This window comes from Candidatus Desulfosporosinus nitrosoreducens (genome assembly GCF_030954495.1).
GTDB lineage: Bacteria > Bacillota > Desulfitobacteriia > Desulfitobacteriales > Desulfitobacteriaceae > Desulfosporosinus > Desulfosporosinus nitrosoreducens.
This window is the reverse complement of record NZ_JAVHUW010000043.1, coordinates 57,672-113,850: the sequence shown is the minus strand read 5'-3', so window position 1 is coordinate 113,850 and position 56,179 is coordinate 57,672. Positions and strand designations below refer to the sequence as shown.

Below are 56,179 nucleotides of genomic sequence, written 5' to 3'. Positions count from 1 at the left end.
CTTCATTTTTTTAGGCCTTTGATAATTTCGTGGATGGTTACAATCTGATTTTCCGTTAAGGTTTTTAGGTCATTGACCAAGGCCTGTATTAGTGCTGGGTTGCTTGTGCCATCATCAAAAAAGTCTTTGGGGGAGATTTGGAAGTATTCGCAGATGTATAGAAATTCCGCCATGGAGGGTAGCGCTTTTCCGGATACTATACTGTGAATATAGCTGGGGCTGTGCCCTAAATCAATCCGAGAATTTTTTGAATGGTCGTATCGGACCTCAAGTACAAATAATTCCAATAACATATATTGAAGTATAAGTATATGCAAAGTAAGTTGTAAAATAGCTCTAATAATTCTCTGCACTAAGGTACAGAGAATTATTTAGTACGTGGTAAGATTTTTTGCTTTAAATTATAATCTATTCATAGTCACTACAGACTCTTTAAGAATTTGGGTTACCTCTCCGAGATCCGCGATTTCGTTCTTAAGTCGTCTCAATTCTTCATCCTAAGTTTTAAGTGACTATTTCGAGGAAAGGCATGGCTGCCAATATAGTCATAATGGTATGAAAAATTAATGGACTTAACGGTAATACCATCATACCACTCAAGATATAATTAGAGAGAATATAGGTCTTGTCTCTGAATTAATCAATTTTGTACTTGGATGGCTTTAGCCATTTAAATAATCTCACCCTCAGATTAACAATTACCTGCAAGTAGTAATTGATCGGGAGGCGTCCGTACTATGTAAATCGTAGGTAATTTAATATTACACCTACTGGGGATATCTGTTAAGGGAGTTAAGAAGAAAGGGAGGTGATTTTATTAATTGAGTTTTTATCCCTGTAGCATCGACCTACTTTTATCTCCATATCTCATTGAATGTTTGTAATTAAGTTTGGGGAAAGGTGGTATTTATTAAAACTTCACGGAGGTGGTTTTCAACGATTTGAATTTAGAAAGGAGCATTACTAAGTGAAAGGCGGAATAAAGTATTTAGTTGTAATATTGATTTTTTGTCCCCTCATAGTCATTAATGGTTGTTCTCAGGCCCAGAGTAAGGATGTTACAACAGCAGTAGTGCCAACACAACAAGATTTGATTGCAATGATGAATATGGCAAATGATTTAGGCAAAAAGTTTGGCTGGGAAATTGATAGTAAACCTCCCACGATCCAAACTGCTAATTTGAATCTGAGCATATGGAAAGATCCGCTTGGCGTGGGGCCTATTTGGCAATTCAATGAAGTATTAAGTTCTAGTATTGGGCTACCTTTTAAAGATTTAGTTGGGAAAAGTGTTGAGATATGGGCTTACCCTGTGTCTAAACCTGGAAATGAATTAAAGATTGTCCGTTACCTATGTCTTGTTGTTTATAATTCAAAGGTACACGGTGCTTGGATTGCCGATGGCGGTCCAAATAATGTGCCAGGCTTTCCACTAGATGAAAAAATACCTGCAGACTTTAAAAATTTTGCTTTATGGCTACATCAGGCAAAATGGATTGTAGATGACGAGGAACCTCTAAAAAGCCTTGTCGGTAAAGATGCTCCGGCTGTAATTAAAGAATTTTATAATAAGGGTATAACCGGAAATATTGAATCAGCTGAGTTAATGATAACTCCAATGGGCCGGACAATTGGAAATAATATTGATCCTAAGTCGTATTGGAAAGCTTATTTCCAAGAATTGACGAACATAACGGTCAAATCAATAGATCCGGTTAATTCAGTGGCAAAGACAGGATCAGATCTCGCCGTATTATCGGCAGATAATATTGCTTTTGTTCACCCTACTTTCGATTCTAAAACTTATAGTGTAAGGTTTAGTAATAGCAAACAAATATTTGTTACAGTAGTTAAAGAATCTAGTCAAGATCCTTGGATGATTCAGTCAATATCTAAAACTCCATAAGCAATTAAAAAGAGAGGTTTAAAATTATAAAACGGAGCGTGCAATTGCTTTTCAAGGGTATGCAGATGATTTGGGGCGTTCATTAAATCATCTGTAAAAATTAACTCAATTTCTTCTTCGGATCAAAACTAACAAGGTAACCCTTTCAGCGATCTTCTCTCCTTTCTGGTGTAGAAATCTTAAGGATATCATAAGATCGCCTGATTGGGTTGTTTTTCGACAAGAACTTTTCACTGTGCAGTTCTAATATGAAATAAAAAAATACAACAGGAACAGATTCTAGGTGATAGGTACATATATGAACACATTAGGCGAGGGATGAATAAGGAACAAATAGAACAATTAAAAAGCTTCGGTAAAATTTGCACAGGAAAAGTATTCGAATGGAGAAACTACCTTGCAAATGTTGGATGATTATATTGAATCTGATGCACTTTATTTGTTGGATGAACCGGAGATATCCTTGTCGCCAGCAAATCAAACTTTGTTAGCTGAGAAGATAAATGAAATGTCAAGGCTTTTAGGATGTCAGTTTATTATTTCTACGCATTCACCATTTGTGCTGGAAACATTAGATGTAAAGATCTATAATCTTGATAAGCTAAAAGGCAAAGTGTCTTTCTCTTACCATTAGCTCAGCTAGGAGAGCGCTCGAATGGGATTCAAGCGGTCAGTGGATTCGATCCAGCTTATCTCCGAGAGAAAAATGGAGGTGCAAATTATTACAACAAAACAAGAAACCTCCTGTCGTAATTACTATTCTTCCAGGAGGTCTTTCTCGTCATTGTTCGTTTTTCTTGGGCCTGTTCACTATTCCGTAATCAGGCTTTCTACATCGTAAAGACGTGGTGCCTTTATGCCGTGCTTTCTGGCTTCTGATATAATTTCCTGTACGGCATAACCAACTTTAGTGTGGTTATGGGCCACAAGTGCATAGGTCATGCTTTTAGGTGAAAAAATAACATTACTCATAAGAAATCCAACAACTCTCGGTGGTAGGTCGCTTATCACTTTTGTCATAACATCAAGTTTTGAGCCTTTTGCTTGCAAAACAGGGATAATTTCTTTCATATTACGACCTATTCCAGCGAGCGCTTCGGGTGAAGAAATTACTTTTTCAAAACTGCCACTTTTTAATACTTCGACTTCCATTGCAGCGTTTAATGCGAAGTGATTCCAGAGCCAACTTTGAGGATTCTTTTGAACCATTATTTTGAAGCCTGCCTCAATAAAAAGCTTGCGAACCTCTAAATCTCTTTTAGTAGGCTCGGATTCAAATGTTCCAAACTGAACCGTCTTGTAAAGCCCACCGTAAAGAGTGTTTTCTTCAAATCTACCGCCAGCACCGGGGAAGCCATAAACAATTTGACTGAGCGGAATCGGCTGAATAGCCGATTGAGGGTCTTGCCAAAAATTATTGAAAAAAAGAACTGTTGCATTTCCAACTCGTGGTGCAAGGTACTTTACCACACTTGATACTTGCTCGGGGTTGACACTCATAAAAATGAGGTCATAGTCGTGATTTTCCTTTATTTCTTCATGTGTTACAATAAGCCATTTTTGTTTGACTAAACGGTCTTTTTTGCTTCGCCTTGCATCCCATATTTCTAAGTTTACATGTGAGCCATATTGCGCCTTCCTACCTTCACGAACATAAAACTCAACAGTATGGCCTGCATTTTCAAAGGCCCAAGCGTACTGCGTTCCTATAACACCGCGACCAAAAAATAGTATTTTCATAAAGTATCCTCCCGGAATGAACAAATGTTGATTTTTCAACACGTGTTTGATATTCTTAGCATACTGATTTGTGGAGAGAATTTCAATGGTTACAGTTGTTCCAACTGTTGAGAACTCAACACATTGCGCTAATTTGTTGAATAGTTGGAGGGGAACTTTGTGGATAGAAGAATACAAAAAACAAGACAGTTGATTATGAATACTTTCATCGACCTTTTGACTGAAAAAGGATTTGAGAAAATAACCATCAATGACATTGCCGAACGCGCAAACATAAACCGAGGGACTGTTTATCTACATTACGTGGATAAATTCGACTTGCTTGACAAGTGCATTGAAACATATGTTGAGCTGCTACTACATCACTGTGCCAATAGTGATGATACCATGCTAAACGCAAGCGCATTTCAAAACATATTTGAATATTTGGAGAAAAATTTTACAATATACAAGTTGCTTCTTGGCAAGGAGGGATTTGGATTTTTCCGTAGCCGCTTATATGCCATTATTGCGCAAACAGTAACCGAGGTTATCGGTGTAAAGTCAGAAAACAACGCATTTTCAAATGGTGTAACCACTCATTTTTTGACTTCTGGGTTTATAGGAGTACTGGAATGGTGGATCAATAATTCTATGCCCTGCAATGTGCAGGAAATTACTGAGCAACTGATGTTTTTGCTAGAACCATACACCAAGCACCTTGTATCACTCTAACCTGATTTGCGTAATGGGATAAAGCTGAACTGGATATGGAGGAAATCGATGCCGTTTTAAAGTATATAATGGAAGATGAACAGCGGTAGATAAAACAAATAAAAATAAGCAACTGAAAATCAGTTGCTTATTTTTATTTGCGACTGTAAAATTATGTAGTAGAGGTGTGCTATGGCCAAAAGAGATAAATTAATAGACAGATTATTACAAAGACCTACTAATTTTGAATATGACGAAACCAGAAGTTTACTAATAAAACTTGGTTATAGGGAAAATAACAGGGGACGCACCTCCGGCTTGCGTGTTGCTTTTATCAAAGACGAAACCGGATTCGTCATTCGGATTCACAAACCCCACCAGGGAGAATATTTAAGAGATATCAAGTTGATAAGCTGATTGCGGATTAAAAAAGTCAAGGAGAGATTTAATTATGAAAGACGTTATGTTTTACAAGGATTATATCGGCTCGGTACATTACAGCACCGAGGATGAAGTATTTTACGGCGAGCTTGAAGGTATAAACGATTCAATCAGTTACGAAGGCACCAGTGTCACCGAACTGAAAGCGGCTTTTGAGGAAGCCGTGGAAGATTATCTTGAACTGTGCCAGTTGAATGGAAAAGAGCCGGAAAAAGCCTATAAAGGAAGCTTCAACGTGAGGATAAAACCTGAGCTTCATAAAAAAGCCGCGCAGATGGCGATAATCGAAGGGAAGTCTTTGAACCAGTATGTTGAAGAAGCGATAGCAGAGTATTCAGTGAACAAATTGAAAAAGTGATTGCACATCGGAGGTGTTACTTTAGGCAGGAAAGAGACACTTGAAAAATTTATGGGAGAAGGTGTAACCCATAATATATTTAAGCAGCTTTTCATTGTCTAAGGAGACAGTAAGTAATCCGAATATTTATCCATATAATGTATCTGTTGATAAAATGGAGAAATCATTGCTTTTCAGATCAATTATAGTTTTATATGCAATAATGCATCTGGAAAATCTACGATGCTGAATATTCGATGGAACCCATATCAAAGCCAATGCCAACCGACACAAAGCGACCCAAGTGGTGGTCTGTCTATAAGGGCATCCTCTTAATTATCGTCTTAGAAAAGAGGAATCACTATGATAATTGAAAACTTTAGCATATTTAAAAAGTTATATTTGTATTATTTACTATTTGCTTTTGTATTATCAATTTTTGATATATTTCTTGGTTGTAAATCCAATTGGGTATCATTCTTATATGGAAGAATACCTAATAAGTTTGAAGGGCTTATGATATCAGGATTTTTTCTTTTCAGTTGGTTGTTATATGGAATAATCACAGGCTATACCGAAAGAAAGGGCTTTATTAAATTTCTATTGTTTTTTTGGGTTACTGGAGGCAGTATAAGTTTGATCGCTAATTTAATGGCTCCTATCGGGAAATTTACCCTTCTTTTAATTCCGGTAGATATACTTATTTTAGTTCCTAATTATGGTTTAAAGCCTTACCTCTTGTTTAGTTCTGTAAAAAATACCAATAACTTGCTTTTTATTTTCTTGAGTGTTCTTTTTTCCTGGTTAATGGGATTTACTGGATACATTCTAGGCAATAAATTTAAAAATCTCTTAGATGAACGCTAGTATTTGTAATTTGGTCAAAAAACTATTTTTTATTTTTGTAGTTTCTTAGAAAAGTGGAGCATTAAAGGATAGCTAATAGACGGTCATTCTCCAGCACTTTAGCCTTTACTACAGAATATCTCGCTTACGATACGACCAGTATTTCTTCTTATCCAAATACATTAAAAAAAGTGAAGTGTGGAAAAAACAAGGAATACGATCACTGCCACAGATCAATTTGACATTGCTATTAAGGTTGGGATGTTGATGCCGATAGAGGGGGCTACGTCCTGTCGCCCTCTGAGTATGGGGCGACCAACTTCATTTAACTGAGACAATCGGTTTGGCTCTATATGAACAAGTGCAAGAAAAGCTTAGGTCTCTAAATTTAAAAAAATATCTTGTAAAGGAAACCAGTATTCAAAATCGATACGGAAAAGCACAGATTGTCAAACCAAGAATAGGCCAAGGAGCATTTAAAGTGCTGATCACAGATGCCTATCAGCGGCGATGTGCAATCACTGGAGAAAAAACTTTGCCGGTTTTGGAAGCAGCCCATATTAAGCCCTACAATATGGATGGGTCCCATGAGATAAATAATGGCTTGCTTCTTAGAAGAGATTTTCACACTTTGTTTGATAGGGGGTATACTACAGTTGATAAAAATTTAACTGTTGAAGTTAGCCATCGGATAAAAGAAGACTTTGGTAATGGGAAGGAATACTATGCCCATCATGGTAGCAAATTAATTATTCTACCGGAAAGAAGGGAGCAACTTCCTGATCCTAAATATCTTGAATGGCATAACGAAAATATTTATCTTGGTTAAGTTTTAAGTTTATAGGAGGATTTGAATAATGGCCGACATCAAATTTGAAATCAAAGAAACAATCGCTGTCCTATCAGAATCACCGAAAGGCTGGAAAAAGGAGCTCAACCTTGTAAGCTGGAATGATAAAGAACCGAAGTACGATATCCGTGAATGGTCACCAGATCACACTAAAATGGGCAAGGGCGTAACGCTTACCAAAGAGGAACTTGGGAAGCTGAGAGATGTGTTGAGTGAACTGAATTTGTGAGTAAGTGGAGGAAGATCAATGGTCTATGAGATACATCTTAAAACCAAAAAGCACGACGAAATGACTGATATAACGCCACAAATTGAGGAACTTCTAGCCCAAGAAACTATCCGGGACGGTCTGGTCGTAGTTTATTGCCCTCATACAACGGCTGGAATAACAGTTAACGAAAATGCCGATCCGGATGTCCAGAAAGACTTTCTAGGGAGGCTTGATGAGATTTATCCCTGGGATGCTCCCAAAGACCGTCACATCGAAGGTAATTCCGCTGCCCATTTAAAAGCGAGTACAGTAGGGGCATCACAAACCGTTATAATTGATAAGGGGAAATTGCTCCTGGGCCGCTGGCAAGGTGTTTACTTTTGTGAATTTGACGGTCCCCGTTCGCGTACCTGTTATGTGAAGCTCTTAAACCAAACTCGGTAGAAGCCTGATAAGCGTGGCACTTAGATTAAAAATTACCAAAAGACAGGAAGTTCTGTATGAGTAGATTTTTGAAGTTAGAAGATTTCATTGAGCTTTCAGACGTGGGTTATGAAAAAGCTATTGTTGAATTTTTACAAAATAACGGGATAACGATGGATGATTTTGAGTATGTTGGGAGATGTGATTCTGAGTGTCCGCAATGTGATGCGGAAAGCTTTAGCGTCTGGCGAAGGAATCTAGGATTCATTAAAGATAAAGAAATCTTCACTTACGATCCCAATGCAGCCGATGATGTATTCGACTTCGCTATATACTGGTGTAATAAATGCGGTAAGTGGACTACTTATATTGAGTAACGTATAAGTAATACTGTGCTCAGTCACTAATCCAATCCGGTATTTTTAGCATTAAAAAAATTAGGCTCTGTTAAAGAATAGCGTTGATAATATTAGTAAAGTTAATGGAATTTGCTACAATTTCCATTAAACTTTTAATTTTTGATAGTCTTTATCTGAATTTTCTAATCTATAATGCCCTTTATTATTCAATTCTTTAATGCCGTTGCTTTGCTCTATATTTAATATAAACTCTAGTTTAGAAGATTTTTATATGAAAGATTGATTTTATCAAAGCTATTTTGTTTGGAATATTAACTTTTATACTTGGATTTATAATAACTTCACTTTTAAGTCACACAGGGGATGGCGGTTCAAATACGACTATTGCTATTTCTTTGTTATTTTTAGCAAGTATTTTAGTTACTTGCACTATTATAATAAAAAGACCTTAATATCTATAGTAAAAACACTAGCGTTGCATAAACAAAAAATGCAGTTGTCAAGTTTTATTTTTTGGGCATTTATGGATGCAAGAGATAACTCATAATTTTATTTATGGTGTATACTTACATCAAATAGTTTTCCAACGAAGTTAGAAACGTAGGACCAATTGGGTTGTACTTGTTTCTGTATTTAGCCATATATACTAGAGAATTACTGGATCATAATCTGTGCTGTAAGGAGTGTAGCAACTAAGGGATCGCTTACTTTGCGTGTATTAGGTTGTGAGGTTCAAATCCCATCATCTTTATCATAATTTTTTGTCGAAAGAAGTCCATTTCTGTTGCAGTTGGCTTTTTTTGTATTTGCATCTTTTCATAGCCTAAAATATGAAAAACATAGAAGCATATTAACAAAGTGTTGGGATTTGAACCCTAACACAGCACAAAAGTCATAATGTGCTTTTTATGTCTGCTATTTATCTTGTATCATCATCCTGGATGGTGGTCATGATATAAGATGGAGGATAAAAAATGATTGAAAATACATATATGCCGCCATATACTATGACGGAAACCATAACAAACCTAATTGTAGAAATTGGCGAAAAGGTAGGTGCCATTACGGCATGGCAGCACATGAATACCAATCCGAGATTGCGCAGGGACAGCCGCATCCGTACAATTCATGCATCATTAGCCATAGAAAACAATTCTTTATCCTTGGATCAAGTGACGGACATTATTGATGGCAAGCGTATCCTCGGTGCTCCCGGCGAAATCCGCGAGGTCAAAAATGCTTACGAGGCATACGAGAGGCTGTTGTCATTCAATCCTTATTCAGTTAACGATTTACTTAAAGCACACGGTATCCTGATGAATGATCTGGTAAAAGAAGCAGGGCGCTTTCGTTCTGGCGATGTAGGCGTGTTTAAGGGAGAAAAGGTTGTACACATGGCGCCGCCAGCTGATCTAGTGCCTCAGCATATCGCCAACCTCCTGTATTGGACAGAAACCACAAAGACGCACCCTCTGATTAAAAGCTGTGTATTTCATTATGAATTTGAGTTTATCCATCCTTTTGCAGATGGGAATGGCCGCATGGGAAGAATGTGGAACACTCTGTTACTGTACCAATGGAAGCCAATATTTGCGTGGATACCTGTAGAAACAGTCATACAAGAAAGACAGGACACCTATTATGACGCTCTTAGTGAAGCGGACAAGATTGCAAATGCCACGCCGTTTATAGAGTTTTTGCTGCAAGCAATTCTCGACACTCTTATAGAGATTGAAGGCGATCAAATAACCACCGAAAGAATTAACCCGCGTATTCAGCTATTCTTGGCTAAACTGGGCAATGATGAATTATCGGCTGGCGAAATCATGAAGCGGATGGGGCTAAAAAACCGGCCAGCCTTCCGAAAAACATATTTGCAGTCCGCTTTGAACTCCCAACTGATTGAGATGACGCTTCCTGATAAGCCGAATAGTAAAAATCAAAAATACAGGAAGCGTAAACCGGAACAATAATAAGAACCATAAAAAGCAGCATCTTTTCAGGCCTAACTTTCACAATTTTTATATTTTTTGTCATTAGAGTTGCATAAAAAGATTTCATAATTGTCAAGCGATAAATCTCTATGAAAAGCGAAGTAATTCATCATAAGACACAGAAAAACCTATTAATTCAATAATAAAATCCTTATAATTAGATTTAGGGTAGTCCTTGCCTATAATCTTTAAGGATAAGGAGATCAAAAATGGAGGCCAAGGATACCACAACATCCACATTATTTCAACTGTTTCAACCCATTTTAATATCGTTTGAAATGGAAACCCGCCGTCCAGTTTTGGACGGCGGGTTTCGAGTAATAGTCGAGTTTTCCTTATAAGAGTTCTTGCAGAGTTTCGTCTTTCGCTAACTCCGTATATGTGACGCTCATATGCCACAATTCCAGCGCATTTTCCTTGCTATAAGAAAGCGGAGACGATTCAGTTCGCTTTGTGCTGCGGTCAAAATATTTGCCCGTTACCTGTGCGAGGTCCGGAGAAGTTATCATTTGCGCTAAAGCGTCTCCTGACTGAGGAAGCGAACCGATTCTGTCAGAGACCTGTCGCAAAAATTCATCTGTATAACGAGACTTATCCGGAGCAAATCCGGTGTCGGTCATCAGCCCCGGATTCAGCGCGTTTACCGTAATGTCGGAACCAATACTCACAAGCCTTGCGGAGAGTTCATATGTAAAATATAGATTACACAGCTTGGAATAGGAATAGCGAACAAAACCTTTTTGGAACGATTCGCCCGGATGAGCCAATGTTTCGATGTTTAGCCATGTTAAATCTGCACCCGGTGGATTGTGCATATCGCTTGATACCACTGCAATCCGTGCAGATGGAAGCATAGCTGGCAGAAGGAGATTCGTCAAAAGAAAATGCCCCAGATGATTTGTTGCAAAAACAATGTCAAAGCCGTCAGGCGACTGTCCTGCAAATGATCCGTTGATTCCCGCATTGCAAATAAGTCCGCTTAAGGGCAGATTCCGTTCTTTATATCGCTTTGTAAAAGCCCGTACCGAAGCAAGAGAAGATATATCAAGTTCCATTGCTTCTATGGAGGTGTTTCCGCTTTCGCTGATAAGCGAATCCTTTGCCTGCTCCGCTTTTTTCATGTCTCGGCAGGCAAGTATTACGCGGTATTCAGCGTTTTTAGCGATATTCCGGGCGCATTCAAAGCCGAGTCCGGAGTTTCCGCCTGTGATGATAACCGTCTTATTTCCGTCCATGTAATAACCCCCTTTTTAGAAACGAATGATTTCTGGCTCAGCACCGAATGCGGTAATAGTTGCAGTGGTGTCCTTTAAATATAGAACCTGCGTGTTGTCGTCATCGGCTTTGTATAACCTTTGCTGACTGGGATAGGCGTCCAGCATGTGCTGCTTGGCGGAAATGCGCTCGTCCGATACGACAGCCGCTTCAATTCTAAGCCACTTACCTCCGTCCGTTGCGCAGATTTCAACCTTGGGATTTTGCGCCATCTGCTTAGAAACATTTTTGACCCTGCCTGTGAGAATATAGAGTTTTCCCTCGAAAATATCCACCGCGCCGAAGGGGCGCACACTGGGCTGGTCTTCGTCTATGGAGGCGAGATAGAAAGTGCCGCTCTTCTTAAAAAATCGTATACTTTTTGCATAGTCATATCCTCTTGGTTTGTTATTTCAAAGTAGTTATAATGCTTCTTATCCTTTTATTACCCTGGCAGCTAATAGTCGCTTTGCGCCTATTAGTTTCCGTATAGCCATGCGCCGATTTCATGATACAGTGCTTCCACCAAATCCGGTCGGTCAATGCCAGGAAAATCGTTGCCGATAGGGCGGCCGTTTCTGCTGATCATGTATGACATACAGGCGTAACTTTGCCGGAAGGCCTTAAGCTCGCCTAATGGTAGATTTAATTGACTATTCGGATAAACAGGTATTATGCGATCTTGTTCATAGATGGAGTCGAACGCTGCGATAACCCACAGACCGTCGGTCTTTTTTATACGAAAAATCAACTTTGCGTCGCAAGAAAGATCTACCGGAACAGAGTCAAGCTCCATACGCATTAAAATAGTGGCATCATTATGGCAACAGCCTTGTCGCCGTTTAACCAAATTGCGGTGTTATAGAGCTTGTGCGGCGCTTTTGATTCCATCTTGCTGGAGGCGTCCGCGAAACCATGCCCCGACCCCTGAAACCATGAGATGTTGACTGTTGAATCCTCTGCGTAGCACTTTTTCATCTCGTCCCAAAGGGCATTGTCGCGGCAAAAGCGTTCAAATTCCAAAAGCTCCTTAATAGCGGCTTTATCCAGCATTTCCTGCGGGGAAGAAATCCCTGGTCTTGTTAAAATCATATGTGATACCTCCTAATATTGATAATAAATGTTGTTTTTCAGCACCGTGAACGGATAGAGATTTTTGCCTTGCTCAAGAATTTTCTTTTCCAAATAGTCACGGAGCTTCCATACGTTTGTAGGACTGTAGCGCGGCAAAACCTCCAGTGCACTCTTGAAGTCTTGTGCACTGAAACCTAAGTCGGCTTGTATCGTTTCCGGTAAAAGTCCTGATATTTCAAAGTTTGCTGCCATTTTGATTCTGGTTTGTTCAAACTGTTTTGCGTTTAAGCTCATGGTATCCATCCATTATATTTTTATGTTCTGGTATCCTCATTGATTTAGGTTGGCAAATATCTTTTCCAAGACAGACAATGTGCTTTCGATTTCCTCTTTGCTAAGCCCCTGTGTCAGTTTCTTTTCAATTGACACGGCAATGGCGGTAAGCTCACTCTCCAGTTGCAGAACGTTTTGGCACAATCTAATTTTTTTACTTCGCACATCCTGCTCATTGACTTCCCGTTTGACAAAACCGGATTTTTCAAGGTTGTTCAGGATGCCTGTCACCGTGGGATTTGTCAGGCCAAAATGCTTCTCAAGATCAATCTGCTTTGTGATTTCCGATTTCCTTTTTAATAGGTACAAAAGCACCTTAAACTGTGTGCTTGTAAGATCATAGGGCTTGAGCATTTGGTTAGATAGCCTGTCAAATCCTATATCAATCATTTTAATTTTTACCCCAATGCTGGCTCGGTTCAAACTGCATCACCCCCTAAAATAGCCATAAGTAACTGTGGATACACTATACATAGGAAGCTATGGGAAGTCAAGATAGAAATAAGTATCGGATGTATGTACCAAATAAGGGTGATAATTACTGACTAAAGATTATCACTTTACCCTCTTGACATAGACGAATTATTTTAATGCAACGCTAGTGATATTTTCTAATAATAAGTTATGTGAGTGTCTCCATATTGGAAATAGGCTAGTAAAGAGAGGTTGATGATTACGTTAAAGTCTAAAACTTTGCTAAAAGAAGCATTATTAGTACTTTTTGAACTGCTGATTATTTTCTCTTTAGGTTATTATGCTTCCCGACCTATAAATAATAATATTTATGAAAAGGGCTTAGGAATTACTTTACTGCTACTTTTTGTAATTAGCCCATTAATGTCATTTTTCTTTGGATTTCTAACGGAAAAGCTGAGAGTTTTGACGTGGATAAACGTTGTGGTGTTAACCTTACTCTACTTAGGACTGTTTTCATATTTTTATAATTATACCGCATATTTTTATATTCCGTTCTATTTAATAATTTATTTTATTGGGTTAATCTTAAGAAGGATAGCTTCAAAAGCAAATAGCATAAAAGATTAGAAGGTTAAAGTTGACAACAATTGATATTATGAAATACCCAATCATCCTGCCAGTTGAACCTTGCTAAGCTCAAGCAGAAATAGCTGCTTGGATAAAGTCTAGCCAGGAGTTGAGTGGCATGTCTTGCGTGGGGTCACAGGAGTGGTCCCTTCTAACCTTGACATCAAAAACATTGCCCAAAGTTACGGGAGATAAATGACTACCTCTTGCTTAGCTACGGCTTAAATACATCCCAGGTGGTTCTTTTGTGGCATATTTTCCACTCAATAGAAGATCATATTGAAATAAACAGAAAGTATCTTGAGGAAACTATAGGTTTAAGCGGGCCTTCAGTAACAAACCTGCTGAGGGGTTTAGAAAAAGGCGGTTTTATTATTCCCCCTGATTGGCACCAGTAAGCGGCCTCATTTCCAATAAGCGATTCAATCTCTAGAGATTAGTCTTAGTGAACGTGATATAAAGAGAATAGAAGAGACTATACCAGAAAATGAGATAGCCGGTGGCAGTTTCCCTAACGTGAGGTTCAAGAATGGAGTAGTGGTCCAAGAGTCAAGAGATTGAGGGACGGGAATGTTTTAGGGGTGTGCGGGAGGTGTATTCTGGGAGCGACAGCCTGTTTAGGCTATTAATCCCAGAATACACCTTATTTCACATTGATGTTAGATTTCACATGGAACTTAGGATACACCTGGAGATACCGTTATTGTTTCTGCTTTTTCACAATTCACACAAGCCTTATACCTATTTCTAAAGCTTTTTTACAGTCCTTCGGGAACTCGTTTTCTCGTCTTTTGGCTCTTTCCTCGGGATTAAACCTATCCGTCACCTAGTTGGGATAATCATCGAACCGGTATGTTTCCGTTACTAGCTGCGTCAGTGCTGTTTCCCCCAAGACGTATTTTAGGAACTGTTTATCTACCTCGGCAGGTCTATCATATCCTGAAAGCTTCATCATCTCATTATTTGCGCCCATTGGTATAAATAAAGCCCAGCAGGTGAAAGTGGTACGGGAAGATATACGGGGTGAGGGATTTAATCACTCTTATGTCTAGTCTTCTGCTGGCTATAGAACAACGCGAAAGTTCTCCGGATATCAGCAGATTTAATCGATTGCTATCCGTTATTAGCGATGGACTTCGTTATAAGGATACCTCTAATAGGTTAGAGTAACTAGGAACAGTATTCTAACTTCCCTGCAGCTTCTTAATTTCGGGTCAACGAAGGGGTGATTTTACTATTATATTAAGTGGAAATGAATTTGCGAGAAGCTATTGACTTACCTATAAGTGAAAGACGTATTTATTTGTGGGCAAAAAAAGAAACCTTTGCTGTAAAAATCATCAGCAAAGGTTTCTTTAAGCTCTGAATCAAGGCACATAAAAACACCATTTTGGTTTTGAAGGAGCGGGAAGTTCCTTTGAAATTGTAGTTTAAAATGAGATAGTCTGCCTTCTCCAAATCGGATGTCAGTTTTTAGTCTGAGGGCGCTGCATATTGCTGCTACCTTACTTCCTGCTCTAAATCAGAAAATAGATCACAATCAAAAAAGTCACGTACACTGATGCCAAATCCGTCACACAGTTTCTTAATAGTTACAATTCCTGCATTGTATGTCGTGCCGTTCACAATATCATTTACAGTTGATTGCGTTACGCCTGAAGCATTGCAAAGTGCATTGACTGTCAGCTTTTGCTCTTTGCACAGTATTTTAATGCGTTTGACTACTGCCTGAGAAATATTCATTTTATCACCTCTAACCGTTATTCCGTTGACTTAAAGATAGCAATTCACTTCACAGATGATTAACGGAATACCGTTGAAATGAAGATAGAGGTGAATTATACTAACGGTATACACTTAAATTACTGGTCAAATGTTAAGCAAGCAAAAATAAAAGAGGAGATTTCAGCATGAAGAAAATACTTCTCAATGAAAAACTAAAAAAAGAGACGAAAAAGTTGTACATACTTGTAGAAGAGGCTTTAAAAAAGGGCACACCTATCATACAGGATGAGGCTGTTATGGTGCAGAACCGCAAGGTTGATGCCTTAGTAGTCAAGCTGCAAAAAGAGCTGGGGAAGCCTAAGAAATAACAGCAAAGAAAATAAGGTAAATGCGGCTGATTGTTTTTGCTTGGCTCATCTTTCAGAAATCCTTCCGCCTAAACTTGCGGCGGAGCGTAGAAGCCGTTGGGATAAGGTAATTAAAAATCAAACTAACCAAGCGGCGGCCGATGGCCGCCGCTTCTTTACCGGTCTGTCTAATCCTGTGGAGGATCAAACAAATCGTTTACCGATGTGTCAATAATTCTAATATCCTTCTTGCCGTTTAACGCTCCGCTCGGTGTAATAAATAAATTTTTCTGGATAATCTCATCCATAAGGGCTTCGGCCTCAGCCTTATCCAGGTCTTCCTTCGGCTGGGGGATTGTCAGCACAAAAGTTTTACCGCCGCTAGTCGTAAACGTCAGTTTCAGGACTCTGCTGCTTGTGACAGCCATAGAATCGCCTCCTTTGCCGTGAAGTTTTCTTATCATAGATCAAGTCTTGTTATCCAAGTCAATTACTCGCTGGTGAGTTCATAATTTTTTCTCAAATACACTTTGTCCATCGGATTCTGCACCAGGTTGAATATAGCCGCCGCCACATCATAGGCATCCTGCTCGGTGGCGTCAGCGGATACGTTATTCAGGCTTTTCTGCTTGAATACAGGGGTACCTTCGGGCGTAAGCCCGGTCTGATATTTTACGGTCAGCACTGAACTCAAAGGTATTACGGTTACCGCCATTTTTATCACCCCTTTCTTCCGTCTTGACCGGCTTCGTTAACTCAGCCGGTTCGTTTCATTTTATGCTATAGCCTGTCCTGAGGTTACAAGCCTCAACATTCCTTCCCCTGGAGGAGCCGGTTAAGTTGTCCCAGAATCGACAACGTTGTCGATTCTGGGACAACCTTTATGAGGGTTGTCACACTTCCAAGTTAATTACATATTATGGAGATAAAGCGATGAAAAAGGCAGGCAACAGCATGAACGATTTGCCCTCAGATCGGACGCCGCCTGTTATTGCGGCTGAAATAAACGCGATTAAACATCAGACCGGGAAAATCATCCTTGCCGGTGCCATTGAAATCGGCCGGCGTCTGAAGGAGGTCAAGGAACTGCTCCCCTATGGGGAATGGGGCAAGTGGCTGGAAGATTCGATTAGCTATTCTCAGAAAACGGCTGAGAGATTGATGAAGATCTTTGAGGCCTACGGGGCTAAAGCGGATGCCTCCCTCGATGTAGGAACGCAGGAGCAAGGGCAAACACTGACAAATTTGAATTATAGCCAGGCTTTAATCCTTCTGGGAGTCCCGGAAAAGGAGCGGGTGCAGCTTATTGCTGAGCTTGATGTCGAGAGCATGTCTGCCCGCGAACTGACAAAGGCGGTGAATGAGCGGAGTCAGGCCCTTAAAGAACGGGATCGGGCCCTGCAGGAAAAGGCGGATCTTCGGAAAGATCTGGAAGAGCAAGCAGGCCAAATAACTCAGCTGAGTACGGAGCGCGACAATCTGAAGACGAATGCGGAAGAATTAAGGAATTCCAAGGCGGAGGTCGAGGCCAGGGCTTTAGCCTTGGAGAGGGAACTGCTCTCAGTCGAGAAAAGCCTAGAGTCAGAGTCCGTTAAACAACTGAAAAAGGACCTGAATGCCGCGAATCTCCGAGCTCGCGTCAATAAAATCACGCTCTTATACGAGAGCTTGGACAGAGCCTTCAAAGACCTGACATGGGAAATAAAAAACCTCGCAGCTGACGATCCGGAGGCGTATAAAGTGTATCGAAAACGGGTGAAGGATTTTCTCTCGCGCTGCTCGAACCAGACTATCTGAGCAGGTAATAAGGGCTGACAACTAAAGGCAGCGGGAGAAAAAGTCCCGCTGCCTTTGGTATTTTCAACAACTAAACGCTCACCAGTTCAACCAAATTAATGTGTGTGAATAAACTCTTTCCAGAATGCAAAACTAAATGCAAATAAAAAACAAACGGGCAGGTGTTATCATGACGCTGGATTCCAATTTAATATTTTGGCCGGGTTTAGTGATTGTATTTGGTATTCCGACCTTGATCTTTATTCCTAAAGAACAATATAAGAAGTTCTTAATATTTGGCTTTGTTCTGGGCGGGGTTGTGGATGTCCTGACCATTGTTGTGATCGGAAACATGATGGGAGAATTCCATTACATAGCCGGTTCCCTTGAAGCATTTGGCATCCCGGTGTTTATACCCATTGCCTTCACATTTGTTTGGATGCTTTTTTTATACTTTTTGCCCTTCAGAGTTGAATTTCTAATTCCTTACGTTATAGGATTTGTTTGTTTTGCAATAATGTTGGGCTTTGTTCAGCAAAATCTGGGTTTTTTCCAATTTGAGCATGGCCCTACTCACGCTGTAATATCGCAAGTTATTACATTTGGCATATGGTTTTCAGCTTCCGCATTAATCTATCGAGCTTACAATAAGGAACTTTCCCTGTAAAGATATCCGATTTCTGGAGTATTCAATAGTTCATTACCGGCATTATGTTTTAGCCCGGAAAAACTGGAAGAGCGAGCGTTTTTAAGCGCTGTCTGAGGATCATGAGACTTTAGACTGATCTGCTGCGAATAGTATATTGCCGTAGGCATCGTATCCTTTGAGGTCTTTAAAATAGTCCGACGGGGGATCGTCAGGAGCTAATTTCCAGGTAAACAAGAACAAATCCTCATAAAAGCCGGTTTGGGTCATTAACTGCCCATTATTAAAAGTTAATGTAATTCGTTTAATCCGTTGGTCATTAATGATTCCGTAGAGGTTGCAGTTACCACCCTCCGATGTCATCCAGCTAAAAGCAAAAGGTTTCGTTGTATCATTCTCAAAGTTGGAACGATCGCCGATGGTCCAAAAGAAAAAGAACTTTCGCTGTATTGACTCGCAGGAAACCCAGCGATCATATTTTCCTAAAATATACTTTCCCTCAGCGCAATCCTCGCTATGAACCACTTGCGACGGACCATAGTGCAGGCTTTGTTCAGAACGTTGATGGGCGGATAAGGGAGTTGGATAAAAGCCGGAACGAAGAACAAATATCAGGAATAAAAGAACCAGAATCAGGATATTGCGAATTGTCTTCTTCAATCTAATACTCATTCTCTTTAACCTTCTTCAGGGGAATTTCAACCCGATATTGGCGATTAAAGTAATCATAACTAATAATTAAGGTATCCGCGTTGGGGGCAAAATGATTGATTGTTCTCCGGCAAGTGGAGACAAGGCCTCCGCCTCCGGAACCTGAGCCATTGTAATAGCGATTGCCTAAATTATCAGTAATAATCCCAATATTCCCCAAGCTCCAACCTCCTCCCCACAGACTTGTATCGTAGTACCTATAAAAGATATTCAGATCTCCGTTTTTTTCGAGGACAAGGTTGGTAAAATTAATCACTGTGTTATCAAGTTTAACCTTCTGATGGACGGGGAGGTTATAGACAATATTGGACTTGGGAATACCGGCCGCGGGATTAATCTTCATTAAAGTATCTCCAACTGCATTGGCGATTGGAAGCCCGACAAAATACAAGTTTGTTATGATCAATAAAACGACTAAGAAATGTGAAGTCCTCCATAACCAACCGATGATCGGATTATGTTCCCGGTTAAGCTCCCGCCCAATTTCCTGAGCGTCTCCCATGGCCCTGACTGCCATCTGTTCCGCCTCTTCTTCGGCATAGCCTTGTTCTTCATAATCCTGCATTCTATCAATAAGGTGATTTTCAAGTTCATCCTTGATAGCCCTGTGATCAAAGGAGAATTTCACATAGGACAAAACTTTTTGGAGAAATTCTTCGCTTTTAGCTGAAAGCATGAATGTCACCGCCTAAGACCTTGTTGACCGATAAGGAAAAGAGTTGCCATTCTTTCTTCTTTGCTAAAAGCTGCTTTTTCCCTTTGGCAGTGATTTGATAATATTTTCGTGCTTTTCCGGTCTCACCTTTAGCCGTATAGGATTGAACAAATCCCTGGTTTTCCATTTTGTGCAAAACGGGATAAAGGGTGCCTTCTTTGAAGCAAAACGTCTGATCCGAACGTTCTTCCAGTTCTTTTATAAGCTCGTAGCCATAGCGGTCGGTTTTTTCAAGCAAGGACAATAAGAGCAATATGGCGCTCCCGCCGATTAAGCCTTTATCAATTTCCACAGTAAAACCTCCAATCCTAGCAAGGATTTCATATAAATAATACCTAGATTATCTAGGTATTGCAATAGGCTGCCGCAAATTAAAAGCTCAATGTTTGTGAACGAATTGCAAAGAACGCTGCACTTTCCGGGTGAAAAGACAATGGCTTATTCAGCCGCAAAAGCCATAATAAAAACCTTACAATGACCAAAGCCGGAGGAAAAACATTTTCGGCAAGGATACCGGGGATTAACTTCTGGCCCAAATTATAGGATATCGGCAGGCAGTGGACGAGCAAAAGACTTGATTCAGAAGTTGGATAGGAGAAGGCTTAGTATAGAGTATGAGAGGTTGGCTTGATCAAAATGGTAAACGCCAGATTAAAGCGAATGGATGTTGACATATACTTGGGATAATACTATTATGTTATTTGAGTTTGTATTGATAAGGAGTTTTATCATATGCGGCAAGGTATTCTTAAATAATTATTCAATTGAATAAGGAAAGGCACTTGTGTCCTGTGGCTGATATATTCAGTCCGGGATCTGTTTGCTGTGCTTTTCTATTTAAGGATACTCTCATAAGAAAAACTCATCTGTTAGTTTACTCTTGCCCAAAAAGTGCTTGACAGCATTTTTTGGCGTACCTTTATTGGCAGAAAATAAAACAGCAGGAAAGCTGTCCCCTTGTGATGAGAGTATCGACGTCACAGGGGATTTTTATTTGCCAAGGGAGGATAAACAAAATGAAAATTATCAATCTCGGAATATTGGCGCATGTCGATGCGGGAAAAACTACAGTAACCGAAAGTTTATTATATAAAAGCGGTGCAATTCGTTCAGCGGGAAGGGTTGATAAAGGAACCACTATTACGGACTCTATGTCTCTTGAAAAGCAAAGAGGCATTACGATACGCTCTGCAACGATTTCTTTCGAATGGGCTGACACAAAAATTAATCTCATTGATACTCCGGGACATATGGATTTTATAGCCGAGGTGGAGCGTTCCCTTTGCGTATTGGATGGTGCCGTTTTAGTCATTTCCGCCAAAGAAGGCGTTCAGGTGCAAACCCGGATTATTTTTCAAACCTTGCAGAAGTTGAAAATTCCAACCCTGATTTTTGTCAATAAGCTGGATAGAATAGGGGTAAACTTGGAGGAACTTTATCTGCAAATCAGAGAACAATTGACGCCCGCTCTACTTGTAATGCAAAGTGTATCAGGAGCCGGCTCCAATGATATTTCGATTACAGAGCATCCTGGTGCTTCTGAGGAAATGGTAAGAGTACTTCTTGATTTGGATGAATTGCTGGCAGAAAAATACATCATGGAGCAATCTATTTCAGAAATGGACTATCGTGATTCTTTCCTGTTAAACATTGCGGCATGTAAGCTCTTTCCAGTCTTTCATGGTGTAGCCTTACAAAATATCGGAGTGGAGCAATTAATGGATGCCATGGCACAGTATCTTCCAGCTGGCATGGCAACGGACCAGGGAGACTCTTGCGCTTTTGTTTATAAAATAGACAGGGATGAGCAATCGCACAAAAGGGCTTTTGCCCGCATATTCGGGGGAAGCATAAAAATTCGTGATACGGTCACTATTGATGGTAAAGAAGAGGGTATAAAGATAAAAAGCCTTGAAACTATTCGGAAGGGGAAAATAATGCCGGCAGAATATGTTTTGAATGGAGATATCGCTGTGCTTTCTAACGTGCAAAACCTTCAGATAGGTGATGTCATTGGCGTCCGCAGCAGGAATTTGCCGCAAGTCTCCCTGGTCCGTCCCTCTCTGCAGGCTTCCGTGCAACCTTTAAATCCTGGAGACAGAAGTCAGTTAATCCAAGCCTTATGGGAATTAACTGAGGAAGATCCTCTTCTGCACTGTGAAATTGACAAATATACAGAGGAAATTAAAGTGCGTCTGTTTGGCGAGATCCAGAGGGAAGTAATCAAAGACTTATTGCTGGAACGATATCGGCTGAATGTTCAATTCAGTGAGCTCATAACTATCTATAAAGAACGTCCCAAGCAGGCTGCCGAGGCAACCATTCATGCGCAAGATTCTTCTAATCCCTATTGTGCATCCGTGGGGCTGGCCATCGAACCACTCCCGTTGGGAAGCGGACTCGTCTTTGAAAGCAAGGTTTCCTATGGCTATCTCAATAAGTCTTTTCAAGGTGCTGTAAGCGACAGCGTGCAAAAGGCTTGTGAGGAAGGTTTACTAGGTTGGGAAGTCACCGACCTAAAGGTGTGCTTTACTTATGGATTCTATTTTAGTCCTGTCAGCACGCCGGCGGATTTTCGGCATCTTACCCCGCTTGTTGTTGAGAAGGCGCTTAGAAAAGCGGAAACAGAATTATTGGAGCCATTTATGGAATTTGAGCTTTGTGTTCCCAAAGAATATAGCAGCAAAGCAATGTATGATTTACAGCAAATGAGAGCGTCCGTTGAACGGATCGAGACAAAGAATAGTGAAACTATCTTGCAGGGTAAAATTCCTGGTGAAACATCGAAGTCCTATCAAATACAGCTTATCTCATACACTAATGGCAAAGGGATTTTTTTGACCAAGCTTTGCGGTTATGATGTTTACCTTGGGAAACCGTCAGAGAGAATCAAAAAGTAAAGTTTTTTTATTGCAAATTAAGAAAATACTTAACAGGAACGGTGCCGGCAAGTCAGAAACAAAGCATACAAAATTAAATTCGTGCTGAAAGTTTAATAAAAAACGGAGGTATTAGGTATTATGGTATTTCAAAATGGTTTGATATCCAGATTCGGACTGGGCTGTGGGCGCATGTCAAATGCCGATGAAGCGGTCAGAAATGATAGTATGGCCACAATCCAGGCCGCTTTAGATGCCGGAGTCACATTTCTGAACACGGCAGATTTTTATGGCTCCGGCCGAAGTGAACTGGTAATTGGCGAAGCCCTTAAGGGCTATGCTAGAGACAAGGTTTTTTTATCAGTGAAATTTGGTGCCTTAGTGGCTCCCAACGGCTCAATATATGGTTTGGATGTAAGGCCTCTGACGGTTAAGAACTATCTCACATATTCCCTTAAACGCTTAAATGTGGACTATATCGACCTTTATCAGCCGGCAAGAATCGACCTTGCTATCCCGGTCGAAGAGACGATAGGGGCCATTTCCGATCTGGTTAAAGCGGGATATGTGAAGCATATTGGCATGACCCAAGTTGAGGCGGAGACTTTAAGAAAGGCTCACTCAATTCATCCGATCAGTTTGGTGGAAGCTGAATATTCTCTCTTTAACCGCAACATCGAAAAGGATAGTTTGCCAACCGCCCGGGAACTGGGGATCGGTGTTGTCGCTTTTGGCGCCTTAGCTCATGGAATGCTTGGGGGTACCTGGACAAAAGAACGAATTGAGAAAAGCAAAGGTGGATATGTACCCTTATTTTTTGCCGAGAACATTGAAAAAAATGTTCGTCTTGCCGCTAAATTGGCCGAGATAGCCGCAGAAAAGCAGATTACACTGTCACAGCTGGCTTACGCCTGGATATTATCCAAAGGACAGGATATTATTCCCCTGATTGGCGCCAGTAAGCGGCCTCATTTCCAAGAAGCGATTCAATCTCTGGAGATTAGTCTTAGTGAACGTGATATAAAGAGAATAGAAGAGGCTATACCGGAAAATGAGATAGCCGGTGGCAGTTTTCCTAACATGAAATTCAAGAATGGAGTGGTGGTTCAAGAGTCAAGAGATTGAGAACGGGCATCCATCTGATACCATATTTAAACCGGAGCGCATTGAGCGTTTCCGGTTTATTTACTTTTATTGGCTGCTTTACGCTTTGTCTGCGCTGTTTGTTCATTACTTCCTCTATTTGTCATAGCTTAGTTGATAATTCGTAATAATTAATTTAAAGAAAACTCTCTGGCGATGTAGAGTTTTTAAAAAAGTGGGCAGACTAATTAGTGCTGTCCATTTTTATGGTTAGCGACCCAATGTAAGAGTCTCCTTCCAAAATACTATATTAATAAAGCAATTCGCTATCAGAGGTAAATGGATGAAAAATAACGGCAACAAAAGCAAGTATGCAATGCGCTTAATTTATTCTGCAGTTGTTATAGTATTTTTAGGTTTGTACATGTCACATATAAGCCTGGTTAAAAGCAAATCTCCATTATTAAACGGATATAAATCATTTCAATCAGCCAAGAGTGATGAGGAAACCAATAGCACGACGGCTGATCAGAATCAAAATAGCCTCCAGGATTCAGCGAAACAAGAAACTCCCCAGCAGTTAACAATATTACTTTTAGGGGTCGACCGCAGACCGGGCGAGAAATCGCTTGGCAATACGGATACAATTATTGTTGTACAACTCAATAAAGACAAGAAAAGAATATCGGTATTATCTATTCCCAGAGATACGCAAGTTGAGGTTTCCGGATTTGGCACTCAGAAAATTAATGCCGTGGCACGGCTTGAGGCGGGGCCTAAAGCAACTGTTACCAAACTGGAAACCTTGTTAGGGTGCAAGATTGATGGGTACGTTGTGACAAATTTTAACGAATTTAAAACAATCGTTGATGATTTGGGAGGGGTTACGATTGATGTAGATAAAAACATGCATTATGTTACGGGTGATGAACATGATGGAGTTATCAATCTGCAAAAAGGCATTCAACATCTGAATGGCGATCAGGCTCTTCAATATGTTCGTTTCAGGCGTGACCAATTAGGAGATATTCAACGTACCATGCGGCAGCAGGAACTTTTAAAGTCTTTAGCCAATCAATGTTGCCAAATTCAAGCTTTGCCCAAACTTCCCTTACTGATCGCTGAACTTTATAAATGTATTGATACTGATTTATCACTAGGGCAAACCTTTGAATTGGCAGACGTCCTTGTCCAAATAAAAAACGCTAAGATAGTGTCAGAAACCTTGCCAGGGAACTTTTCGATTGAAAATGGCATTAGTTACTGGAAAGTGAAACCTGCAGTCTGCAGTGACGCAGCGTACAAGTTATTCAGTAATGGAGTAACTGAACCGGTACTTGTCGAAGTTGATAATAAGGGGATACAAAGCCAAAACCGGGGAACCTATAAAAAGCAAAACAAGACTAACACTGTAAGCACAAACCAATCTGCTGATCTTAATGCTCAAAAAACAAATGTGGATTTCGAAATTATCGTCAATAATTAGGGGCTAATCAATTAAGCGGTTATTCACCTCATCTTTTTCTGTCCACCATCTGGCTTTGCGTATACAAATGATCTAAAGGGATAGATACATGAAAAAGGACCTCCTGTGTAGTTGCCAAAACTATCCGGGAGGTCGGTTTATGAATTGGAGCAATATATAGGCGAGTATTTTTGGTGTAGTATTTTGGTTGTCTAAGAGGTTTACTGTTAAGGGAAAAGCCATTGAAAAGATGCCATAGGCATGCTGCCATAGATACGCTCGCGGTTCAATGTCAATAAGTTGTCACCTAAATATACTTTACCGGGTTTCGTGGTAAACCCTAGTTTATAGCCAGCCTTCGGCATTAATGCCAGGGTGGTTTTGTTATATTTACCGGAAGGAAAGCATAAAGACTGCACACCGACTCCAAGATGACTTTCAATCTCCAGCTTTGAAACGGTCATTTCACGTTCCTGTTGGCTTTCACTAAGCTTGGAAAGGTCAAGATGGTGTACAGTGTGGCTTGCAACAGTATTCCCCTGTTTGCTGAGGTCGCTAAGTTGGTCCCAATTCATCATTCCGCGCCCTGTAGAATTTGTAATGATAAAGAAAGTAGCCCTAAAACCGTATTGCCGTAGTATTGGCCAAGCTGAACTATAGTTATCGCTGTAGCCATCATCAAACGTCAGTAAAATCGGTTTTTCGGGAACGAGTCCTTGGTTTATTAAGGATTCGTATAAATCGTCCGGAGATATTGAATGATAGCCTTGCCGGCAGAGCCAAGCCATTTCCTCGGTAAATTGTTTTACCGGTACACCGAGAGAGTTGCCTGGAAGCGTCTTGATGGAATGATACATAAGGACAGGGATACCTTCTTGGGGGAAAACGACCATTTTCGCTTTGTTTTCAGGCGGCACGGTTGCAGAAGGGGCTGGAGGAGTCAATGCTGGTTTATTAGATTTAGTTAACTGAGCATCGTTGTCGGATTTAATTGGGTTAGTGTAAATAGCGGATTCAAAATCATAGGGCACAAGCAATCTCACAGTTAAAGCAATTAAAAGTAAAACTAGGATGCTTGCTGCTCCGAAAATTAGTTTACGGTTTGGGTTCATTAATATAGTACCTTTCATCTGAATAGTGTTTAGCCGCTGACTAACCCGCTCTAAGACTCCCGCTTCTGCAAGCGGTGAGTTAAGAGGGCTAAGTCCCTGGATAAGTGCGACTAAGATTCAGATGGAGTTAAAGCTCCACCTGAATCAAGTCTTCTTTATCTATAGGATAACGAATGAGTGAAACTTTATGTATTACGGGGAAAGTCTTATTCTACTGCTCTTTGCTATTGCTAAAAGGCTAAATTAATATAGTTAATGGAGATGTTAAAGCCGCCTGATCCAAGTTCCAGGCGGCTTTCTTCTTCTATAAATTTATCCGCTGACTAATCCGTGCTAAGACTCCCGCTTCGGCAAGCGGTGAGTTAAGGGCGGCTAAGTCCCCGGATAAGGGCGACTAAGATTCGGATGGAGTTAAAACTCCACCTTAATCTTAGTCTTTTTTATTTGGTTTTCATTTAACCGAGCGTAATTTCGTTTTGGAAAATTTGCCGTAATGACAAAGTCTAAGTCCGATTAAGGTAATAGGCCTGAGAAAGGGGTTAATAATCCAAGTTAATCGGGCACTTATAATACCTATGATAACACCGGCGAGAACGTCTGTGGGCCAATGCACACCTGTATAAATACGTGCGAAGGCAACGACAATAGCTAAAATCGTAAAAACCTTCCTCGTCCAGACCTGGGTATTTTTCCATGATCCCGCCGCAAAACCAAAGCTTCCGGAAGTATGATTACTAGGAAATGAAGTATCCATAGAATGAGGAATAAGCTGAGTGAATGTCCCCTTGGGAAGGGTAACAAAGGGGCGTGGCCGGAAGAAAAAATGCCCAATCACGGCGTTAACGCACAGTGCCAAGATACCTGAAAAACCGGCAACAACTAAGGCATGACGTTTTTTTGACTCCTTTTGGGGCAAAGTGATCCAAGCCAATAAGAATAAAAAGACGTATATCTCCAGGGCATATTGGGCCAGGAAAGCCATCATTTTGTCAAATAGCAAATGATGTCCCGCTAAACCGTTAATAAGATGGTATACACCAAGGTCAAACGAATTCAAAATAAAGCTCCTTTCAGGTTAAGAATGATGGGGATTAGATTCTAGACTTTATAATACCTCATAATTGATTTTTAGAAAACAGCATGATTGTCAAGCCAATTACTCGTTGGCGAGTTCATATTCTTACTTCATCCAAGTAACCATTTGTGAAATTGGCTTATATAATATAATTAATTGACAATACCATGGGGCACATATAGTACGTCAGGTTTGAAGGGGGATAGGGCAGTATGCCAAATTATTTCGTGGTTAATTCAGCGAATGATCCTCTATATGATAAAGCCCTTATCCTTGCGCAAAATTATCAAGCCGCCCAATCAGGTGTTTTGTACCGCTTGACCACCGGAAGTCAGAGTCTGGTTATTGGCGGTTTTTTGTTGTTGCAAATCACCGTTCCAGCCAATACCAAAAAAACGATCTACATCAATGAGGTCGATTGTGGATCGCAAGGAGCTCTGACTCTGGATATTTTTCGCAATGCCACCTTTGCCGCGGCAGGAACATCCGCAGTCCCTTTAAATTGCAACAGTGCTTTTAGCAATAATAGCTCAATGACGGTGAAGTGGCTGACTTCCGCGACTGACCCGACCTCGGGAGGGACGTTAGAACGAACGTTAATCGGTACGAGTGGCTTTATCATTTCTTTGAACGGGGCATCAATTATGACCAGTACGACAAGTAATCTGACGTATTATTTGCGGATTACCAATGGTGGCGTAGCTAATAACGTTTCTTTGGGGGTTTCTTGGTGGGAGCTGCCAATTGGGCAAACGCTGTACCCTAATGGGTAACCAAGAAATAATATAAGGGGTAATGCATATGCCCAATTACATCCCGGTTAATTCGGGGAATAACCCTCTTGATAAGAAATCTTTGATCTTACCATTGGACTATCAAGCCGCTCAAGCCGGAGTTATGTATCAGGTGACGACCGGAAGTCAAACGTTTAACTTTGCCCTTGGAGGCGGTTTTTTATTGCTCCAAATAACCATTCCGGCTAACTCTTCCAAGACTATATATGTTTGTGAGGTTAGCGGCGGCTCTTTAGCCTATTCTTTCAGCTTGGATGTGTTTATTAATGCCACCTTTACGGCTACCGGGACCTCGTTAACGCCATTTAACGCCAATTCTTCATTTTCAAACAGTAGTTCCATGACAGTTAAATGGTTGAAATCCTCCTCCGACCCCACTTCAGGAGGTACACGGATAGGCAGTTTCAGCGATGTCAGTGGCGGGCTAAATGCCGTTTTGGATGGCTCAACCATCATTACGAGTGCATCGTCAGCACAGACCTTTTATTTGCGGATTACTAACAATGGCCCTGCTCTTAGTACAAACCGTTTAGTTGCCGGGGTTTCGTGGTGGGAGTTGCCAACTGGGCAGAAACTCTTTCCTAATGGTTAATTTACGTGCCTCTTTCGAATGGTATTGGACAGATCGAAATGGAAGTCCGTTGCCTTCCCGGCGCGGACAAAGTCGTGCAGGATTCTGAAGCCCGAAAGCTGCACGGACACCTCAGCATAAATGTTGCGGGTGTATGGTACTGCATGTAATAATAAGTAATAAAGTAAAGAAGCTTCCTGGTTGAGAAGCCGGAACACCAACCAAGTTTTCAATTGTTATAATCCTGTTAATACGAGGGAGAACTTATGGAAAACGAAAACTATGTGCCTTGGACGACGAATATGCTTGATGAGGAATTGGTGGAAAAAATTCTCCAAATTTACATGAAAAAAACCTATACCAAAGGGCAGATGATTTATAAGCAAGGAGAGATCAGCAACAAAATTTATTTACTCCTCAAAGGCAGAATAGAAGTTAATATGATCAGCAAAGGCGGCAAGAAAGTTATATTTGGGATTCATGAGCCCAAATGCCTTTTTGGGGAATTAATCTTAGATAATTCCCCGCGGCTTACCACGGCCGTTTGTTTGACTGATGTGACCGTAGCAGTTCTGGACAATTCTTTGGTTTTAGGTTCCGACTACCATGAAAAGAAATTATATAAGGCCTTGCTGTATGCAACCGGTTATAAGCTGAAAGCTCAAATTCAGCAATTAAGTGAACAATTATTTGAGGCGGCGGAAGAACGTGTGGAAAATTTATTATTAGGATTGTGCAAAAATTTTGGGCGGGAAAAGCAGGGATACATCGAGGTGGATATACCTCTCACCCATCAAACGATTGCCGATTTGACAGGTTGTTCCAGGCCGACAGTATCCTTGATCTTAAAAGATTTGTCCAGAAGAAAGAACATCACTATGGAAAGAAACAAGCTGATCTTTGCCAAAGATCTAAACCGTGGCGGCCAAGATTCCTAACGACCGGCTTTTCGGGAATATTTAATTTGCAATGGATTTAAAATAGCTGAAAACTAAAAGTTTCGGCTATTTTTTTATTTGAAGCATTAAAAACAATTTTGCAAATTGTTAGCCGGCTAACATAACTGCTTTTCTTTGTAATTTATACTGAACTCAATTACAAAGGAGTGGTGGTATATGCAAGAAAACAAGACTTTTAAGGAAAGAATCAGGTTCCCTATTCCAACCCGCGAATTGGAGAGACGCTGGAAGCTGGTGCGCGCAGCGATGAAAAAACAGGGTATTGACCTGCTGCTCATGCACAATGACAATCAATTCCTAGGTGGGTACGTGCGTTATTTTATAGATATCCCGGCAGAACATGCTTATGCTGTTTCTGTGCTTTTCCCTGTTGACGATGAGATGACGACAATATTTCATGCGGCAGCGGCCAACCCTAGTCCCCCCGCCTGGTCTGTCAGAGGAATCAAGACCCGGCTCAGCGCTCCTTATTTGCCCACCCTGCATTATACGAATACCTTTGAGGCGCAGGAAATGGTCAAAGTCATTAAGGACAGAAAGGACAAAAAGGTTGGGCTTGTGGGGCTGGGGCTTATCAGTACGGTGATGTACAAGTATTTGCAGGACAATCTGCCCGGCGTAGAGTTGGTTGACGCTTCCGATCTGGTGGATGAGATCAAAGCGGTCAAAAGCGAGGATGAACTGACCTTTATCAGGGAATCCGCCAGAATTCATGATGCCTTTGCCTCGGCGATGCCGTCCATTATCCGCCCCGGAGCGTATGAATACGAAATCAGGACTGAAATCGTCCGCCTGCTGGAAAACCTGGGCAGTGAAGAACAGCTGGTTATGATGGGTTCAGCCCCTCATGGAACGCCTACCCCGCATCTGGATACCTTCTTCCATAACCGGCAGATTCAAAAGGGGGATCAGGTCATGGTGATGGTGGAAGCAAACGGGCCGGGCGGATATTATTCCGAGCTGGTGCGAACATGGTGCTTGGGCGAGCCTTCCCCGGAACTCCTGGCTCTTTGGGAGATGTCGAAAAAAATTCAGCATTACGGGGCCGGCCTTCTGAAACCAGGCGCTAAACCTGCCGAAATCATAAGCAAAGTAAACAACGTAATGGCTGAAAACGGGTTTCCCGCTGAAGGCCGTTTGTTCGGCCACGGCCAGGGGTATGATCTTGTTGAGCGTCCGGCACTTGTACCCCTGGAGACCTTGGAGCTCAAGGCGAACATGGTGCTGGCCTTGCACCCGATTCTGGCCAATGAGAAGGCCTTCACGTTTTGCTGTGATGACTATTTAATTACCGAAAACGGCGCAGAACGTTTGCAAAAATCTCCCCAGGAAATCGTAATTCTCTAACACAGGAGGCGGTAACATTGACCACAGTAGCGGTATTATACCAGGTTTCTCCACGGTTTCCCAATGTCATCGGAGAACGCCATATTCAAATGATTCAAGAGTCTTTTCCGGATGTGCGGGTCGTTCAGGCCGAAACGGAGCAGGAACTAATAGCTCAAGGTATTAATGCGGAGATACTCCTGACCTGGGGACTGTACAGGCCCAACGAATATTTGAACTACGCCAGCAATCTGCAATGGGTTCATTCCCTGTCCTCGGGGGTTGACGGCCTAGTCAACAGTATCGGGAACCTGCCTGTTAAGTTAAGCACCACCAAGGGCATCCACGGCTTACCCATGGCGGACCATGTGCTTGGCTATATTCTCTCCTTTCTAAGGGGATTCCCGACTATCTACAAACAGCAGCAAAAGAGGATTTGGCAAAAACTTAACTATCCCGGGCCGCAGGAATCCAAAGGCAAAACTGTGGGGATTATCGGCATGGGTGAAATCGGCCGGGAAATCGCCCGCAAATGCAAACTGTTTGAGATGAGGGTTTTGGGTGTTAAAAGGACGCCGGCCCCAAGCGAGTTTGTGGATGAAATGTACGGCTTGAATGAAATGGATAAAGTTCTGCAGGTATCGGATTTTGTCGTGATACTGATTCCGCTGACACCGGATACTGTTCATAACATTAATGAAGAAAAACTGCGCCGGATGAAAAAAACCGCCTATCTCATTAATGTCGGCCGTGGTCCGGTGGTTGATGAAGAAGCGCTGATAAAAGTGCTGAAGGAAGGCGCAATTGCCGGGGCCGCACTTGATGCCACTGAGGTTGAGCCGCTGTCCGAAACCAGCCCGCTCTGGGGTCTGGACAATGTGATTATTACGCCCCATATGGCTGCCGACAGTCCCTTTTATATGGACAGAGCTTTCCAGGTATTCTATGCTAACCTTCGGCATTTTCTCCAAGGTGAAAGACTGCAATTTGAAGTAACTATGGACACCAAATATTGAAGCGGCTGAAAAAGAGGGGGATATTTACGGGAACCGAGGGGGGTATTGTGTTGAAGGAAAGGAGGGGATTGCGCAACTGAAGCGTTTTTTAGATAGAAAAGTTAATTAGGAAGGGGCTGAATCTATGAGAAAAGTGAATGTTAATGACGTAATTGACAACGGCAAAATGAATCATTTCTTTCGTTTTATCTTTTCAGTAGTATTCATTGCACTGATCATTGACGGATTTGACCAGGCTGTGTATGGCGCGGCGCTTCCGGTACTCATGAAGGAATTGAATCTTAGTTCCACTGTCAGCGGACTGCTGGGCAGCGCCAGTCTCTGGGGAGCTGTTGTAGGAGCCTTGGTCATAGGTTATTTAAGCGATAAAGTTGGCCGCAGGATCATGATCGTTGCTTCCGTTTTGTTATATGTTATTTTTACCGCCCTTTGCGCAGCAGTTGCCCATAATGTTTACTTTTTTGCGGCAGCGCGTTTTTTAGCCGGTATGGGAATTGCCGCCATCAGCCCGATAACCAGTTCAATTTTATCGGAATTTACCCCTAAATCATCAAGACGCTTTTTACTGGCAACCAGTATCACCGGTATCAACACCGGCCAGCTGGCGACGTCGCTTATCGCTATTGTGCTGATTCCCTTGATTGGTTGGAGGGGACTCTTTGGCGTATCAATTCTCGGCCTGATTATCATTCCTTTCCTGCTCAAGATCCCGGAAACCATGATTTTGGCCCTGAAGAAGGAGAGTAAGAGCAACATTGCTTCAGTTTTGACCAAGGCAGACCCCGGTTTTGTTCCTCAGGCAGACGATGAGTATGTGGTGGATACTGTACAAACCGTTAAGCAATCCGTAATGGTGTTATTCAAAGACGGTATGGCTTGGAATACAATCCTGATTTGGATTATGTTCTTTGTCAATATGTTTATCATTTCTTCCATGCTGGTGTGGCTGCCTAAAATTATAACCTTAATGGGTTATAGTTTGAATTCAGCCTTATTGCTGAATGCCTTGCTCTATTTGGGTTTGATTTTGGGCGGTATTCTCAGTGGAAAAGTGGCTCAAAAAATCGGCTACAAGAAATCGCTGGTATTTTATTATATCGTTAATGCAGTATTTATCTTTCTTATGACAATTAAGTCAACGACCATCGTCTTTGGTGTTTTGTTGTTCTTGTTAGGTTTCACCTTATGTGCGCAAACTCTGATCTATCCCTTTGCTTCTGCCAATTATCCAATGTCAGCTCGCGGAACCGGTTTGGGTTTTGGCGCCGGTGTAACCCGATTGGGCGGAGCGCTTTCCCCCATCGTTATCGGCATATTTGTTGCCCAAGGGATGACGCCGGTAGGCATTTTCCGTTTCCTGCTTATTCCTGGTATTGTCGGCTTGGCGGCATCGGCAATGACCCGCAAAGCTGCTTATGAATAATTAAGGCTGATCATTGTTCGTTATTAGGATGAGGAAAAGCGGGTGTGTTTTTTGACTAAATACCCCGCTTTTTGTTTTGGCTGTGATTTATGCCGAATATTAAGCCGATATCGGATTTGCGCAACTGCAACGAAGTTTTGCGCGATGTTTCCGCCGGCGAGCCGGTTTTTTTGACGAAGAATGGCAGAGGCCGTTACGCGATTGTCGACATTGCCGATTACGAAAAAACACAGGCTATGATAAAGCTGATGAGCGAGCTCAATAAAGGGCGTAAATCAGGCGAGGAAAAGGGATGGCTTTCGCACGAGGATGTGAAGATGCATTTTGAAAAAAAGGCGCATGAATAAGCTGCGTTATTCACCCGAAGCTCTGAAGGACCTTGACGAAATATGGGCTTATATTTATGCGGAACTGCAAAATCCCGATGCTGCCTAAAAATCTGTTGGCTAAACATTTTTTACCACTTACTCTTATTGGCAAGCTGATTGACAAAAGAAAAAGCTTCGACTATATTTAGGTAGAAGTCGACTTATTTTATAAAGGATAAGGTAATTATGAAAAAAAGAGATTGGGAATATCCCTATGACCTGTTTATCAAAGGCATCGCCCAAAAAATGCGCTTGCTCAATGAGCAGAAGTTGAAAGAATATCATTTGACAGCTCCCCAGGCATTGTTGTTGGAAATCCTTGAACGCTTGATCCGCAGGGGCATGGAAATAAGCCGTAAAAATTTGCAGGTACCCATGAATTTAAAGGGATCATCCGTTACCAATCTTTTAAACGGTTTAGAAAAAAAGGGCTGTATTATCCGCAGCACCGGTCTGACAGATGGGCGCACCTTTCAAATCCAGGTTACGGAAAAGGGCCTCAAGCTGGTCAGAGAGATGGAAACGATTTTCGCCGCAACGGAAAACCGCTTGCTTCAAGGTATGTCCGGGGAAGAAAAACAATTGTTTCTTAATTTGCTGCTTCGGGCCTACGAAAATTTAGAGCCCGAGGGATAGAGAATTTTTTTACCCAAATAGGTCGATATCGACCTATTTGGAGGTTTTTGTCGGCCGTAGGTTGAACGAAACTATGCGCTGGCTGCTCCAGAGCAGGACAAGTTTTTGCCGTGGCTCACAGGCTGTCAACCAGCTATGGTGCCGACCGGATTATCCTCCTGAACCTTCAGCCACTAACTCAAAAGAATACTGACTCCAGGGAAAATACACAAAACAAGGAGATAAAGATTATGGCGGATTATATAAAAAGGTTAGCGCAACTGAATGGGGATTCGCTGCCTGAGGCAGGAGGCAAGGGAGCGAATCTGGGTGTGTTGATGCAAGCCGGTCTGCCGGTTCCCCCCGGCTTTGTGGTTACAACAGGCGCTTATGCCGCCCATCTTCAAGAGTCCGGTCTGCCCCGGCGGATCGGCCAACGGCTCCAAGACCTGCGGGAAGATGAGCTGACCAGTCTGGAAGCGGCCAGCCGGGAAATAACAGCCTGGATCGCCGGGTCTCCCATGCCTGCCGCCGTGCGGGAGGAAATCAGCGGGGCCTGGGAAGGTTTGGGGGAGGAAACAGGCCTGGCCGGAGAATTAGCCGTGGCGGTACGCTCCAGCGCCACCGCCGAGGACCTGCCTTCGGCTTCCTTTGCCGGGCAGCATGAAACTTTTTTGGGCGTCTATGGGTCAGAGGCTGTTTTTCAGCAGATTAAAAACTGCTGGGCCAGTCTTTGGTCGCCGCAGGCCATCTCTTACCGCCTGAGTATGGGCTTTGCCCACCTGGAGGTTGATCTGGCCGTGGTTGTTCAGGCTATGATCGCTTCCGAAGCCGCCGGGGTGATGTTTACGGCCAACCCTGTCAACGGAAACCGGGAGGAAGTCCTGATCAGCGCCGGGTACGGTCTGGGAGAGAGTGTGGTAAGCGGTCTGATCACCCCCGATACTTTTATTTTGAGCAAGGATGGCAAGCTCAAAGAAAGGACTCTGGGTTCCAAAGAAAGTAAAATTGTCCTGACAAAAACCGGGCCGGTCACGGAAGAGGTTCCTCTCTCCCAGCGGGCCGGCTATTGTCTTGATTTGAAGGAACTGACCCGGCTGGCGGAGCTGGCCCAGGCGGTGGAAAGACATTTCGGCGCTCCCCAGGATACGGAATGGGCCCTTTGCCGGGGAAAAATCTACTTGCTTCAGGCCAGGCCCGTTACAACCCTGTCCGGCGCTGAGGCAGACTTAAAGATCCTGGGTCCGGAAGATCAGATTATTTATCAGGGGAAAAAAGCTCCCCTCGGCCTGCAGAGTGTCATGGAGCACTCGCCTTATCCCCATAAGCCCTTGGACTTCGCCAGTTTTAAACATTTTTATCAGGCCCTTAACAAAAGCTTTTGTGACGCGGGTCTTAAACCGCCCAAGCAGGAAATCGAACCGGTGGAAAGAGCAAGCGGCTGTGTGGCCGTTTGTTATCAGACCCCGTCTCTCTCTCCGGCAGTTCTCTGGAAAATGCCCCCGGCATTAATTAAAGAGTGCTGTAAAGATACGGAAAAAAGCTGGCAGGCTCTTGCCCGGGAAATGCAGGACTGGCTTAAGCGCATGGATGAAGCCACAGCTCAAAGCAACGACAGGCAGAAACTGACGAAGCTGTTGCAGCAGGCTCTGAGGGACTACGAGAAGTTCACTTTCCAGCGTTTTGCGGCCGTAACCCCAGCGGGCGGATGGGATGATTTAAAGCTGAAGTATTATATTAAAAAAGCCGTGGGCAAGGAGAGCGCCGAAGACTTTAAAGAACGCCTGATGCGGGCCCTGCCTTTCAGAACGGCCCTGCAAAACAAGGGTTTGCTGAAGCTGGCTCAGACTGCGCGGCTGCAGGGGGAAGACAGTCCGGCCTTTGCGAGGGAGCTGGAAACCTTTCTGCGGGACTATGGCGACAGGCCTTCTGCCGGCATGGGCCGCATGATTGCGCCGCCGACCTGGCGGGAAAAGCCGGAACTGATTCAGGAGCTGATTGCCGCGTTGGGCAGCGCCGCTGCCCTGCCCAGTCCGGAAGAAAGCGACACCAGGCAGGCTGCCGATTTGGAAGCAGCCCAAGCCTTGATTAAGAAAGGACTTGGGCCGAAGGCTTACCGGAAATTCCTCCAAATATTGGATAAAGTAAGGGATTCAGTCATTATCCGGGAAGAGAGTGTTTTTTGCCTGGAAAAAGTGGCGGGCTGTTTGCACCGCCTGGCCCTGAAGATCGGCAGCCTGCTGGCTGGCGAAAGGGTGATCGCTCAAAAGGAGGACGTATTCTTTCTTTTTCTGGAAGAGCTGGAGGAAGGGGCTCAGGGAAGCCAAAAGCTGAGGGAGCGGATTGAGAAGAGAAAGAGAGCTTATGCCCAGGTTTATGCAGCTCATGAAACAGGTGTGCACTGGATGATAGCGACAGGTTCTTTCCCGGAATTTGTGACAAAGCAACAGCAAAAGAAGAAGCGGGCTGGAGAAGAGGGTGCCGGTGTAGAGTTAATTCAGGGAAGCCCGGCCAGCCGCGGTGTGTATGAAGGGCCAGTTTGCATCGTCAGGAATACAGCGGAGTTTACTAAGCTCAAGCCAGGGGATGTTCTGGTCTCGCCTTATACGACCCCGACTTGGACACCGCTCTTTAAGGTCGCCTCGGCGGCGGTCACGGAAATCGGCAGCGCCGGTTCCCATGCGGCGATTGTCGCCAGAGAGTATGGCATCCCTGCGGTTGTGGCTATTGCCAATGTGACCAAACGCTTGCAGGATGGACAAAGGATACGCGTCGATGGAACTAAAGGGAGTATTACCTTGTTGTGAAGTAAGTTTGCTTAGGGAAAACGGAATATCTTGATCTCAACTCATTTTTGCGATTTACTGACAGGGTTTTTTGCGTATGTTGTCGAAGTTAGGGATATTCCTAAGATTGTGAAAGAGGTGAGTGTTTTGAATCCACCAGGCAAGGATTTATTCGATCCGATTGAGCAGAATGACAAAGGAACTCATGCTTATATTTTCGATTGCCATAACATCCTTATTTGCAGGTCCTATGGAGAGACAAGTCCCTCATGCGTTGCCGGAGGGCATGCCAATACCCGATGTTCCCTGGCAGAAAAAATGCAGATACGAATACTGAACGATGCCAATCCGAATGCCGCTTACAAGCCCAAAAAGGTTTCCAGAGGGTAACGCTTATCTGGCCCTCTCCTCCTTCTCCAAGCCAAAACTTACTCCTCATCATAAAATGAAGCAAGTGACTTTAGCTCACTCGCTTCATTTTTGTACAACGGGGAGGAAGACCTGTTTAGCCGATAGTAGATCTATCTCCCAAAAGGAGAGCTCATAGACGAAGGTTTCTCAGAGAAGACAAGGCAATTCATGTATTCCATACTGGGGAGGCCGACCTTAAAACAAATCGGAATTCGATGCGCTGTGTACTCGAACAAGCCCTCGCGGAAACAAGGCACAGCTTTGAGTCTATAAATCGATTGCTATGTTCCCTAGCTTCTTAATATCAAAAACAGTTATAATTTGTTTAAACTAAATATTCGTTAAGCATAGTCCGGATATTTGGATTTTATGAACTAATACCAAACAAATTATCTAAAAATCAGCCAAAAGTGCTTGTAATCAAGAAATTAAAGTATTACAATAAACACGAAGTTAATAATTACCTCGGTAGGTGAGGCTACCGCAAGGATATGGATTGCTGCCGCGGAGAGTTGGAGACAACTCGTGAAGGTCAACAGGATATGTCGAAAAACAAGGCATAACCTAACGCAATTTCACCGCCTTGCAGAGCTAAAGCTTGAACGGGATTAACAAGGGTTTATTATGCCTTCGCCATGTTCAAGTTTTGGCGAAGGTTTTATTATTTTAAGAAGTTGTAACAGTTACGGTGCAACTCAATAATCTAAAGCGTGGAGGTCGTAAATATATGGACACGGACCCTGATGGTAGACGCTTCTATTTGAATATGGTATGGAGGGAATTTAGACTTTGATTTATTGATAAATTTAAGTTTAATATATTATTGTCCAAAATCCCTTCATACAAGAAATGGAGGGATTTTTTGTGTCAACAGTATCAACCTTTTATCTCAGCCGGGTACTGGGTAATAAAGTTATTTTCGACAATCAGAAAACAATTGGCAAGCTTTTGGATTTAATCGTTGATGTAAACGAAATTAGTCCTAAAGTGATTGCCGCTAAAGTTAAGGTTGCCGGAAAAACTATCGTTATCGACTTCTCCGGGATATCTATTTTTAAGAATAAGGGCCAGTACGTTATTCAGTGTAAACAGTTAAAAGAAACGGAAGTTGCCAAAGAGAATACAATGTTTCTCAAAAAGCATGTTTTAGACAAGCAAATCGTAGATATGGATGGCAGAAAAGTTGTAAGGGTGAACGATTTAAGGTTGGCAATCCTTAAAAGCGGCACATTTACGATTGCGGTTGATGTAGGTTTTGATGGACTTTTAAGGCGTATCGGGATTGCTAAACCGATACGAAAAATTTTACAGCCTTTCGGGATTCGCGTACCCAGTAAAATGATTTTATGGGAGGATGTAGCTTCTGTAGATTCTAATCATGTTGGACTGACGCTTACCAAAGAACATGATAAACTTTTAACCCTTCATCCTTCTGATCTGGCAGATATTATTGAAGAATATGATAAATACACCCAGGTTGCAATTTTTAGTTCTCTTGACGAAGAGAAGGCGGCGGATGTCCTGGAGGAATTGGAAACAGATGCGCAATTGCATGTCCTGGCAAACCTTTCGGTAGAAAAGGCAGCCGACGTTCTTGAGAAAATGCCGGCGGATGAAGTTGCCGATATCCTTGATGAGATGAGCGAGGAAGATGTCGAGAAGCTCTTAAATGAGATGGAACAGGAAGTATCTCTTGAAGTTCGGGAATTGATGGAATACCCGGACGACACGGTGGGAAGTTTAATGACCACAGATTATATTTCCCTTAATCAAAGTATGACTATAAACGAAACTCTGAAGGAGTTAAGGCACTTAAAACCAGAACCGGATATGGTCTATTATTTGTATATTGTTGATGATGATGAAAAACTTACTGCCATAGTCTCTTTGAGGGATATTGTCATTTCTGAACTTGATGTAAAACTTAAGGAGATTATGCACAGAGATATTATCTATGTTTATGATTATGATAAAGTTGAAAAGCTCAATGAAATATTGACAAAGTATAATTTGCTCTCAGTTCCTGTGGTTGACAAAACTATGAAAATACTGGGAATGGTTATTATCAACGACGTCATGGATCTGATTGTCAGAAAAAGAAGAATGTAGATGGAGGTGATCAACATGATGGCACAAGCAAAAAAATCAACATTCTTAAGAAATCTGGCTTTGTTTTTGGCAATCTTAGGACCGGGTATCATCACGGGAAGTGTTGATAACGACGCGGGCGGAATTACGACGTATTCAGTGGCCGGAGCGCACTACGGATATAGCCTTTTATGGACGTTGATTCCCGCCTTCATTGCTCTTGTCGTTGTCCAGGAAATGAATGCAAGAATGGGCATGGTCACAGGAAAAGGACTTGCAGATTTAATTAGGGAAAACGCGGGAGTAAAAATTACCTTTTTTATTTTTATTGGTTTGCTCATTGCCGATATCGGCAACACCACTACGGAGTTCGCCGGTGTAGCGGGCAGTATGCAGATTTTCGGCGTCAGCAAATATATAGCGGTGCCCCTTGTGGCGATTGCTGTCTGGATTCTGGTTGTCAAAGGAACGTACGGTATAGCTGAAAAGATATTTTTAATCTTCAGTGTGTTCCTTCTTTCTTACGTCGTATCGGCCATCATGGGAAAACCAAACTGGGGAGAAATCGGCACCTCAATTATTCACCCGGATATAGAATATAATTTTGACTATATTACGATGGTTATCGGCTTAATCGGGACAACGATAGCACCGTGGATGCAATTTTACATGCAGTCTGCCGTTATCGAAAAAGGTTTGGAAATTAAGGATTATAAATTTACCATCTGGGACGTCATTATTGGCAGTATCGCGACAGTGGTTGTGGCCTTCTTTATTGTGGTGGCCTGTGCCTCGACTCTCCACGTTAATGGTATTGTTAAGATCAACGAGGCCAAAGATGCCGCAGTGGCCTTGGAACCCTTTGCCGGAACGTTTGCGTCTCAAATTTTTGCTTTTGGCCTGTTTATAGCTTCGGTGTTTTCGGCTACGATACTTCCGATTGCCACGGCATTTTATGTCTGCGAGGCCTTTGGTTTTGAAGCGGGCATTGATAAGAAGCTAAAAGAGGCTCCTCAATTTTATACACTTTTTACCGCGATCCTGATCATTGCCGTGGGTATTATTCTGATACCCAATGCCCCACTTATTTTGATCAGCTTATGGTCACAGGTTCTTAATGGGGCATTGCTGCCGGTTGTGCTCCTTTGTATGATGCTGTTAATAAATAACAAGGAGATTATGGGAGAGCATACCAATAAGCTGTTTCATAATGTTGTTGGCTGGGTAACAACAGTTATTTTAATCGGCTTGACAATTGCCCTTCTGGTTTCTCCTCTTTTATAATTCGAACAAAGGCCACCAATCCGGAAATGTCGGGAGCCACCAAGGGGTAGAATAGGTGAGGATGTTACCATAGTTGTGGCATTTATTATGAACTAGCTTTGCGGCGGATAGATTACGCGGAAAAAATCGGTAAGTAGTGGGACTGTTTCAGATTTTGTATAAACCTCCATGTGATCTAAGAATGATAGGCTCCTCCTTGTAGCAGACAGTTAAAACTGTTTACTGCAAGGAGGAGCCTTTTTTAATATAGGGGCCTTTAGGGAACTGTTACGAGCTGAATTTAGCCATGATTCCCCCGAATACATTGACCATTATGTTTACAGGACTTTGACGATAGACTTGGAGGTAAATATCTTCGGCTTGTTTCGTTTCATAGATCTTGACGCCGGGGTTGATATTATAGATAAGCTGCCTCAATCGATCATAATCAGCGTCGGAACCTACATTTCGCAGAATTAGGAAATCGCAGCCGGCAATTTGCTCTGGCAAGGCCCCGCCTTGAATACGGAGCAATTCTTCCAGCTTTTTAGCATCCGCCATATGCATAACCTTCTCCATGCGACATTTGTTCTTCAATGCCGGATGCAGAATCAAGGCCTGCAATTGGGCAAAGGGTGTGACGCTATTCCATTCAATCCAAATTTCATCGCACCTGCGCTCAAGTAAACAGCTGTGAATCTGTTCTGAGATTTGCTCCGGATGCTGATCCAAGGCTTTTTTAGGAAAATTGATCAGATAACAGTTGGAATACTTGCTGCGAAAAACCGCTTCACCGTGTTCAAACTGGATCACGAGTATTTGCATGTCCTGAGCTTCCCGTTGCTCAAGCAGCCTTTTGTTAAGCAGATTGTTTAAAGCCGTGGTTTTTCCGGCGTCCAAAAACCCGGTTACAACATAGATAGGTATAGGCAACAACCTCACTCCCCGCTAAAGAGGCTAACCAGCTCCTGCCGGTTCAGATTCTGCCCGATAATACAGAGCATATTGCCTCTGGCATCACAGTTGAGGATTTTTAAATGTCCGGGGAGATACTGCAGATTCACATAGCCGTTTGTTCCGCGCAGGATGCCTTTGGCGCGCAAGATCCTCCCTTTGGCATTGTGTTCCAGATAAGATATGCGCTCTCGCAAATCCTCTTTGCTAAATACCTTCTCAGTCTTGATGGTAACGGTGTTAAAGATTTCTTCAGCTGAATGATTGTGATCACAGCTGCAATGACTGTCGTGGCCCTGTATTCCATGGTGGCCGCAGCCGCACCCCGGGGAGTGATTACCCTGCTCTTCGTGTTCAGGTCGTGCTAAGAGAATCTTGTCGGCGCTGATTTGATCCCAGGGTTTGGCCAAGATAAGCGCACGTGGATTGAGGCGTTCCATCAACCTGCGCGCCTCATTTACCTTGTCTGGGAAATCCTCGGTCCGGCTGAGCAAAATGACGTCGGCGTTTTGAATCTGATCCTCAAAAAATTCACCAAAGTTGTAGCGATACATTTCACAGCGTTTTACGTCTACGACCGTAATTTTTGTTTTGACATTTACAAAGGGACGGATGCTGGGGTCTGTGCAAGCTTTCATGATATCCGTTAGCTTAGCGACACCGGACGGTTCGATAATGATTTTGTCAGGACGGAACCGGGCCCTTATTTCGTTAACAGCTTTGACAAAATCGCCTGAAAGGCTGCAGCAGATGCAGCCTGAATTCATCTCTTTCACTTCAAAACCGCCGGATTTAAGCAGGGCAGCATCAACGCTTATTTCCCCAAAATCATTTTCGATCAAAACGACCTTGTCTTTCCTAAAGGCCTCTCTGAGCAGCTTTTGGATAAGCGTGGTTTTTCCCGCTCCTAAGAAACCTGAAATTACATACAGTTCAGCAGCCATTTGAATCCTCCCTCAATATAGTCATGTTTTGGGCCAAGGCTCTGTTCGCCAGTAGTGTTATTCACCTTGCTAAACCCCGGCCTCTTTTCTTTAAAAGATATGCGGGGAGGGGATAATACATGCATATGATTCGCATTTGCATTAGAATGACTCTATAACGATGGAGCAAGTAGCCTTACCCTAAAAAATTAGTCCCGATTTTCAATTGTTGAAAATCGGGACTAGCTTCCTGAAAAATAAAACCAAGGGGAGCCGGAGCTAAAAGCGGGCAGTCTGTCCCAGCTCTTTGCCGGCAGGGATAGCCTTTCAGACGGATGCCGTTTTTTAATTGGTTAGTTTAAAGCGATAGTTATTATTTAGGGGCACAATCGCCGCACAATCCGTACACCTCCAGATTATGGCCCATTATCTGAAAATCTTTGTCTTCAAGTTTGGGAATAAATTGATCCATGGGACAATTGTTCATCGCTATAATCTTATGACAGCTCATACAGACAGCAAAGTGCTTATGATTGAAACGGTTAAGTTCATAGACTGCCATTTCATTATTGATTACGTTGGTTTTTATCGCCACACCTTTTTTAACGAAAATCTCCAGTATTCTATAAACGGTAGACAACCAGGTTGTAGTGCCGCTTTTTTCTATTTGGGAAAAAATATCCAGGGCACTTAAGGGTTTTTCAGAACCCTCAAGCACAGAGAGGACACTTTCACGATTTTTAGTTCTTTTTAGACCCTCAGGCCAATTGTTTTGTAATGTTTTCATGATCTATTCCCCTTATCGTTTCATTTAACAAATGCTTGGAAATGTTTAGCTGCAGCCGGCATATCGTCACAAGATGGATTCTTTTGGAATTGAGATTCCCTGGGGTACAGCGTTTTCTTTTCTTTTAAATTTTAATATAGAAATAAGTACCTATAATTTGTATTCGTATTTATTGTAAAATGCCCTTTTAACAAAAGTCAATTTTGGATTTGGAATATAAACATTATTTGCGAGAATCAGCTTGATTCTTGTTGATGCTATCCAGGGCAAAGGATGGTGAACCTGTATCTGAAAAGGACAAATTTTCTGTTGTCAGCATAGTCAGACATCCTTACAAATTAAATTTCCAGATTTTATTAACGCCAATACAATATCATCACCCTTGACAAATATATCCTTGCTTACTATGATAATTATAGATGCAAACGGGATGCATTTGCAAGTAGTGGTTTGGAGGATGATGTGAATGTGCAGGAAAATGTTTTAACGATGGGGCGCTCTCTGCTATGCCTGGTTGCCGCTATTACGTAAAAACTGCGGCGGAAATAATAAGACATATCCGGAACGCATGACAGACAACTGGTCCAAGTTTTGCGCGAGTTTGACAAAGTAAATGGTTGCGCAATCATTAAAAGCCCAAATTATGATTGGCTATAAGGAGTTAATATTTATGTATGAGGATAAAACTTTAATCTGTAAAGAATGCGGCAGGGAATTTATCTGGACGGCTGGTGAGCAGGAATTTTATGCCGAAAAAGGATTTGCTAATGAACCTAAACGCTGCAAAGAGTGCCGTGAAGTCCGTAAAAAAGACGGCAGACCTGTACGTGAAATGTATGATGCTCTTTGTGCCGAATGCGGCAAACCTTGCGTAGTTCCCTTCAAACCAACGGGAGACCGCCCTGTTTATTGCCGGGAATGCTTTACAAAAATGCAGAGTACCAGATATTAGAGCATATTCAACCTAACAGCTGCTGTTTTAGAATAAAAGATATTTAATAGTAAAAGAGTCTAAAATAGTGTTATAAACACAAATTTTAGGCTCTTTTATAAATCTGGAATAAGAGCACAATGTCTTAGCTCCCGCAGGATTAACACCGGATAATGTTATAAAAGTAAACGTCTTTTTGACAGATATGAATGACTTTACTGCGTGGGTGGCGATTAAGACGTTTTTGCCTATATGGTCTTCCACAATCATATTACAAAAATTACTGCAACGTTTCATAAATTCTATGAAACTTTCTGTGCCTTTGTCGCCGCTTTTGATTGCTTGCAAAAACAATTGCCTAGAATCCGCGGTTTCAGTAGTACCTTCAAACTCGCCGCAGTTTATTTTGACGAGCCTATCATCAAACACAATCTGTCCTTTGTGGATAATTTCGCTGCGGCGATCGTTTATGTTTGTCGTACTAACCGGAGTAATGTCATCTATACCAGTGGCCGGAGATTAGCAGGGATGATCGGAGTCGATCATACAAGTATGCGGGTAGGTATTAATAGGCTTGAGCAGATTAATCTAGTAAAAAGAAGGCGGGAGAATTACATTTATTGCAGATGATCTTAGGTGAATTGGTATTGATTAGATATAAAAAAGGAGTGAGGTATTTATGGTAACTTTATTGAACATGTTTCTGAAAGATTATCCGTCTTTGCTTATTGTTCCTATGCTTTTTGTTGGGCTTGTTTATTTCGTACAGTATATGGGAGCGGAAAGACTTGAACTACTCTTAATGCCGCCTAAGGAGAAGGCAATTCGCTCTGTTCTTGAGTTTTTGATTGTGTTAGTTGTTGCATTTTTGCTGACAGCGATGTTACTGATTCTTCAAGGTTCTGTAAAGAATCGTAACGATCTAATAATTCTTGCCGTCATTGATATATTTGTGGTTCCTTTTGTGGTTCCCACAGTAAATATTATTAAATGGTTAGTCACAAAAAACTTCGGTAAGGTGTACCTCATGAGTTTAACCGATGAAAACAACAAAGAAGAAGATTGGGTGCTTGTAAAAGCAATATCCACTAAAAAAGTTCTCTTTAAACGATCAAGCTTAAATGGAGAACTCTCGATGCTTGTTCCTATAACTTCGATTGTGAATCGAACACTTAAGTATACAAAGAGACCGAAGGTCCAATCTGTTTCTACGAATAACAGTCAACCTCAGCCTGTTGATTCGACTAGTGGCCATGATCAAACCCAAGCCCAGCTTGGTTAATAACATCTCACCTTCTTTAAAAGCGCTAAAGTAAAAGCGTAAGGATAGCTAAGCACCTTTGCCCAGATATTGGAACATGTTATAATTATCTAAGATTTTTTTCACAGGAAGTGATTTTATGCCGATACCGGAATCAAAGGGAAAATATACTTATGCTGATTATTTAACTTGGCCAGAAGGTGAACGCTGGGAAATCATCGACGGATCACTATATATGCAAGCAGTTCCTACCTGGCAACACCAAAGAATATCCAGGGAATTACTTCGGCAGATCTCTAATTATTTAATTCATAAGCCAGGCCAAGTATTTGCTGCTCCTTTTGACCTCTGTATTTCTGAGCATGATGAGAGCGATGAAGAAATTTCAAATGTTATTTCTCAGCCGGATCTCGTTGTAATTTGCGATGAAAGTAAGCTTAGAAAAACAGGTTATTTTGGAGTCCCGGAGATTGTCATCGAAATAACTTCACCCTCAACCGCAAGAGCCGACAGATTTATTAAGTTCAACAAATACGAAAATGCCGGCGTAAAAGAATACTGGATCGTTGAGCCTGAGACAAAGCTTGTTAGTGTCTTTGTGTTGCTAGAAAAACGAAGATATGGCAGACCGGATATATATACAGAGGATGATAAAATAAAGGTATCTATATTCCCTGATCTCGTAGTAGATTTAAAACTGGTTTTTGAAGGCATTTAGGCAACCGTTGTCAATTGATGGCCTAATTGGATCAGACACATAGAAAAAGTAGCCCGCCCGTAAAGCAGCTACTTTTTTCTGCATCCTATTCAACTCTTGCTTGGCCGTAAACCTTACGGTTTGTTGTGCCGAGGGAGCGGGGCATTTGCAGTACCTCCGCTTACTCAATACTTAACAACCAGTCGGAAGAGAGTCAAGCGCAGCTTAAGGCTGAACTGGCAAATGCATGGTCGCTTTTGTCGTCTGTACATAAGGGTGATAATGGAACCGAAGCTGTGTGAAGCCAAATGGGATTTCGCCATTGTGCCTGAATTCATTGCAGCATTCCTCCCATAGCAACGTCAGCGTAACTCCGCTTTTTCCAAGCTTTTCTGTATTAAACAAAAATGAACTTTGAAAATAGTAAGTACCTTACAGTAAAATTAGGATGTGCAAACAACCACGAAGGCAAAATCCAAACTACAGGAGGTACCTGAGGTGAAGTATATTCAGAACCAAAAGATTTTGCAAATCACTGACCAGACCATGATTGTTGGAATAGATATCGCTAGTGAAACTCACTATGATTGTGCGTTTAACTGCCGAGGCCTTGATGCTTATTTTGAGTCGTCCTTGTTCATCCGCTTTAATACATAAATAATAATATTATCCATAGGGCTGTTTTAAAAGATGTGTAATCTAAGAAATCACATTCATTAAGGGCTTTAAAAGTTTAATGGCATTGTCAAAATTTGGTATGGCTTGAGCTTCTTCTGCTTTTAGCTTTACAATCAAATCATTATATCGTGTCAGAATTCCTTTGACTTCTGCAAGTTTCGGAATAACCCCATTAATATAATCAATTTTCACTTTCGCTTCATTTATTTAGATTAACTTAATTCCGTAATTCCATCCTTTGGTGCAGACCTTTTTAAAGCAGTTGTTAAAAAATCAATATATATCATAAGTTCTTCTGGTAAAACTACATCATTGCGTTTGACCAAGCCCAGTTGAATCAGATTGCCCCTTTCTAGAGGGATAGAAATAATATTGGGGTTCATGTAATTAGTCACGATGCAGCCGGTTCCCAGATTGTAACCGTCTGTGTTGGCAAGGAGATTATTCATGGCACCGCGGTCCTTCAGATAGACCAGCTTTCCAATATTGTCCACATCAATAACTTCTTCCGCGAAATGAAGCAGTATGTCGTCCTGCTGGTAAGTCAGATACGGATAGCTTTCTAATTGCTCTAAGGTAATAGAGTGAAGATGAGCCAGAGGATGTTCTTGGCGAAGAAAGACGTGCTGCTTCAATGACGCAAGGGGAGTAAATATTAGTGATTTTGAGATGAAGTAACGCTCAAAAAGGCTCCTGTTTAAATCAGTCAGAGATAAAATTCCCAGAATACTTCTGCCCGCCTGCACATCATCAATCACATCGGTTGTCTTTCCTTCCCGAAGGGTCAGGTCATAGTTCCGATCGGCAAAATAAGCCATTAGATTTGCAACGGCCTCAATAGCAAAGCCGTAATGTTGAGAAGAAATAGAAACCTTTGTTAAGTTTGTTGCTTTCTGCCTGCTAAAATGATAGATAATGGATTCCGTTTGTTCCAGCAGCATTTTAGCGTGAAATAGTAATTCCCTACCATCTTTTGTAAAGATAACTCCTTTGTTTGTTCGGTCTAAAATGATAATTCCTAATTCACTTTCCAGCTCATGGACAGCTTTGCTGATACTGGGCTGTGTTACATAAAGGGCCGAAGCAGCTTTGCTAATGGAGTTATGTTTGGCAATTTCCACGATATACCGGAATTGTTGAAGCGTCATGCCCCACTGCTCCTTATTGAATAGTTTGTTATAACTTAATTCTATAGCAAATGCTTAACAAGGGCAATTTTACCTTGGGCCAGGTAAGGGGTTAAACTATTAAAAACAACGTTATTGCGAAAGGGATTGAAAAGAATGATAAGGGAAGCCATTGAAAAGGATTTAAAGGATATTTTGGAAATTTATAATGATGCTATCTTAAACACAACGTCAGTCTATGATTATAAGGCTCATACGCTTGATGACAGGATACAATGGTATGAAAAAAAGAAACAGGATGGCTATCCGTTGCTAGTATTTGAAAAACGGGAAAAAGTGGTTGCCTTTGCGACATTTGGCCCATTTAGAGCATGGCCGGCCTATAAATACACGATCGAACATTCCGTATATGTGCATAAGAACCATAGAAAGGAGGGTATTGCAACAAAATTAATCCGGGAAATAATAAAAATTGCCAATGAAAGAGAATATGCAACCCTTGTGGCCGGGATTGACGCAACAAATGAAAGCAGTTTAAAGATGCATGAGAAAATGGGCTTTAAACCCTCAGGTGTAATTAAAAAAGCAGGATTTAAATTTGCTAAATGGCTGGATCTTGCTTTTTATCAATTGGCTTTAGAAGGACCTAAAGTGCCTTTGGAAGAATAGTTTCATGATTCGTCTGCTGCAACCCAAGTTCTTGTTAATTCGGCCAGAGGACAACCGGAATCGTGGCTTGCTGACGGGAACACTGCGAATAAACATTAATGAGTTTAAGAAGTCAGCTGGGTTGCGGACCATTTTGTAAGGAGGAAGATTTTGATGAAAAGAAAAGCTTTTAATGTTGAAGGAGCCGTTGCTGTTGGGCCTTATTCTCACGCCGTTGAATCCGGGGATGTAATTTATTTATCCGGACAAACTCCTATCGATTCGAGAACGGGTAAACTAATTGCAGGCGGTGTTGAAGCTCAAACTGAGCAAAGTTTTAAAAATTTATTTAATGTTTTAGCTTCTGCAGGGTTAACACCGGATAATGTTATAAAAGTAAACGTCTTTTTGACAGATATGAATGACTTTACTGTAATGAATCAGGTGTACTCAAAGCAATTTGCTCAGCCTTTTCCGGCAAGAACAACTATTGGTGTGGCTTCATTACCACTCGGGGCTAAAATTGAGATCGAAATGATTGCCAGAAAAGGATAATCATTTGCTAAGATTTTTTTTGACAAACTGGAGATACTTACAGATTTAAGGCCTGTCTTCGGCTAAGGCCTAAACTCCTTCGGCTGGATTTCTATTTATTGGAGGAATTAAAATGGTTAATGAAAAAGTTATTGAGGCTTTTCACATGATGTGGGACAGTTTTCCGGGGGCGGTAAGGTTAATCCACAAAAATCGAACGATCTTAGCCGCTAATGAACTTGCCCGCAAATTGGGCTTTGAAGAAGACGTGGTATGTATTAAAGTTGGAGCGCCGGAAGCTCATAAAGGTTGCAAGGCAAATGCCGCGCTTGCTACTAAAACAGCACAAACGGCAACGTCAGGCGGGGGAAAAATAAGGTATTGGCTGCCGGTAAAAGATTGTGATGATGTTTATGTTCATTTTACAATAGACACTAACGTTGTCGGGTAAATTGTTTACCGTTAAGCACATTCCTATCAGCGAAAAATCACTGTTCTTTAACTTTAAGTTTTCGTTTACAGTAGGGTATGTACGCTGACAAATACAACGCATTGATTTGGGACACTGTGGCAGGCTGAGCGGTGAACACGCTTAAATTAATTGTTAAAAGAATACAAATGGTATCAGTAGAACAACCATATTCAGTTGTTTTATTGATACCATTAAATTTTGCAGCCCCTTTTTTTATAGTTCGGAATAGCACGAAACGGCAATGCTCTTGATCTTCCAACTATTAGTTTCCATAGTTTTAGCCGGTAAAAAGCTCATTTACCTGGCCGTTCCGATCAATGCGGCTAAAGCTCAGGAAATAAATGAATGTAACGGCAGGGTCTGCAAAGCATCCCGTTTGCTTGGGATACATAGAACGGTACCATACCGGAAGACTAACGATAATTATGAGGACAGAAGAGAAAAATTAACCGGCATTTCCTAGTTTTTTCACTATTGACAAAATAGCGACACTTAAGTATGATTATCACATACACATGTGTACACATGTTAATAAATTAATTAAAACCCAGATGTTTATTTTTTTTATAAATTTAACTAGAGTACACATGTGCACCAAGGAAAGCGAGGAGGTTGGGGATGGTCGTCGTCGTTGGGGAATTGATAAACACTAGTCGGAAAGTAATCCGTGAAGCAGTCGAGAAGAGAGATAGTGACTATATTCAACAAATTGCCAAAGCTCAGGAAGAAGCGGGAGCCAACTACTTGGACATTAACTGCGGGACAATGGTTGGTGAAGAAGTCGCCATGATGGAGTGGCTCGTTAATGCGGTCCAGGAGGTGACAAACCTGCCGTTGTGTATTGACAGCCCCAGCAGCGAAGCCTTGATTGCGGGCTTGGAACTGAGTAAATCGGCGAATCCCATGATCAACTCGATCACTGCTGAAGAAAAGCGGTTGCAAAGCGTACTGCCCTTAATAAAAAAGTATAACGCCAAAATAGTAGCCCTATGCATAGAGGATGCCGGAATGCCGGAAACGGCAAAAGACCGGCTGCGGATCGCAAGGGATTTAGTCGCTAAATTAGAGGCTGAGGGTATTTCTCAGCAGGATATTTATCTTGATCCCTTGATTAAGCCTATCAGTGCCGGAGATATCTATGGCCGGGAAGTATTAGAGAGCATTAGGCTGATTAAAGAGGCCTATCCTGAGGTTCATTTCATGTGCGGGCTAAGCAATGTTTCCTATAGTCTTCCCAACAGAGCCCTGATTAACCGGCTGTTTATGGTGCAGACCATGGCTATGGGGATGGATGGCTTTATTCTGGACCCTACCAACAAAGATATGATGGGCGCTTTGTATATCGCCACAGCTCTTACCGGTCAGGATAAGTACTGCAGGGGATACTTAAAAGCCCATCGTAAAGGTCTGTATGCCTAGAAACAGGTTGGAGCCGTCCCAGTGATAACGTGTGTTTAACGGCTTCAGGAAATACTTAAAAGCGGAAGATTGCGCATAATAATGAAATTTTTAATTTACTAAAAGAGGGGGAAAAATCATGTACGAGGCAATTTCCAAACATCTGGCGGAACTGGAAGAGGATTCATTACTGGCTTTGGTTAAAGATTCCTATGACCAAGGGGCTCCGGTATTTGACATCCTGGCGGCTTTGCAAAAAGGTATGGAGGAAGTGGGCCAGAAGTTTGAAGCGAAGGAATACTTTCTCTCCGAACTGATCATGTCTGCCGACGTCTTTAAGGAGGCCACCGGTCTTTTAGGGGATGCCTTCGGCACTAATGCCTCCGAAACCTTGGGCACTGTGGTCATGGGTACGGTCAAAGAAGATATTCATGATATCGGCAAGGATATCGTGGTCACCATCTTAAAGTGTAACGGGTTCAATGTCATTGACTTGGGGGTCGATGTCCCTTATGAGAGGTTTGTCGAGGCTATCAAAGAACATAATCCCCAAATTATTGGCTTATCCTGTCTTTTAACCTCCGCCTTTGATAATATGAAAGGAACTATAGCGGCGATCGAAGAGGCGGGCCTGCGGGAAGGGCGGACCGTTTTAATCGGCGGCGGGCCGACTGACCAAAAGGTTAAGGACTATGTGGGGGCTGACGGTCTTTGCAGGAATGCCCAAGAAGCGGTTGAAGCTTGTAAAAAGATTATGGGGGTGAATTAACAATGAGTAATAGTCTATTGCTTGAACGGGAAGCCAGGATTACCCAAGCGCTGGCACTTGAAAAACCGGACAGGGTTCCGGTAGTTGCCTTATATACATCCTTTGCTGCCCGTGTAACTAAGACGCCTCTATCGGAATTCGTAAAAAGCAGTTTTACAGCAGCGAGAGTGATGATTGAAGCCGCCGATATGATCGGCGGGTTTGATGGAATTGATTATGGTTCCTTCTTTCCGAGCGCCCTGTCCTTATTGTGGCTTAGCAAGGTCAAACTACCCGGTGTAGAACTTCCGGCGGATGCCGGTTGGCAGGTTCATGAACAAGAACTGATGAAACAGGAAGATTATGAGCGAATTATCAATGAGGGCTGGCCTAACTGGCTGGGACAATATCTCACGGAAAGAATTAGTCCAACCATTCTGCAAGATGTCATGGCAGATGCTCAGGACACTCCGGAAATATTTGATCTGTGGAATGCTAAGGGCATCCCTGTTCTGGGTGGTGTCATGGCGACTATTCCCTTCGAAATCTTATGCGGGGCGCGTTCCTTCGCGAAATTTGTGCGTGACCTATATAAGATGCCGGATAAAGTGGAGGCAGCCATGGCTGCGATGATGCCCTTCATGACAAAACAGGCTTTAGAAACGACAAAACAAATCGGGAAAAAATATATGTGGGTAGGCGGTTGGCGCGCGGCAGGTTCGATGCTTTCCCAGCCCTTGTGGGATCGTTTTGTCTTCCCATATATGGAGAAAGTTATTAATGAAGTCATTGAGGCCGGTGTCACCCCTATATTACACTTTGATTCCGATTGGGGACGTGATCTCGCCAGATTCAAAGTCTTGCCTAAAGGTAAATGCATCTTTGCCCCGGATGGTATGACGGATATCTACAAGGCTAAAGAAATCTTAGGGGACACCATGTGTATTATGGGGGATGTACCGCCATCCATGTTATCGCTGGGAACTCCCGATGAAGTCTATAAATATAGCCGCAAGCTCATTGAGGAGCTCGGGCCCACAGGTTTCATCCTTCATTCAGGCTGCGATATTCCTATCGACGCTAAATTAGAAAACGTACAAGCCATGGTTGCGGCGGCAACCGGTAAATAATCCCTAACATAATAGTAACTTTAGTGGCAGCAATTTTGGTTTTATCGGACTTGCTGCCACCTTTAGGCATTATTGACGGTCACAGGAAGCAAAAGCTATAATAGACGTGTAGACAAGTAGGTGAGAGAATGGACCAGAAAAACAGCCTGAGTGACGTTGAAGTCACCGTCAATGGGACCCGGAAATTTGCAGTACCGACTCATGAAACCTTACTTAGTTCCCTGACTAAGGCAGGAATTATGCTCGAAGCTGCTTGCGGCGGTCAGGGTTTCTGCGGGAAATGCAGGATCAGGCTGCTCAGCGGGCAGGTTGTTGATCAGCAGGGAAGTCCGCTTAAACCAGGGCAGGATGGCTGGTATCTCGCCTGCCAGGTATATCCGGGGGAGGATCTGGTGCTGGAGCGAGCTATTCAGGTTTCGGTGAGCAGCAAAGGGGAAATAAGTGATCCCTTCTTAGAGCAGGCCGACTTGCTTCCGCCCCTTAAAAAGGTCCTCATCAGGCCGGTATATCCCTCTTTAGAGAATAACTACTCTCTTCAGGAAATGATCAGACAGGTTTTTGCCGGGGAGGAGGATATCTCAATTGAGCTTAGGGCCGTGCAGGAATTAGCCCTAATTGCTCCTCAAAAGTTCGAAGAAATTACGGTACTCCGCAGTTTCAAGCAAATTATAGGCTTTGAGCCGGGGGATACCTCGTCAACCTTGTACGGAGTGGCTTTTGACCTGGGCACTACTACGGTCGCCGGCATGCTGGTGGATTTGCAGAAAGGTAAGGTCATTGCCGCGGCTGCGGAGACAAACCCTCAGACGGCCTATGGCGCTGATGTTATTGCCAGGATCAAAGCTGCCGGGACGGAAGACGAGTTGAACACCTTGATGTCTGCCGTGCGGAAATGCTTAAATGATTTAGTCGCTAAATTATGTGCCAGGGCGGGCGTTGCCAACAAGGATATTTATCTGGTCACAGTAGCCGGGAATTCAACCATGGAACACCTGTTAATGGGTGTCTCACCCAAGTATCTTACTGTCAGCCCTTATGTACCGGTATTTAACAATTTACCGCATTTTTCAGCAAGTGCCATCGAGTTGGATCTTAACCCCGGCGCCAGTTTTATCTTACTGCCCAATATTGCCGGCTTTGTGGGAGCGGATACCGTGGCGGCCATAGTTGGGGTTGATCAGGACTTAACTTCCAAGCTGACATTACTTATCGATCTCGGAACCAACGGGGAAATAGTCCTCGGCAATAAGGAAAAAATGCTCGTCTGTTCCACTGCGGCCGGCCCGGCTTTTGAAGGGGCCCAGCTGAGCTCCGGAATGCGGGCGGCAAACGGGGCGATTGATGAGGTTGAGATTAGGGATGATGTTTGCGTTCACACGGTTAAGGAGGAATTGGCCAGGGGAATTTGCGGTTCAGGAGTTATTAAAGCCATTGCCGAATTTCTCAAAGCGGGGATTATCACACCTTCCGGCAGGTTTGTCAGTAACGACCGGTTTGCTCTCTTGCCTCCTAAGCTTAGCAAGAGACTCAAAGTCCAAGAGGGTCAAAAGGAATTTGTCCTGGTCTTTGCCGAGGAGAGCGCAAGCGGACGGGACATAGCGATTACGCAGGGGGATATCCGGGAGATACAATTAGTGAAATCTTCAATCTTCACGGGAATCGAAACCCTAATGGAGAATTACGGGGTTATGTTTAAGGACATCGAGCAGGTTTTGCTTGCCGGAGCCTTCGGCAATAACCTTAATCTGGATAGCGCTTTGGCCATTGGCTTGCTACCTTCAGCCGAGCGGAAGAAAATCCTTCCGGTAGGCAATGCGGCGGGAACCGGCGCCGTCAAAGCCCTGTTATCGGTAGATATTTTAGAGCGCTGCCGTTCAATTGCGCAGCGGGCCCAGTTTGTCGAACTGGCTAATCACCCGGGCTTTCAAGCCAAATTTATTAAAAATTTAACGTTTCCGGAGGGAGTTTAAATGAAAACGAATCGCGACTATATGCCGGTCTATTATCAGCTGGCCGATGATTTAAAACAGCAGATTGAATCCGGGGAATTAAAGCCCGGGGATGCGGTTCCCTCCGAATCCCAGCTGGTTGGGGACTATGGGATAAGCAGGGTCACCGTACGGCGTGGACTGGCAATCTTATTGGAAGCCGGGTTGATTGAGACGGTCAAAGGAATCGGCAATTTTGTCGCCAAACCTAAGCTGAATCAAGTGACCTTAACCTTTCAGGAGACTGGCTTGCCTAATGAAAACAAACTCACCTCTAAGCTGCTTGAGGTGAAACGAATCAGCGCCGATGATTTAACCGCCGGCAAGCTGGGTGTTTTCCAAGGGACTAAGGTCTTTAGGATCAGGCGGCTGATTAATGGCGATGCCGGCCCCGTAGGGATTGATATGAAGTATCTGCCTTATATTAAGGGGCAGCCGATCCTGGAAAATGAAATAGACTATGCTGATTTTCCCGCAATCGTCGCCCAGCACACCAATGTGACGATTCACAAAATCGAAATGAGGATTTCCGCCACGCCTTTGTCGCTTGAAAATGCCCAGTTGCTTGAAACCGTTGCCGGACACCCTGCCTTGTGTGTTCACCGGGCTTTTTACGCTAAGGATGGGAGAATATTGGGTTTTTCCCAAACAATCTACCGGGGAGAAGCTTTTGAATTAAGCGGGGTCTCATATCCATATTCTGCAAAGGTGTGATAAGAGATGGGTATTAAGAATAATGTTGAGGAATTTAAAGCCAGAAAATTACTGGCCCATGCTATGGGGAAACTGGATGAAGACACTGTACTCAACCTAGTCCGGCAAGGGCTCGAACAAGGGGTGGATTCTCTGGAAATGATCGCAGAAGCCAGGTCCGGTATGGAAAAGGTGGGCGAACTCTATGATGCAGGCAAGTATTTTCTTTGTGATTTAATGGTCGGAGCCGAGATCTTTACGGAAGCCATAAATCTAGTCTTAAAGTCAAGCCACATTGAACCCGTTTCCGATGTGCCGCCGATCGTTTTTGGCACCGTGGGCGGAGACATCCATGACATAGGAAAAAACATTATGATTTCTGTTCTCAAAAGTAAAGGTTGCCGGGTCTTGGATTTAGGAGTGGACGTAGCGGCAGCCACTTTTATAGAAGCTATTAAGACGACAGGGAGCAGGCTGCTTTGCCTTTCGGGTTTAATCACGACAGCTTATGATTCCATGAAGAAGATTGTGGACTTGCTAGAGAAGGAAGG

64 protein-coding genes and 1 riboswitch (1 of these 65 running past the window's edge) are annotated in these 56,179 nt (G+C 42.5%); of the genes, 44 read left to right on the top strand and 20 right to left on the bottom strand.

The genetic code is table 11. The features are described 5' to 3' along the window. The first annotated feature begins 967 nt into the window (after positions 1-967). Both REC12_RS08425 and REC12_RS08420 read left to right on the top strand, forming a co-directional pair. Positions 968-1,906 carry a DUF4830 domain-containing protein gene (locus REC12_RS08425; protein ID WP_308893544.1) on the top strand — a complete coding sequence of 313 codons (939 nt, stop codon included), beginning with the start codon at positions 968-970 and terminating at the stop codon, positions 1,904-1,906. Positions 1,907-2,309: 403 nt separating this feature from the next. Then, positions 2,310-2,540: an AAA family ATPase gene (locus tag REC12_RS08420; protein ID WP_308893583.1), complete on the top strand. Its 231-nt coding sequence runs from the start codon at positions 2,310-2,312 to the stop codon at positions 2,538-2,540. 176 nt (positions 2,541-2,716) lie between these two features. On the opposite strand, the gene REC12_RS08415 is transcribed toward REC12_RS08420, so the two are convergent. Then, the gene (locus REC12_RS08415; protein ID WP_308893542.1) at positions 2,717-3,646 is read right to left on the bottom strand and encodes a ketopantoate reductase family protein; all 930 of its coding nucleotides are present in this window, start codon (positions 3,644-3,646) and stop codon (positions 2,717-2,719) included. Positions 3,647-3,805: 159 nt separating this feature from the next. On the opposite strand from REC12_RS08415, the gene REC12_RS08410 reads away from it, so the two are divergent. From REC12_RS08410 to REC12_RS08370, 9 genes are all read left to right on the top strand, one after another. Then, positions 3,806-4,360: a TetR/AcrR family transcriptional regulator gene (locus REC12_RS08410; RefSeq protein ID WP_308893540.1), complete on the top strand. Its 555-nt coding sequence runs from the start codon at positions 3,806-3,808 to the stop codon at positions 4,358-4,360. 171 nt (positions 4,361-4,531) lie between these two features. Further along, positions 4,532-4,756 (top strand): type II toxin-antitoxin system HicA family toxin, encoded by a 225-nt coding sequence (locus REC12_RS08405; protein WP_308893538.1) that lies wholly within the window; start codon positions 4,532-4,534, stop codon positions 4,754-4,756. A gap of 34 nt (positions 4,757-4,790) precedes the next feature. After that, on the top strand, positions 4,791-5,138 hold the full coding sequence (locus REC12_RS08400; RefSeq protein WP_308893537.1) for a type II toxin-antitoxin system HicB family antitoxin: 348 nt from the start codon (positions 4,791-4,793) through the stop codon (positions 5,136-5,138). A gap of 342 nt (positions 5,139-5,480) precedes the next feature. Then, entirely contained in the window at positions 5,481-5,984 is a 504-nt protein-coding gene (locus REC12_RS08395) for a hypothetical protein (RefSeq protein ID WP_308893535.1), read from the top strand. Positions 5,985-6,306: 322 nt separating this feature from the next. Beyond that, the gene (locus tag REC12_RS08390) at positions 6,307-6,792 is read left to right on the top strand and encodes an HNH endonuclease (RefSeq protein ID WP_308893534.1); all 486 of its coding nucleotides are present in this window, start codon (positions 6,307-6,309) and stop codon (positions 6,790-6,792) included. Between the two features lie 28 nt (positions 6,793-6,820). Further along, on the top strand, positions 6,821-7,042 hold the full coding sequence (locus REC12_RS08385; RefSeq protein ID WP_308893533.1) for a YdbC family protein: 222 nt from the start codon (positions 6,821-6,823) through the stop codon (positions 7,040-7,042). 18 nt (positions 7,043-7,060) lie between these two features. Next, a complete protein-coding gene (locus REC12_RS08380; protein ID WP_308893531.1) occupies positions 7,061-7,468 on the top strand; it encodes a secondary thiamine-phosphate synthase enzyme YjbQ in 408 nt (135 codons plus the stop codon). Positions 7,469-7,524: 56 nt separating this feature from the next. Then, a complete protein-coding gene (locus REC12_RS08375; protein WP_308893530.1) occupies positions 7,525-7,824 on the top strand; it encodes a hypothetical protein in 300 nt (99 codons plus the stop codon). Between the two features lie 956 nt (positions 7,825-8,780). Beyond that, complete coding sequence (locus REC12_RS08370) at positions 8,781-9,779, top strand: Fic family protein (RefSeq protein WP_308893529.1); 999 nt, start codon at positions 8,781-8,783, stop codon at positions 9,777-9,779. A gap of 356 nt (positions 9,780-10,135) precedes the next feature. Here the strand turns inward: REC12_RS08370 and REC12_RS08365 are convergent, their stop codons facing one another. From REC12_RS08365 to REC12_RS08345, 5 genes are all read right to left on the bottom strand, one after another. Continuing rightward, the gene (locus tag REC12_RS08365) at positions 10,136-11,035 is read right to left on the bottom strand and encodes an SDR family NAD(P)-dependent oxidoreductase (protein WP_308893527.1); all 900 of its coding nucleotides are present in this window, start codon (positions 11,033-11,035) and stop codon (positions 10,136-10,138) included. Positions 11,036-11,050: 15 nt separating this feature from the next. Further along, positions 11,051-11,368 carry a NimC/NimA family protein gene (locus REC12_RS08360; protein WP_308893525.1) on the bottom strand — a complete coding sequence of 106 codons (318 nt, stop codon included), beginning with the start codon at positions 11,366-11,368 and terminating at the stop codon, positions 11,051-11,053. A 487-nt stretch (positions 11,369-11,855) separates the two neighbouring features. Beyond that, positions 11,856-12,146, bottom strand: coding sequence for a nuclear transport factor 2 family protein (locus REC12_RS08355; RefSeq protein WP_308893524.1), 291 nt, complete (start codon positions 12,144-12,146; stop codon positions 11,856-11,858). Between the two features lie 12 nt (positions 12,147-12,158). Beyond that, complete coding sequence (locus tag REC12_RS08350) at positions 12,159-12,422, bottom strand: DUF2316 family protein (RefSeq protein WP_308893522.1); 264 nt, start codon at positions 12,420-12,422, stop codon at positions 12,159-12,161. A 36-nt stretch (positions 12,423-12,458) separates the two neighbouring features. Beyond that, on the bottom strand, positions 12,459-12,884 hold the full coding sequence (locus tag REC12_RS08345) for a MarR family winged helix-turn-helix transcriptional regulator (RefSeq protein WP_308893520.1): 426 nt from the start codon (positions 12,882-12,884) through the stop codon (positions 12,459-12,461). A gap of 246 nt (positions 12,885-13,130) precedes the next feature. On the opposite strand from REC12_RS08345, the gene REC12_RS08340 reads away from it, so the two are divergent. Beyond that, the gene (locus REC12_RS08340; RefSeq protein ID WP_308893518.1) at positions 13,131-13,505 is read left to right on the top strand and encodes a hypothetical protein; all 375 of its coding nucleotides are present in this window, start codon (positions 13,131-13,133) and stop codon (positions 13,503-13,505) included. A gap of 1,500 nt (positions 13,506-15,005) precedes the next feature. On the opposite strand, the gene REC12_RS08330 is transcribed toward REC12_RS08340, so the two are convergent. Next, a complete protein-coding gene (locus tag REC12_RS08330; protein WP_308893516.1) occupies positions 15,006-15,248 on the bottom strand; it encodes a helix-turn-helix transcriptional regulator in 243 nt (80 codons plus the stop codon). A gap of 167 nt (positions 15,249-15,415) precedes the next feature. Here REC12_RS08330 and REC12_RS08325 point away from each other — a divergent pair, with 167 nt between their 5' ends. Continuing rightward, positions 15,416-15,598, top strand: a complete 183-nt coding sequence (locus tag REC12_RS08325) for a hypothetical protein (protein ID WP_308893515.1) — start codon at positions 15,416-15,418, stop codon at positions 15,596-15,598. Positions 15,599-15,765: 167 nt separating this feature from the next. Here the strand turns inward: REC12_RS08325 and REC12_RS08320 are convergent, their stop codons facing one another. Continuing rightward, entirely contained in the window at positions 15,766-16,005 is a 240-nt protein-coding gene (locus tag REC12_RS08320; protein ID WP_308893513.1) for a DUF2922 domain-containing protein, read from the bottom strand. A gap of 62 nt (positions 16,006-16,067) precedes the next feature. Continuing rightward, entirely contained in the window at positions 16,068-16,292 is a 225-nt protein-coding gene (locus REC12_RS08315; protein WP_308893512.1) for a DUF1659 domain-containing protein, read from the bottom strand. Between the two features lie 218 nt (positions 16,293-16,510). Here REC12_RS08315 and REC12_RS08310 point away from each other — a divergent pair, with 218 nt between their 5' ends. Then, positions 16,511-17,374 (top strand): DUF3102 domain-containing protein, encoded by an 864-nt coding sequence (locus REC12_RS08310; RefSeq protein WP_308893510.1) that lies wholly within the window; start codon positions 16,511-16,513, stop codon positions 17,372-17,374. A 136-nt stretch (positions 17,375-17,510) separates the two neighbouring features. Beyond that, a complete protein-coding gene (locus tag REC12_RS08305) occupies positions 17,511-18,020 on the top strand; it encodes a hypothetical protein (RefSeq protein WP_308893508.1) in 510 nt (169 codons plus the stop codon). 99 nt (positions 18,021-18,119) lie between these two features. Here REC12_RS08305 and REC12_RS08300 read toward each other — a convergent pair whose 3' ends face one another. Genes REC12_RS08300 through REC12_RS08290 form a run of 3 tightly spaced genes read right to left on the bottom strand, consistent with a single transcriptional unit; the run spans position 18,120 to position 19,717 of the window. Next, positions 18,120-18,671, bottom strand: coding sequence for a hypothetical protein (locus REC12_RS08300; RefSeq protein ID WP_308893506.1), 552 nt, complete (start codon positions 18,669-18,671; stop codon positions 18,120-18,122). Beyond that, a complete protein-coding gene (locus REC12_RS08295) occupies positions 18,661-19,386 on the bottom strand; it encodes a permease prefix domain 1-containing protein (RefSeq protein WP_308893505.1) in 726 nt (241 codons plus the stop codon). The genes REC12_RS08300 and REC12_RS08295 overlap by 11 nt, the downstream gene beginning before the upstream one ends. Then, a complete protein-coding gene (locus tag REC12_RS08290) occupies positions 19,373-19,717 on the bottom strand; it encodes a PadR family transcriptional regulator (RefSeq protein ID WP_308893504.1) in 345 nt (114 codons plus the stop codon). Before REC12_RS08290 ends, REC12_RS08295 begins: the two co-directional genes overlap by 14 nt. A gap of 724 nt (positions 19,718-20,441) precedes the next feature. Between REC12_RS08290 and tet the strand changes: the two genes are divergently transcribed. The 3 genes from tet to REC12_RS08275 all read left to right on the top strand — a co-directional run bounded on the left by tet (position 20,442) and on the right by REC12_RS08275 (position 24,873). Further along, entirely contained in the window at positions 20,442-22,325 is a 1,884-nt protein-coding gene (gene tet, locus REC12_RS08285; protein WP_308893502.1) for a tetracycline resistance ribosomal protection protein, read from the top strand. Positions 22,326-22,445: 120 nt separating this feature from the next. After that, the gene (locus tag REC12_RS08280) at positions 22,446-23,429 is read left to right on the top strand and encodes an aldo/keto reductase (protein WP_308893500.1); all 984 of its coding nucleotides are present in this window, start codon (positions 22,446-22,448) and stop codon (positions 23,427-23,429) included. A gap of 301 nt (positions 23,430-23,730) precedes the next feature. Further along, the gene (locus tag REC12_RS08275) at positions 23,731-24,873 is read left to right on the top strand and encodes an LCP family protein (RefSeq protein WP_308893498.1); all 1,143 of its coding nucleotides are present in this window, start codon (positions 23,731-23,733) and stop codon (positions 24,871-24,873) included. Positions 24,874-25,079: 206 nt separating this feature from the next. On the opposite strand, the gene REC12_RS08270 is transcribed toward REC12_RS08275, so the two are convergent. Then, a complete protein-coding gene (locus tag REC12_RS08270; RefSeq protein WP_308893496.1) occupies positions 25,080-25,964 on the bottom strand; it encodes a polysaccharide deacetylase family protein in 885 nt (294 codons plus the stop codon). Positions 25,965-26,415: 451 nt separating this feature from the next. After that, positions 26,416-27,021 (bottom strand): phosphatase PAP2 family protein, encoded by a 606-nt coding sequence (locus REC12_RS08265; RefSeq protein WP_308893494.1) that lies wholly within the window; start codon positions 27,019-27,021, stop codon positions 26,416-26,418. Positions 27,022-27,251: 230 nt separating this feature from the next. On the opposite strand from REC12_RS08265, the gene REC12_RS08260 reads away from it, so the two are divergent. From REC12_RS08260 to REC12_RS08205, 12 genes are all read left to right on the top strand, one after another. Continuing rightward, positions 27,252-27,812 (top strand): hypothetical protein, encoded by a 561-nt coding sequence (locus REC12_RS08260; protein ID WP_308893493.1) that lies wholly within the window; start codon positions 27,252-27,254, stop codon positions 27,810-27,812. A 28-nt stretch (positions 27,813-27,840) separates the two neighbouring features. Further along, the gene (locus REC12_RS08255) at positions 27,841-28,425 is read left to right on the top strand and encodes a hypothetical protein (RefSeq protein ID WP_308893492.1); all 585 of its coding nucleotides are present in this window, start codon (positions 27,841-27,843) and stop codon (positions 28,423-28,425) included. Positions 28,426-28,670: 245 nt separating this feature from the next. Next, positions 28,671-29,342, top strand: coding sequence for a Crp/Fnr family transcriptional regulator (locus REC12_RS08250; protein ID WP_308893490.1), 672 nt, complete (start codon positions 28,671-28,673; stop codon positions 29,340-29,342). A gap of 177 nt (positions 29,343-29,519) precedes the next feature. Next, positions 29,520-30,710, top strand: coding sequence for a M24 family metallopeptidase (locus REC12_RS08245; protein WP_308893488.1), 1,191 nt, complete (start codon positions 29,520-29,522; stop codon positions 30,708-30,710). Positions 30,711-30,727: 17 nt separating this feature from the next. Then, entirely contained in the window at positions 30,728-31,705 is a 978-nt protein-coding gene (locus tag REC12_RS08240; protein ID WP_308893486.1) for a D-2-hydroxyacid dehydrogenase, read from the top strand. Between the two features lie 124 nt (positions 31,706-31,829). Next, positions 31,830-33,128, top strand: coding sequence for an MFS transporter (locus REC12_RS08235; RefSeq protein ID WP_308893484.1), 1,299 nt, complete (start codon positions 31,830-31,832; stop codon positions 33,126-33,128). Positions 33,129-33,217: 89 nt separating this feature from the next. Beyond that, a complete protein-coding gene (locus REC12_RS08230) occupies positions 33,218-33,475 on the top strand; it encodes a type II toxin-antitoxin system prevent-host-death family antitoxin (protein ID WP_308893482.1) in 258 nt (85 codons plus the stop codon). Between the two features lie 207 nt (positions 33,476-33,682). Next, positions 33,683-34,132 (top strand): MarR family winged helix-turn-helix transcriptional regulator, encoded by a 450-nt coding sequence (locus REC12_RS08225; RefSeq protein ID WP_308893480.1) that lies wholly within the window; start codon positions 33,683-33,685, stop codon positions 34,130-34,132. Positions 34,133-34,362: 230 nt separating this feature from the next. Further along, positions 34,363-36,918, top strand: coding sequence for a PEP/pyruvate-binding domain-containing protein (locus REC12_RS08220; protein WP_308893479.1), 2,556 nt, complete (start codon positions 34,363-34,365; stop codon positions 36,916-36,918). Positions 36,919-36,948: 30 nt separating this feature from the next. Then, on the top strand, positions 36,949-37,287 hold the full coding sequence (locus REC12_RS08215; protein WP_308893478.1) for a hypothetical protein: 339 nt from the start codon (positions 36,949-36,951) through the stop codon (positions 37,285-37,287). Between the two features lie 478 nt (positions 37,288-37,765). Continuing rightward, a riboswitch (M-box (ykoK) riboswitch) is annotated at positions 37,766-37,923 on the top strand. A gap of 249 nt (positions 37,924-38,172) precedes the next feature. Then, positions 38,173-39,417: a magnesium transporter gene (locus tag REC12_RS08210; RefSeq protein WP_308893476.1), complete on the top strand. Its 1,245-nt coding sequence runs from the start codon at positions 38,173-38,175 to the stop codon at positions 39,415-39,417. A gap of 18 nt (positions 39,418-39,435) precedes the next feature. After that, complete coding sequence (locus tag REC12_RS08205) at positions 39,436-40,680, top strand: Nramp family divalent metal transporter (RefSeq protein ID WP_308893580.1); 1,245 nt, start codon at positions 39,436-39,438, stop codon at positions 40,678-40,680. Positions 40,681-40,947: 267 nt separating this feature from the next. Here REC12_RS08205 and REC12_RS08200 read toward each other — a convergent pair whose 3' ends face one another. From REC12_RS08200 to REC12_RS08190, 3 genes are all read right to left on the bottom strand, one after another. After that, a complete protein-coding gene (locus REC12_RS08200) occupies positions 40,948-41,592 on the bottom strand; it encodes a GTP-binding protein (RefSeq protein ID WP_308893474.1) in 645 nt (214 codons plus the stop codon). A 5-nt stretch (positions 41,593-41,597) separates the two neighbouring features. After that, positions 41,598-42,557: a CobW family GTP-binding protein gene (locus tag REC12_RS08195; RefSeq protein ID WP_308893472.1), complete on the bottom strand. Its 960-nt coding sequence runs from the start codon at positions 42,555-42,557 to the stop codon at positions 41,598-41,600. 352 nt (positions 42,558-42,909) lie between these two features. After that, positions 42,910-43,323 carry a Fur family transcriptional regulator gene (locus tag REC12_RS08190; RefSeq protein ID WP_308893470.1) on the bottom strand — a complete coding sequence of 138 codons (414 nt, stop codon included), beginning with the start codon at positions 43,321-43,323 and terminating at the stop codon, positions 42,910-42,912. Between the two features lie 670 nt (positions 43,324-43,993). On the opposite strand from REC12_RS08190, the gene REC12_RS08185 reads away from it, so the two are divergent. Next, complete coding sequence (locus tag REC12_RS08185; protein WP_308893468.1) at positions 43,994-44,275, top strand: zinc-ribbon domain containing protein; 282 nt, start codon at positions 43,994-43,996, stop codon at positions 44,273-44,275. Between the two features lie 27 nt (positions 44,276-44,302). Here the strand turns inward: REC12_RS08185 and REC12_RS08180 are convergent, their stop codons facing one another. Continuing rightward, complete coding sequence (locus REC12_RS08180) at positions 44,303-44,683, bottom strand: histidine phosphatase family protein (RefSeq protein WP_308893467.1); 381 nt, start codon at positions 44,681-44,683, stop codon at positions 44,303-44,305. A 250-nt stretch (positions 44,684-44,933) separates the two neighbouring features. On the opposite strand from REC12_RS08180, the gene REC12_RS08175 reads away from it, so the two are divergent. From REC12_RS08175 to REC12_RS08165, 3 genes are all read left to right on the top strand, one after another. Next, entirely contained in the window at positions 44,934-45,536 is a 603-nt protein-coding gene (locus REC12_RS08175) for a hypothetical protein (protein WP_308893465.1), read from the top strand. Positions 45,537-45,654: 118 nt separating this feature from the next. Continuing rightward, positions 45,655-46,233, top strand: a complete 579-nt coding sequence (locus tag REC12_RS08170; protein ID WP_308893464.1) for a Uma2 family endonuclease — start codon at positions 45,655-45,657, stop codon at positions 46,231-46,233. A gap of 477 nt (positions 46,234-46,710) precedes the next feature. After that, on the top strand, positions 46,711-46,869 hold the full coding sequence (locus REC12_RS08165) for a hypothetical protein (RefSeq protein ID WP_308893462.1): 159 nt from the start codon (positions 46,711-46,713) through the stop codon (positions 46,867-46,869). A gap of 42 nt (positions 46,870-46,911) precedes the next feature. Here the strand turns inward: REC12_RS08165 and REC12_RS08160 are convergent, their stop codons facing one another. Beyond that, positions 46,912-47,082: a hypothetical protein gene (locus tag REC12_RS08160; RefSeq protein ID WP_308893461.1), complete on the bottom strand. Its 171-nt coding sequence runs from the start codon at positions 47,080-47,082 to the stop codon at positions 46,912-46,914. Between the two features lie 20 nt (positions 47,083-47,102). Continuing rightward, a complete protein-coding gene (locus REC12_RS08155) occupies positions 47,103-48,038 on the bottom strand; it encodes a LysR family transcriptional regulator (protein WP_308893460.1) in 936 nt (311 codons plus the stop codon). Between the two features lie 135 nt (positions 48,039-48,173). Here REC12_RS08155 and REC12_RS08150 point away from each other — a divergent pair, with 135 nt between their 5' ends. From REC12_RS08150 to REC12_RS08105, 10 genes are all read left to right on the top strand, one after another. Then, a complete protein-coding gene (locus REC12_RS08150; protein WP_308893578.1) occupies positions 48,174-48,686 on the top strand; it encodes a GNAT family N-acetyltransferase in 513 nt (170 codons plus the stop codon). Positions 48,687-48,839: 153 nt separating this feature from the next. Then, entirely contained in the window at positions 48,840-49,220 is a 381-nt protein-coding gene (locus tag REC12_RS08145) for a RidA family protein (RefSeq protein ID WP_308893459.1), read from the top strand. Positions 49,221-49,332: 112 nt separating this feature from the next. Further along, entirely contained in the window at positions 49,333-49,650 is a 318-nt protein-coding gene (locus REC12_RS08140; RefSeq protein ID WP_308893457.1) for a hypothetical protein, read from the top strand. A 262-nt stretch (positions 49,651-49,912) separates the two neighbouring features. Continuing rightward, positions 49,913-50,134: a hypothetical protein gene (locus REC12_RS08135; protein ID WP_308893455.1), complete on the top strand. Its 222-nt coding sequence runs from the start codon at positions 49,913-49,915 to the stop codon at positions 50,132-50,134. A 155-nt stretch (positions 50,135-50,289) separates the two neighbouring features. Continuing rightward, a complete protein-coding gene (locus REC12_RS08130; RefSeq protein WP_308893453.1) occupies positions 50,290-51,090 on the top strand; it encodes a methyltetrahydrofolate cobalamin methyltransferase in 801 nt (266 codons plus the stop codon). A 118-nt stretch (positions 51,091-51,208) separates the two neighbouring features. Further along, a complete protein-coding gene (locus REC12_RS08125) occupies positions 51,209-51,838 on the top strand; it encodes a cobalamin B12-binding domain-containing protein (RefSeq protein ID WP_308893451.1) in 630 nt (209 codons plus the stop codon). Positions 51,839-51,840: 2 nt separating this feature from the next. Beyond that, a complete protein-coding gene (locus REC12_RS08120) occupies positions 51,841-52,947 on the top strand; it encodes a uroporphyrinogen decarboxylase family protein (protein WP_308893449.1) in 1,107 nt (368 codons plus the stop codon). 128 nt (positions 52,948-53,075) lie between these two features. After that, positions 53,076-54,917 carry an ASKHA domain-containing protein gene (locus tag REC12_RS08115; RefSeq protein ID WP_308893447.1) on the top strand — a complete coding sequence of 614 codons (1,842 nt, stop codon included), beginning with the start codon at positions 53,076-53,078 and terminating at the stop codon, positions 54,915-54,917. Then, positions 54,918-55,649: a GntR family transcriptional regulator gene (locus REC12_RS08110; RefSeq protein WP_308893445.1), complete on the top strand. Its 732-nt coding sequence runs from the start codon at positions 54,918-54,920 to the stop codon at positions 55,647-55,649. A 6-nt stretch (positions 55,650-55,655) separates the two neighbouring features. Then, positions 55,656-56,179 carry the 5' portion of a cobalamin B12-binding domain-containing protein gene (locus REC12_RS08105; RefSeq protein ID WP_308893443.1) on the top strand. The gene runs 163 nt beyond the window's last position, so the window shows 524 of its 687 coding nt (coding positions 1-524); it begins with the start codon at positions 55,656-55,658; its stop codon lies off the right edge, out of view.

What these genes read in the sequence shown, in the direction of transcription:
- REC12_RS08420 (WP_308893583.1), top strand. Translation starts at nt 2,310, where the DNA reads ATGTTGGATGATTATATTGAATCTGATGCACTTTATTTGTTGGATGAA.
- REC12_RS08415 (WP_308893542.1), bottom strand. Translation starts at nt 3,646, where the DNA reads ATGAAAATACTATTTTTTGGTCGCGGTGTTATAGGAACGCAGTACGCT.
- REC12_RS08405 (WP_308893538.1), top strand. Translation starts at nt 4,532, where the DNA reads ATGGCCAAAAGAGATAAATTAATAGACAGATTATTACAAAGACCTACT.
- REC12_RS08400 (WP_308893537.1), top strand. Translation starts at nt 4,791, where the DNA reads ATGAAAGACGTTATGTTTTACAAGGATTATATCGGCTCGGTACATTAC.
- REC12_RS08395 (WP_308893535.1), top strand. Translation starts at nt 5,481, where the DNA reads ATGATAATTGAAAACTTTAGCATATTTAAAAAGTTATATTTGTATTAT.
- REC12_RS08385 (WP_308893533.1), top strand. Translation starts at nt 6,821, where the DNA reads ATGGCCGACATCAAATTTGAAATCAAAGAAACAATCGCTGTCCTATCA.
- REC12_RS08380 (WP_308893531.1), top strand. Translation starts at nt 7,061, where the DNA reads ATGGTCTATGAGATACATCTTAAAACCAAAAAGCACGACGAAATGACT.
- REC12_RS08375 (WP_308893530.1), top strand. Translation starts at nt 7,525, where the DNA reads ATGAGTAGATTTTTGAAGTTAGAAGATTTCATTGAGCTTTCAGACGTG.
- REC12_RS08370 (WP_308893529.1), top strand. Translation starts at nt 8,781, where the DNA reads ATGATTGAAAATACATATATGCCGCCATATACTATGACGGAAACCATA.
- REC12_RS08365 (WP_308893527.1), bottom strand. Translation starts at nt 11,035, where the DNA reads ATGGACGGAAATAAGACGGTTATCATCACAGGCGGAAACTCCGGACTC.
- REC12_RS08355 (WP_308893524.1), bottom strand. Translation starts at nt 12,146, where the DNA reads ATGATTTTAACAAGACCAGGGATTTCTTCCCCGCAGGAAATGCTGGAT.
- REC12_RS08350 (WP_308893522.1), bottom strand. Translation starts at nt 12,422, where the DNA reads ATGAGCTTAAACGCAAAACAGTTTGAACAAACCAGAATCAAAATGGCA.
- REC12_RS08340 (WP_308893518.1), top strand. Translation starts at nt 13,131, where the DNA reads ATGATTACGTTAAAGTCTAAAACTTTGCTAAAAGAAGCATTATTAGTA.
- REC12_RS08330 (WP_308893516.1), bottom strand. Translation starts at nt 15,248, where the DNA reads ATGAATATTTCTCAGGCAGTAGTCAAACGCATTAAAATACTGTGCAAA.
- REC12_RS08325 (WP_308893515.1), top strand. Translation starts at nt 15,416, where the DNA reads ATGAAGAAAATACTTCTCAATGAAAAACTAAAAAAAGAGACGAAAAAG.
- REC12_RS08320 (WP_308893513.1), bottom strand. Translation starts at nt 16,005, where the DNA reads ATGGCTGTCACAAGCAGCAGAGTCCTGAAACTGACGTTTACGACTAGC.
- REC12_RS08315 (WP_308893512.1), bottom strand. Translation starts at nt 16,292, where the DNA reads ATGGCGGTAACCGTAATACCTTTGAGTTCAGTGCTGACCGTAAAATAT.
- REC12_RS08310 (WP_308893510.1), top strand. Translation starts at nt 16,511, where the DNA reads ATGAAAAAGGCAGGCAACAGCATGAACGATTTGCCCTCAGATCGGACG.
- REC12_RS08305 (WP_308893508.1), top strand. Translation starts at nt 17,511, where the DNA reads ATGCAAATAAAAAACAAACGGGCAGGTGTTATCATGACGCTGGATTCC.
- REC12_RS08300 (WP_308893506.1), bottom strand. Translation starts at nt 18,671, where the DNA reads ATGAGTATTAGATTGAAGAAGACAATTCGCAATATCCTGATTCTGGTT.
- REC12_RS08295 (WP_308893505.1), bottom strand. Translation starts at nt 19,386, where the DNA reads ATGCTTTCAGCTAAAAGCGAAGAATTTCTCCAAAAAGTTTTGTCCTAT.
- tet (WP_308893502.1), top strand. Translation starts at nt 20,442, where the DNA reads ATGAAAATTATCAATCTCGGAATATTGGCGCATGTCGATGCGGGAAAA.
- REC12_RS08280 (WP_308893500.1), top strand. Translation starts at nt 22,446, where the DNA reads ATGGTATTTCAAAATGGTTTGATATCCAGATTCGGACTGGGCTGTGGG.
- REC12_RS08275 (WP_308893498.1), top strand. Translation starts at nt 23,731, where the DNA reads ATGAAAAATAACGGCAACAAAAGCAAGTATGCAATGCGCTTAATTTAT.
- REC12_RS08270 (WP_308893496.1), bottom strand. Translation starts at nt 25,964, where the DNA reads ATGAACCCAAACCGTAAACTAATTTTCGGAGCAGCAAGCATCCTAGTT.
- REC12_RS08260 (WP_308893493.1), top strand. Translation starts at nt 27,252, where the DNA reads ATGCCAAATTATTTCGTGGTTAATTCAGCGAATGATCCTCTATATGAT.
- REC12_RS08255 (WP_308893492.1), top strand. Translation starts at nt 27,841, where the DNA reads ATGCCCAATTACATCCCGGTTAATTCGGGGAATAACCCTCTTGATAAG.
- REC12_RS08250 (WP_308893490.1), top strand. Translation starts at nt 28,671, where the DNA reads ATGGAAAACGAAAACTATGTGCCTTGGACGACGAATATGCTTGATGAG.
- REC12_RS08245 (WP_308893488.1), top strand. Translation starts at nt 29,520, where the DNA reads ATGCAAGAAAACAAGACTTTTAAGGAAAGAATCAGGTTCCCTATTCCA.
- REC12_RS08235 (WP_308893484.1), top strand. Translation starts at nt 31,830, where the DNA reads ATGAGAAAAGTGAATGTTAATGACGTAATTGACAACGGCAAAATGAAT.
- REC12_RS08230 (WP_308893482.1), top strand. Translation starts at nt 33,218, where the DNA reads ATGCCGAATATTAAGCCGATATCGGATTTGCGCAACTGCAACGAAGTT.
- REC12_RS08225 (WP_308893480.1), top strand. Translation starts at nt 33,683, where the DNA reads ATGAAAAAAAGAGATTGGGAATATCCCTATGACCTGTTTATCAAAGGC.
- REC12_RS08220 (WP_308893479.1), top strand. Translation starts at nt 34,363, where the DNA reads ATGGCGGATTATATAAAAAGGTTAGCGCAACTGAATGGGGATTCGCTG.
- REC12_RS08205 (WP_308893580.1), top strand. Translation starts at nt 39,436, where the DNA reads ATGGCACAAGCAAAAAAATCAACATTCTTAAGAAATCTGGCTTTGTTT.
- REC12_RS08195 (WP_308893472.1), bottom strand. Translation starts at nt 42,557, where the DNA reads ATGGCTGCTGAACTGTATGTAATTTCAGGTTTCTTAGGAGCGGGAAAA.
- REC12_RS08190 (WP_308893470.1), bottom strand. Translation starts at nt 43,323, where the DNA reads ATGAAAACATTACAAAACAATTGGCCTGAGGGTCTAAAAAGAACTAAA.
- REC12_RS08185 (WP_308893468.1), top strand. Translation starts at nt 43,994, where the DNA reads ATGTATGAGGATAAAACTTTAATCTGTAAAGAATGCGGCAGGGAATTT.
- REC12_RS08175 (WP_308893465.1), top strand. Translation starts at nt 44,934, where the DNA reads ATGGTAACTTTATTGAACATGTTTCTGAAAGATTATCCGTCTTTGCTT.
- REC12_RS08170 (WP_308893464.1), top strand. Translation starts at nt 45,655, where the DNA reads ATGCCGATACCGGAATCAAAGGGAAAATATACTTATGCTGATTATTTA.
- REC12_RS08155 (WP_308893460.1), bottom strand. Translation starts at nt 48,038, where the DNA reads ATGACGCTTCAACAATTCCGGTATATCGTGGAAATTGCCAAACATAAC.
- REC12_RS08150 (WP_308893578.1), top strand. Translation starts at nt 48,174, where the DNA reads ATGATAAGGGAAGCCATTGAAAAGGATTTAAAGGATATTTTGGAAATT.
- REC12_RS08145 (WP_308893459.1), top strand. Translation starts at nt 48,840, where the DNA reads ATGAAAAGAAAAGCTTTTAATGTTGAAGGAGCCGTTGCTGTTGGGCCT.
- REC12_RS08140 (WP_308893457.1), top strand. Translation starts at nt 49,333, where the DNA reads ATGGTTAATGAAAAAGTTATTGAGGCTTTTCACATGATGTGGGACAGT.
- REC12_RS08135 (WP_308893455.1), top strand. Translation starts at nt 49,913, where the DNA reads ATGCTCTTGATCTTCCAACTATTAGTTTCCATAGTTTTAGCCGGTAAA.
- REC12_RS08130 (WP_308893453.1), top strand. Translation starts at nt 50,290, where the DNA reads ATGGTCGTCGTCGTTGGGGAATTGATAAACACTAGTCGGAAAGTAATC.
- REC12_RS08125 (WP_308893451.1), top strand. Translation starts at nt 51,209, where the DNA reads ATGTACGAGGCAATTTCCAAACATCTGGCGGAACTGGAAGAGGATTCA.
- REC12_RS08120 (WP_308893449.1), top strand. Translation starts at nt 51,841, where the DNA reads ATGAGTAATAGTCTATTGCTTGAACGGGAAGCCAGGATTACCCAAGCG.
- REC12_RS08115 (WP_308893447.1), top strand. Translation starts at nt 53,076, where the DNA reads ATGGACCAGAAAAACAGCCTGAGTGACGTTGAAGTCACCGTCAATGGG.
- REC12_RS08110 (WP_308893445.1), top strand. Translation starts at nt 54,918, where the DNA reads ATGAAAACGAATCGCGACTATATGCCGGTCTATTATCAGCTGGCCGAT.